57 protein-coding genes (2 of these 57 running past the window's edge) are annotated in these 56251 nt (G+C 67.2%); 22 read left to right on the forward strand and 35 right to left on the reverse strand.

Annotated elements, in window-relative coordinates; genetic code table 11:
- A protein-coding gene (locus EV652_RS14155; protein WP_132209547.1) for a fused MFS/spermidine synthase crosses the window boundary here: on the reverse strand, window positions 1-23 show its 5' portion. Its footprint begins 1444 nt before the window's first position; the window shows 23 of its 1467 coding nt (coding positions 1-23); its start codon is at window positions 21-23; its stop codon lies beyond the left edge, outside the window.
- Between the two features lie 77 nt (window positions 24-100).
- Here EV652_RS14155 and EV652_RS14160 point away from each other — a divergent pair, with 77 nt between their 5' ends.
- From EV652_RS14160 to EV652_RS14170, 3 genes are read left to right on the forward strand one after another with little or no spacing between them, the layout of a single operon-like run.
- Complete coding sequence (locus EV652_RS14160; protein WP_132209548.1) at window positions 101-793, forward strand: maleylpyruvate isomerase N-terminal domain-containing protein; 693 nt, start codon at window positions 101-103, stop codon at window positions 791-793.
- A gap of 34 nt (window positions 794-827) precedes the next feature.
- Window positions 828-1325 (forward strand): VOC family protein, encoded by a 498-nt coding sequence (locus tag EV652_RS14165; RefSeq protein WP_132209549.1) that lies wholly within the window; start codon window positions 828-830, stop codon window positions 1323-1325.
- A gap of 4 nt (window positions 1326-1329) precedes the next feature.
- Window positions 1330-2127: a MerR family transcriptional regulator gene (locus tag EV652_RS14170; RefSeq protein WP_199238176.1), complete on the forward strand. Its 798-nt coding sequence runs from the start codon at window positions 1330-1332 to the stop codon at window positions 2125-2127.
- Here EV652_RS14170 and EV652_RS14175 read toward each other — a convergent pair.
- The 4 genes from EV652_RS14175 to EV652_RS14190 are packed head-to-tail and all read right to left on the reverse strand — an operon-like array spanning window position 2124 to window position 4691.
- A complete protein-coding gene (locus tag EV652_RS14175) occupies window positions 2124-2489 on the reverse strand; it encodes an MmcQ/YjbR family DNA-binding protein (protein ID WP_132209550.1) in 366 nt (121 codons plus the stop codon). The two genes, EV652_RS14170 and EV652_RS14175, sit on opposite strands and share 4 nt — an antisense overlap.
- A 10-nt stretch (window positions 2490-2499) precedes the next feature.
- The gene (locus tag EV652_RS14180; RefSeq protein WP_242001778.1) at window positions 2500-3126 is read right to left on the reverse strand and encodes a response regulator; all 627 of its coding nucleotides are present in this window, start codon (window positions 3124-3126) and stop codon (window positions 2500-2502) included.
- Between the two features lie 10 nt (window positions 3127-3136).
- Window positions 3137-4354: a histidine kinase gene (locus EV652_RS14185; protein ID WP_132209552.1), complete on the reverse strand. Its 1218-nt coding sequence runs from the start codon at window positions 4352-4354 to the stop codon at window positions 3137-3139.
- A 25-nt stretch (window positions 4355-4379) separates the two neighbouring features.
- Window positions 4380-4691, reverse strand: a complete 312-nt coding sequence (locus tag EV652_RS14190) for a hypothetical protein (protein WP_132209553.1) — start codon at window positions 4689-4691, stop codon at window positions 4380-4382.
- A gap of 725 nt (window positions 4692-5416) precedes the next feature.
- Here EV652_RS14190 and EV652_RS14195 point away from each other — a divergent pair.
- Window positions 5417-5965, forward strand: coding sequence for a hypothetical protein (locus EV652_RS14195; protein ID WP_132209554.1), 549 nt, complete (start codon window positions 5417-5419; stop codon window positions 5963-5965).
- A 369-nt stretch (window positions 5966-6334) separates the two neighbouring features.
- On the opposite strand, the gene EV652_RS14200 is transcribed toward EV652_RS14195, so the two are convergent.
- The gene (locus EV652_RS14200) at window positions 6335-6838 is read right to left on the reverse strand and encodes a hypothetical protein (RefSeq protein ID WP_132209555.1); all 504 of its coding nucleotides are present in this window, start codon (window positions 6836-6838) and stop codon (window positions 6335-6337) included.
- 332 nt (window positions 6839-7170) lie between these two features.
- The gene (locus EV652_RS14205) at window positions 7171-7722 is read right to left on the reverse strand and encodes a YceI family protein (protein ID WP_132209556.1); all 552 of its coding nucleotides are present in this window, start codon (window positions 7720-7722) and stop codon (window positions 7171-7173) included.
- Window positions 7723-7870: 148 nt separating this feature from the next.
- Here EV652_RS14205 and EV652_RS14210 point away from each other — a divergent pair, with 148 nt between their 5' ends.
- The 3 genes from EV652_RS14210 to EV652_RS14220 all read left to right on the forward strand — a co-directional run bounded on the left by EV652_RS14210 (window position 7871) and on the right by EV652_RS14220 (window position 9186).
- Complete coding sequence (locus EV652_RS14210; RefSeq protein WP_132209557.1) at window positions 7871-8272, forward strand: hypothetical protein; 402 nt, start codon at window positions 7871-7873, stop codon at window positions 8270-8272.
- Between the two features lie 87 nt (window positions 8273-8359).
- Window positions 8360-8848: an FBP domain-containing protein gene (locus EV652_RS14215; protein WP_132209558.1), complete on the forward strand. Its 489-nt coding sequence runs from the start codon at window positions 8360-8362 to the stop codon at window positions 8846-8848.
- A gap of 77 nt (window positions 8849-8925) precedes the next feature.
- Window positions 8926-9186: a hypothetical protein gene (locus EV652_RS14220; RefSeq protein WP_132209559.1), complete on the forward strand. Its 261-nt coding sequence runs from the start codon at window positions 8926-8928 to the stop codon at window positions 9184-9186.
- A gap of 132 nt (window positions 9187-9318) precedes the next feature.
- Here EV652_RS14220 and EV652_RS14225 read toward each other — a convergent pair whose 3' ends face one another.
- From EV652_RS14225 to EV652_RS14250, 4 genes are all read right to left on the reverse strand, one after another.
- Entirely contained in the window at window positions 9319-9516 is a 198-nt protein-coding gene (locus EV652_RS14225; protein ID WP_132209560.1) for a hypothetical protein, read from the reverse strand.
- 145 nt (window positions 9517-9661) lie between these two features.
- Entirely contained in the window at window positions 9662-10204 is a 543-nt protein-coding gene (locus EV652_RS14230; RefSeq protein ID WP_132209561.1) for an orotate phosphoribosyltransferase, read from the reverse strand.
- 623 nt (window positions 10205-10827) lie between these two features.
- On the reverse strand, window positions 10828-12090 hold the full coding sequence (locus EV652_RS14245; protein WP_132209563.1) for an exonuclease domain-containing protein: 1263 nt from the start codon (window positions 12088-12090) through the stop codon (window positions 10828-10830).
- 72 nt (window positions 12091-12162) lie between these two features.
- Window positions 12163-12795 (reverse strand): hypothetical protein, encoded by a 633-nt coding sequence (locus tag EV652_RS14250; protein WP_132209564.1) that lies wholly within the window; start codon window positions 12793-12795, stop codon window positions 12163-12165.
- 18 nt (window positions 12796-12813) lie between these two features.
- Here EV652_RS14250 and EV652_RS44610 point away from each other — a divergent pair, with 18 nt between their 5' ends.
- Window positions 12814-12969: a hypothetical protein gene (locus tag EV652_RS44610; RefSeq protein WP_166677970.1), complete on the forward strand. Its 156-nt coding sequence runs from the start codon at window positions 12814-12816 to the stop codon at window positions 12967-12969.
- 100 nt (window positions 12970-13069) lie between these two features.
- Here EV652_RS44610 and EV652_RS14255 read toward each other — a convergent pair whose 3' ends face one another.
- A complete protein-coding gene (locus EV652_RS14255; protein ID WP_132209565.1) occupies window positions 13070-13561 on the reverse strand; it encodes a metallophosphoesterase family protein in 492 nt (163 codons plus the stop codon).
- 12 nt (window positions 13562-13573) lie between these two features.
- Window positions 13574-14563: an NAD-dependent epimerase/dehydratase family protein gene (locus EV652_RS14260; protein ID WP_132209566.1), complete on the reverse strand. Its 990-nt coding sequence runs from the start codon at window positions 14561-14563 to the stop codon at window positions 13574-13576.
- A 183-nt stretch (window positions 14564-14746) separates the two neighbouring features.
- Between EV652_RS14260 and EV652_RS14265 the strand changes: the two genes are divergently transcribed.
- The gene (locus EV652_RS14265; RefSeq protein WP_132209567.1) at window positions 14747-15055 is read left to right on the forward strand and encodes a hypothetical protein; all 309 of its coding nucleotides are present in this window, start codon (window positions 14747-14749) and stop codon (window positions 15053-15055) included.
- Window positions 15056-15225: 170 nt separating this feature from the next.
- On the opposite strand, the gene EV652_RS14270 is transcribed toward EV652_RS14265, so the two are convergent.
- Together EV652_RS14270 and EV652_RS14275 are read right to left on the reverse strand one after the other, a co-directional pair.
- Window positions 15226-15621: a hypothetical protein gene (locus EV652_RS14270; RefSeq protein ID WP_242001753.1), complete on the reverse strand. Its 396-nt coding sequence runs from the start codon at window positions 15619-15621 to the stop codon at window positions 15226-15228.
- Entirely contained in the window at window positions 15618-15839 is a 222-nt protein-coding gene (locus tag EV652_RS14275; RefSeq protein ID WP_132209568.1) for a hypothetical protein, read from the reverse strand. Before EV652_RS14275 ends, EV652_RS14270 begins: the two co-directional genes overlap by 4 nt.
- A gap of 195 nt (window positions 15840-16034) precedes the next feature.
- Between EV652_RS14275 and EV652_RS14280 the strand changes: the two genes are divergently transcribed.
- A complete protein-coding gene (locus EV652_RS14280) occupies window positions 16035-16226 on the forward strand; it encodes a hypothetical protein (protein WP_132209569.1) in 192 nt (63 codons plus the stop codon).
- On the opposite strand, the gene EV652_RS14285 is transcribed toward EV652_RS14280, so the two are convergent.
- The 7 genes from EV652_RS14285 to EV652_RS14315 all read right to left on the reverse strand — a co-directional run bounded on the left by EV652_RS14285 (window position 16219) and on the right by EV652_RS14315 (window position 22410).
- A complete protein-coding gene (locus tag EV652_RS14285; protein ID WP_132209570.1) occupies window positions 16219-16695 on the reverse strand; it encodes a hypothetical protein in 477 nt (158 codons plus the stop codon). The two genes, EV652_RS14280 and EV652_RS14285, sit on opposite strands and share 8 nt — an antisense overlap.
- A complete protein-coding gene (locus EV652_RS14290) occupies window positions 16695-17975 on the reverse strand; it encodes a hypothetical protein (RefSeq protein WP_132209571.1) in 1281 nt (426 codons plus the stop codon). Before EV652_RS14290 ends, EV652_RS14285 begins: the two co-directional genes overlap by 1 nt.
- A 3-nt stretch (window positions 17976-17978) precedes the next feature.
- Window positions 17979-18239 carry a hypothetical protein gene (locus EV652_RS14295; RefSeq protein WP_132209572.1) on the reverse strand — a complete coding sequence of 87 codons (261 nt, stop codon included), beginning with the start codon at window positions 18237-18239 and terminating at the stop codon, window positions 17979-17981.
- Window positions 18240-18254: 15 nt separating this feature from the next.
- Window positions 18255-18932 carry a hypothetical protein gene (locus EV652_RS14300; RefSeq protein ID WP_132209573.1) on the reverse strand — a complete coding sequence of 226 codons (678 nt, stop codon included), beginning with the start codon at window positions 18930-18932 and terminating at the stop codon, window positions 18255-18257.
- Window positions 18929-21706: an FtsK/SpoIIIE domain-containing protein gene (locus EV652_RS14305; protein WP_132209574.1), complete on the reverse strand. Its 2778-nt coding sequence runs from the start codon at window positions 21704-21706 to the stop codon at window positions 18929-18931. The genes EV652_RS14300 and EV652_RS14305 overlap by 4 nt, the downstream gene beginning before the upstream one ends.
- Before the next feature lie 103 nt (window positions 21707-21809).
- A complete protein-coding gene (locus tag EV652_RS14310; RefSeq protein ID WP_132209575.1) occupies window positions 21810-22205 on the reverse strand; it encodes a VOC family protein in 396 nt (131 codons plus the stop codon).
- A gap of 7 nt (window positions 22206-22212) precedes the next feature.
- The gene (locus EV652_RS14315) at window positions 22213-22410 is read right to left on the reverse strand and encodes a hypothetical protein (RefSeq protein WP_132209576.1); all 198 of its coding nucleotides are present in this window, start codon (window positions 22408-22410) and stop codon (window positions 22213-22215) included.
- Window positions 22411-22541: 131 nt separating this feature from the next.
- Between EV652_RS14315 and EV652_RS14320 the strand changes: the two genes are divergently transcribed.
- Entirely contained in the window at window positions 22542-25628 is a 3087-nt protein-coding gene (locus EV652_RS14320) for a PD-(D/E)XK nuclease family protein (RefSeq protein ID WP_242001754.1), read from the forward strand.
- Window positions 25621-29034, forward strand: coding sequence for a UvrD-helicase domain-containing protein (locus tag EV652_RS14325; RefSeq protein WP_132209577.1), 3414 nt, complete (start codon window positions 25621-25623; stop codon window positions 29032-29034). Before EV652_RS14320 ends, EV652_RS14325 begins: the two co-directional genes overlap by 8 nt.
- Here the strand turns inward: EV652_RS14325 and EV652_RS14330 are convergent.
- Complete coding sequence (locus EV652_RS14330) at window positions 29031-29651, reverse strand: LysE family transporter (protein WP_132209578.1); 621 nt, start codon at window positions 29649-29651, stop codon at window positions 29031-29033. The genes EV652_RS14325 and EV652_RS14330 overlap by 4 nt on opposite strands.
- A gap of 270 nt (window positions 29652-29921) precedes the next feature.
- Here EV652_RS14330 and EV652_RS14335 point away from each other — a divergent pair, with 270 nt between their 5' ends.
- From EV652_RS14335 to EV652_RS14355, 5 genes are all read left to right on the forward strand, one after another.
- A complete protein-coding gene (locus EV652_RS14335) occupies window positions 29922-30539 on the forward strand; it encodes a DUF4291 domain-containing protein (protein WP_132209579.1) in 618 nt (205 codons plus the stop codon).
- Window positions 30540-30624: 85 nt separating this feature from the next.
- Window positions 30625-31104, forward strand: coding sequence for a nitroreductase family deazaflavin-dependent oxidoreductase (locus tag EV652_RS14340; protein ID WP_132209580.1), 480 nt, complete (start codon window positions 30625-30627; stop codon window positions 31102-31104).
- Between the two features lie 423 nt (window positions 31105-31527).
- A complete protein-coding gene (locus EV652_RS14345; RefSeq protein ID WP_132209581.1) occupies window positions 31528-33240 on the forward strand; it encodes an ATP-dependent nuclease in 1713 nt (570 codons plus the stop codon).
- Window positions 33237-35000, forward strand: coding sequence for an ATP-dependent helicase (locus tag EV652_RS14350; protein WP_132209582.1), 1764 nt, complete (start codon window positions 33237-33239; stop codon window positions 34998-35000). Before EV652_RS14345 ends, EV652_RS14350 begins: the two co-directional genes overlap by 4 nt.
- A gap of 218 nt (window positions 35001-35218) precedes the next feature.
- On the forward strand, window positions 35219-35845 hold the full coding sequence (locus EV652_RS14355) for a DUF6308 family protein (RefSeq protein ID WP_132209583.1): 627 nt from the start codon (window positions 35219-35221) through the stop codon (window positions 35843-35845).
- Here the strand turns inward: EV652_RS14355 and EV652_RS14360 are convergent.
- Window positions 35838-37358 (reverse strand): LLM class flavin-dependent oxidoreductase, encoded by a 1521-nt coding sequence (locus EV652_RS14360; protein WP_132209584.1) that lies wholly within the window; start codon window positions 37356-37358, stop codon window positions 35838-35840. The two genes, EV652_RS14355 and EV652_RS14360, sit on opposite strands and share 8 nt — an antisense overlap.
- 87 nt (window positions 37359-37445) lie before the next feature.
- Window positions 37446-40499, reverse strand: a complete 3054-nt coding sequence (locus tag EV652_RS14365; protein WP_132209585.1) for an AfsR/SARP family transcriptional regulator — start codon at window positions 40497-40499, stop codon at window positions 37446-37448.
- A 152-nt stretch (window positions 40500-40651) separates the two neighbouring features.
- On the opposite strand from EV652_RS14365, the gene EV652_RS14370 reads away from it, so the two are divergent.
- From EV652_RS14370 to EV652_RS14385, 4 genes are all read left to right on the forward strand, one after another.
- Complete coding sequence (locus tag EV652_RS14370; RefSeq protein WP_199238177.1) at window positions 40652-41215, forward strand: NADPH-dependent FMN reductase; 564 nt, start codon at window positions 40652-40654, stop codon at window positions 41213-41215.
- A 16-nt stretch (window positions 41216-41231) separates the two neighbouring features.
- The gene (locus EV652_RS14375) at window positions 41232-41771 is read left to right on the forward strand and encodes a dihydrofolate reductase family protein (protein ID WP_132209586.1); all 540 of its coding nucleotides are present in this window, start codon (window positions 41232-41234) and stop codon (window positions 41769-41771) included.
- 188 nt (window positions 41772-41959) lie between these two features.
- Window positions 41960-42544: a hypothetical protein gene (locus tag EV652_RS14380; RefSeq protein WP_132209587.1), complete on the forward strand. Its 585-nt coding sequence runs from the start codon at window positions 41960-41962 to the stop codon at window positions 42542-42544.
- Window positions 42541-43206 carry a hypothetical protein gene (locus tag EV652_RS14385; protein ID WP_132209588.1) on the forward strand — a complete coding sequence of 222 codons (666 nt, stop codon included), beginning with the start codon at window positions 42541-42543 and terminating at the stop codon, window positions 43204-43206. Before EV652_RS14380 ends, EV652_RS14385 begins: the two co-directional genes overlap by 4 nt.
- 119 nt (window positions 43207-43325) lie before the next feature.
- On the opposite strand, the gene EV652_RS14390 is transcribed toward EV652_RS14385, so the two are convergent.
- The 9 genes from EV652_RS14390 to EV652_RS14430 form a co-directional block, all read right to left on the reverse strand.
- The gene (locus EV652_RS14390) at window positions 43326-44690 is read right to left on the reverse strand and encodes an FAD-binding oxidoreductase (RefSeq protein WP_132209589.1); all 1365 of its coding nucleotides are present in this window, start codon (window positions 44688-44690) and stop codon (window positions 43326-43328) included.
- 270 nt (window positions 44691-44960) lie between these two features.
- Window positions 44961-45626, reverse strand: a complete 666-nt coding sequence (locus EV652_RS14395; RefSeq protein WP_132209590.1) for a GntR family transcriptional regulator — start codon at window positions 45624-45626, stop codon at window positions 44961-44963.
- 49 nt (window positions 45627-45675) lie between these two features.
- On the reverse strand, window positions 45676-46596 hold the full coding sequence (locus tag EV652_RS14400; protein ID WP_242001756.1) for a D-2-hydroxyacid dehydrogenase: 921 nt from the start codon (window positions 46594-46596) through the stop codon (window positions 45676-45678).
- Entirely contained in the window at window positions 46593-47489 is an 897-nt protein-coding gene (locus EV652_RS14405; RefSeq protein ID WP_132209591.1) for a carbohydrate ABC transporter permease, read from the reverse strand. The genes EV652_RS14400 and EV652_RS14405 overlap by 4 nt, the downstream gene beginning before the upstream one ends.
- Complete coding sequence (locus tag EV652_RS14410; protein WP_242001757.1) at window positions 47489-48388, reverse strand: carbohydrate ABC transporter permease; 900 nt, start codon at window positions 48386-48388, stop codon at window positions 47489-47491. Before EV652_RS14410 ends, EV652_RS14405 begins: the two co-directional genes overlap by 1 nt.
- Window positions 48388-49692 (reverse strand): ABC transporter substrate-binding protein, encoded by a 1305-nt coding sequence (locus EV652_RS14415; protein ID WP_132209592.1) that lies wholly within the window; start codon window positions 49690-49692, stop codon window positions 48388-48390. The genes EV652_RS14410 and EV652_RS14415 overlap by 1 nt, the downstream gene beginning before the upstream one ends.
- A gap of 10 nt (window positions 49693-49702) precedes the next feature.
- Window positions 49703-51574 (reverse strand): alpha-amylase family protein, encoded by a 1872-nt coding sequence (locus tag EV652_RS14420; protein ID WP_132209593.1) that lies wholly within the window; start codon window positions 51572-51574, stop codon window positions 49703-49705.
- Entirely contained in the window at window positions 51571-52419 is an 849-nt protein-coding gene (locus EV652_RS14425; protein WP_132209594.1) for a 2-hydroxy-3-oxopropionate reductase, read from the reverse strand. Before EV652_RS14425 ends, EV652_RS14420 begins: the two co-directional genes overlap by 4 nt.
- Window positions 52416-54749: an alpha-amylase family protein gene (locus tag EV652_RS14430; protein WP_242001758.1), complete on the reverse strand. Its 2334-nt coding sequence runs from the start codon at window positions 54747-54749 to the stop codon at window positions 52416-52418. Before EV652_RS14430 ends, EV652_RS14425 begins: the two co-directional genes overlap by 4 nt.
- A gap of 82 nt (window positions 54750-54831) precedes the next feature.
- Between EV652_RS14430 and EV652_RS14435 the strand changes: the two genes are divergently transcribed.
- A complete protein-coding gene (locus tag EV652_RS14435) occupies window positions 54832-55635 on the forward strand; it encodes a hydroxypyruvate isomerase family protein (protein WP_132209595.1) in 804 nt (267 codons plus the stop codon).
- 55 nt (window positions 55636-55690) lie between these two features.
- Here the strand turns inward: EV652_RS14435 and EV652_RS14440 are convergent, their stop codons facing one another.
- Window positions 55691-56251, reverse strand: partial view of a LysR family transcriptional regulator gene (locus tag EV652_RS14440; protein WP_132209596.1) — the 3' portion only. 354 nt of this gene lie beyond the right edge of the window; only the last 561 of its 915 coding nucleotides appear in the window; the start codon falls outside the window, past its right edge; it ends in the stop codon at window positions 55691-55693.

The raw sequence follows: 56251 nt of genomic DNA on the forward strand, positions 1-56251 counted from the left end.
GACCCCACATCACCCTTACTCACCGCGTCACCCTATCTGTCGATCCAATCGTCGCTTGTTCGTCAGTACTTCGAACGTCGGTACTTCGAAGGAGGTCGTCATGGATCCTGACCCTGTGACCAGCGCCCGGCTCTACGCCGAGACCCGGGAACGAGTGAGCGTTGCGGTCCTTGAGCTGAGCCCGTCCGATCTCGACCGGCAGGTGCCCGCCTGCCCGGAGTGGACCGTGCACAACCTGGTCTCACACCTGGCCGGTGTAGCAACGGACTTCGCCGCGGACAACCTCGACGGTGCGCCTCTACCGCCGTGGACCGCTGTCCAGGTCGACGCACGCCGTCGCCTGCCGATCGATGCCGTACTGGAGGAGTGGGCGTCCAGCGGACCGGCTCTCGAGCAGGTGATCCTGGATGGCACATCGGAGCACCCGCTGGTGTGCAACCCGTGGGCTGACGCCGGGACGCACGAGGCGGATCTGCACGGCCTCCTGGGGATCGGTCGACCACCGGAGGAGCTGTGGATGGCCGCGCTGGACTGGGCGCTCCCCGATCCGCGCCCGTCGGACGACGTACCCGGCACGCTGTCGATTGTCATACCGGATCGCATGTATGAGGTGGGCACCGGTACGCCTGTTGCACAGGTGCACACGTCGACGTACGAACTCTTCCGAGCCGTGTTCGGCCGCCGGAGCTTCGAACAGATCCGGTCGTGGAGGTGGTCGACTCCCGAGTACGCCGACGCCTGGAGCCGGGAACTCCCCCGCCTGCCGCAGACGGCCCGGTCTCTAGTCGATTGACCCTGACGTAGCGTGAGGCTCGAGCATCGAGGGCATGAGTGAGTACACCAGTCCTGTTCCGATGCCCGCACTCGACGCGACCCCGCCAGAGGTCTATCGGGAGATCTACGGCATGCCGATGTTCGTCACCATCCCCACCGGCGACCTGGCGGCGTCGAAGGACTTCTGGATCCGCGGGCTTGGGTTCATCGACCTCTTCTCGGCGCCCGGCGAGCAGGTGACCCACCTGCGCCGATGGGCGTTCCAGGACATCCTCCTCGTGCCCGGGCCGCCCGCGGGCGAGGCGTCGGAGCAGAGCATCAGCTTCGCTTGTGTGCTGGGACAGCTCGACGAAATCGCCACTCGTTGCGAGGACCTGGTCCCGGGGTGCACCGATGGTCCGCACCTGATGCCGTGGAACTCGGTCGAGCTGACCGTGACCACTCCGGAGAACGCCCGCGTCACGATGACCGCCGCCCGCCCGCTGGATCCGGCCAGTCCGCAGGCCGACAACCTGCGCGCGCTGGGCTTCGATATTCCCCTGACAAACTGAGTCGGTGACTCCTGACTCCGATGGGCTGACGGTCGGCCAGGCGGCGGCGCTGGTCGGCCTCAGCGTCCGGACACTGCACCACTGGGACACGGTCGGCCTCGTCCGGCTGACCGAGCGCACCCGGGCCGGCTATCGGGTGTACACGCCTGACGACATCGCCCGGATCCACCGGGTACTTGTCTATCGGGAGCTCGGCCTGCCGCTCGCCGAGATCGGCCTCCTTTTGGACGACCCGACCGTCGACGCGCGCGAACATCTCCGCCGGCAGCGGGCTCAGCTCACCGACCGCATCTCCCACTTGCAGACGATGGTCCACGCGGTCGATCGGATGCTCGCGGTATCGAGGTCAGATATGAGGCTGACGCCCCAGGAACAGGTCGAGATCTTCGGCACCGACTGGCAGCCCGAGTGGGTCCAGGAGGCCGAGGACCGCTGGGGCGACACCAAGCAGTGGACGCAGTACGTCGAACGGACCGGAGCGCTGACTCCCGACGACTGGCGCCAGGTCGCGGCAGACACCGAAGCCCTCAACGCAGATCTGGCCGCTGCTCACCGCGCGGGCGTCGTACCCGGCTCAGACGAAGCCAGCGCCCTCGCCGAACGCCACCGCGAGTCCTTCTCCCGCTACTTCGATTGCACGCATGCCATGCACGCTTGCCTGGCAAGGACCTTCGTCAGCGAGCCTGGCTACACCAGCTACTACGACTCCCTCTCCCCCGGCTTGACGGGCTGGCTGTACGCGATGATCTTCGCGAACACCTCGGCGCACGGCGTGGACCCCGAGTCCGCGACCTGGGGCTAGAGCTCAGTGCTGTCCAGCTTTGCGATCAACGACTTCGGAGCGATCTGCCGGTAGGCGCCTTCGACCAGGTCTTCGAGGTGCTCCCAGTCCACGTTCTCGACATCCAGGTACACCCCGAGCCAGCCGCGATGACCGACGTACGGCGGCCGGAAGAAGTGCTCCGGGTCCTCTTCGACCAACGACTCCTGCACGCCTGGCGGCGCCGCACACCACAACCCGACCCGGTCGTCGTGATGCTGGTTCGCGAACATCACGAAGACCTTCTTGTCCCGCACGAACCACGTCGGCTCACCGTGGCTCGGCCGCTCCGTCGCCTCCGGCATCGCCAGACAGAGCTCCCGCAACCGCTCCAGCGCCTCCATGTGTCCTCCCTCAGTGGCGTGGGCCTGGTGTCACCACACCGGCTTCGTAGGCGTAGACCACGGCCTGGGCGCGGTCCCGCAGGTCCAGCTTGGTCAGGATGTTGCTCACATGCGACTTCACGGTCTGCTCCGCCAGCACGAGTTCCGCCGCGATCTGCCGGTTGGACAGTCCCCGTGCGACTTGCCGCAGTACGTCGGTCTCACGCGGCGTGAGGTGGACCGGAGTGATCGGCATGACCGGCTGCACTCGTGCGAAGTCCTCCACCAGCCGTCTCGTGACAGATGGCGCCAACAACGCATCACCGGCCGCTACGACCCGGACCGCTGCCGCCAACTCGTCCGGGGTCGAGTGCTTCAACAGGAACCCGCTCGCTCCTGCCCGCAGGGCGGCGTACACATAGTCGTCCAGATCGAACGTGGTGAGCATGATGATTCGCGGCTGGTTGGGTGGGCCGGCGGCCAGGATCCGGCGGGTTGCGGAGAGCCCGTCCATCACTGGCATCCGCACGTCCATCAAGATCACGTCCGGGCGCAGGTCAGCCGCCAACTCGACAGCCTCGGCGCCGTCCCCCGCCTGACCGACGACCTCGAGGTCCGGCTGCGCGTCCAGCAAGGCGCTGAACCCGGCTCGCACCATCTCCTGGTCGTCAACCACCAGCACCTTGATCGGCACTTGCCACCTCCTCTCCCACCGGTATCGACGCCTCCACCAGATAACCGCCTTCCGGGGTCGGTCCCGCACTCACCGTCCCATCCAGCAGTGCCACTCGCTCTCGTATCCCGACCAAGCCGTGCCCACTGCCTGGCATTGGCAGCTCGTCCGACCGGGCCGGGCCGTTCCAGACCTTCAGCGCTAGGTCGTCGCCTTGGCGCCGTACTGTCACCTGCACTGCGGACTTCGGGGAGTGGCGCACTGCGTTGCTGAGCGCCTCCTGCACGACCCTGTACGCCGCCAACTCGACTGCCGGGTCCAGTCCGGTCGGCACCCCGTCGTCGAGGCGTACGTCTGCCCCGGCCTGTCTGGTACTCGCGACAAGGTCCTCTAGCTGGATGAGTCCCGGCTGTGGCCCGAGCTCGCCCATCGGCGGTTGTTCCAACGGCTGGTCCAGCGGTTGGTGTCGCAGCAACCGCAGCACTCGTCGCATCTCCGTCAGCGACGCCCGCGCCGCGTCCGCGATCTCCACGAACTCCGCCCGTACGTCGTCCTGCAGCGTGGGAAGGCGATGCGGCGCACTGTCCGCACGGACCACCACGACCGACAGGTGGTGCGCGACGACATCGTGCAGCTCACGCGCGATCCTCGCCCGCTCCTGCAGGCGCTCGCGCTCAGCCCGTTCCTCCTTGCTGATGCTCTCTTGCTCGACCAGCCGGCGACGCGTCTCCGCCCGCGACCGCAGCAGATCACCGACGACCACGGCGACACCCGACAGCACCGCCATGACGAACAGTTCGACCCAGTCGCCCCGTTCTGGTGCAAGAGCAGTCGCGACAGCCCCGAGCACTTGTATGACAATCCACCATGTCAGCAACTCGCGCCGCCCCAGCCCGCGTGCACCGGCGATCGCGAGGACGAACGAGGTGCCGAACGCTGCGGTGGTTGCCCACGGCCACGGCTCGCTCGGTGAGATCGGCACCGTCACTGCAGCTGTGATCGCCGTGGTGAGCAGGGAGACGACCAGCGCAGCCCGAGGCCGAAGCCACACCAGCGCCAGTCCCAGTGCTCGCGCCAGCCCCAGCACGAGGACGGCGCCCAGCGGCACGCGATAGTGCTGGCTCAGATCCAGCACAGTGAGGACCTCCAGGGCTGCGACGCCGAGCCCGGCGCCCCAGGCCCACCGCCCGCGTGGCCATTCGTTAGCGGTCACGTTCTGGACCCTAGTCCCCGCAGCGTCACAGTTGCTGGATCCACGACCAGATCAGCAGCATGCCGCCGGCGCACACCGAGATAGTTGCCGGGAGCACCCAGCGTCCGGCCAGTCCGTAGAGCCGTCGCACCAGCGCCGCATGCAGCCACCCGATCCCACGAAACACGAACAGCAACGCCCCGATGATCGGCACCGAGATCCCAGCGTGCGCCGCCCAAGCACCCGCCTTCGTCGGCCCGCCCCACGTCCCCGGCCCGAACGGTCCGTCCTCGACCAACCCGTAGAACGGTCCCCGCACAACCGCCATCACCAGCAACACCACCAGAAACCAGCTCACCGCCCCCAACACCGAACTCACCAACCCATACCCAAACAACTCCCCACCCCCAGGCCGAACACCCCCAACCTCCGCCCCCACCCGCTCACCTTCCACCGCCCGCCTCGCCCCCACCGGCTCAGACCTGACAGGCTCTCCCAACCCCACCGGCTCACGCTCCACCGCCCGCCTCGCACCCACCCGCTCAGACCCGACCGGCTCTCCCACCCCCACCTGCACCGGCTCGGCCGACCCCACCCTCTTGTTCTGCCGGTGGGATCGCGTCAACTGTTCCCATCGCCAGGCCGCCGTGCGGTCCTGCCCTGTCACCGCGTCGGCCATCGTCTGCGACCCGAGTACTACGAGCGGGCGTCGTACGCGATCCACCTCAGCAGGCGGTCCTGGATCGGAGCAGGCGGCCCGGGAAGGTGCCGCGCGGGTGCCCGGATACCGGTCTGCCCGGGCGAGTCCGGCTGGTCGTGAGTGTGTCCGTCATGGTCTCTCCTCGGGTCTCAATTCCTGAGATCGAGGCTAGAAACCAGCGGTCCGCCGTACATCCGGCCAGGGAGCCAACTCGCACCCCGTACCACCGTAGGGGGTGCGTTGTGACCCAGCTCACAGTGACCACGGTCCGTGTCGCCGCGTTACACGGTCAGTGCCGGACGGCGTGCACTGATCCAGTGCACATCCTGGGTGCCCCACGGTGCAAGCGGCCATGCCGCGCCCGACAGGAGGTTCGGACCATCATGCGCATTCGGAACCTGGCGGTGACCGCCACGCTGATCCCGGTTTTGATGCTCGCCGGTTGCGGGAACGACGACTCGTCGTCCGACGTCGCCGCCTCGACCCCTGGCGCCAAGAAGGCGTCGAAGAACGGACTCACCGAGCAGGCCGGCAGTGCGGGTCAGGCCGACCCGGTCGTGAACGCGTACTACGAGTACCGGATAGCGCTCGACGTGATGATGCGCAGCGGCGGCCGGAAGACGAAACAGCTCGCTCCGGTGATGACGCCGAACCTGTTCCACTCGATCAGCGCGCAGGCGAAGTACTACCGCACCAAGAAGCTGCACAACACAGGCGCCACCAAGGTGCTCTGGGCCAAACGCACCCTCGCCTCGAACGGCGTGATCGTCAGCGCCTGCTACGACACCACCGCAGCCCGCACCGTCAACTCCAGAGGGCGCTCCGCCCTCCCCACCACGACTCCGACCCGCTGGCTCGACGAGATGCGAGTCCAGCTACTCCAAGGCCGCTGGGTAGTAGACGGCGGCAGCACCACCCCGAACGCCTGCTAACACCCAAGCGCCCCCGCCCACCAGCACTCGGTACCGCGCGACCACGACCTGATCGCCGCAACACCCGCACACCACACACCCGCCCCAGGCCCGGCGCGTTGGTCGGCCGACGCAGACCGGCTACACCCGATTGACCCGGCCCAGGCGCACTGCAGTTGGTCGGTCGACGCGGACCCGCTGTACATGTGGCTCGCCGCCGGCCGTCATACCTGGTTGGCCAGTGCGGGGCGCCGCACCCGGTTGGCTGCACTTCCCGGCGTTCGCGTGATTGCCGGCTTAGATCGTCTCCGGTTCGCTGCCATTCGGCACACCTCGCGACCCGGAGCCGCAGCAGCGCGGAGAGCCCAACTCTCCGCGCTGCTGCTTTCCCTACGGGTGGCGGACCATCTGTTGCAGCAGGGCTTCTACCGCGTCGCGGAGCTCGCCGTCATGCTCCGGACCCGACCAGACGACGACGCAGCCCTTGTCGCCGAGCCTGCTCGCGACCAGTTCCCGCGCCGGTGTCGGATCACCTTGATTGAGTACGACGACCAGCCGGCGGCCGTCGCGCTGCAAGCGATCCAGCAACGGCGGGAGCGTCGAACCGCGGAACACACCGGGGTCGCTCTTCACCTTCGTCTCGACCATCACGCCGCGGCCGCGCACGACCAGCAGGTAGTCGGCCCGGTCCCGGGTGAACTCGCGGTCGTGATAGATCCGCGCCTTCGGCCACAGCCGCTGCAACGCCGTGTCGACCTCGGCGTCGTACCGCGCCGCCAGCCGGCTCACCCGCGAACTCGTCCCGCGCGGCCGGAACGCCTCTGGCGTACGCCGGCCAACCCGCCGCCGTCCGAACAGCGGCGCCAACCAACGCCTGAATCTCGTGTCGATCATCGGCGGACCCCTCGACCTAGCCGGCACTTAATCCCAGTGTCCCCACCCCGCCGTACCACCCAACCTCCCCGCCCCGATCGTGATCCCACCTCCACAAACCCGCCCGACAGCAGAAACCCGCGGGCGACCAAACGTCACCCGCGGGCTCTCATGCAGCCGAAGATCAACTGCTCATGTCTATGACCGGCGCTTGCTTTTGGCGGCTCATGTCGATGAGCGGCGCTTGCCTTCTGGCTGCTCATGTCTAGGAGCAACTCCTGGCTATCGGCGGCTCTCGTCTGACAACTGTTCTTGCTGGTCAGCTGTCCTTGGCAGTCAGCCTTGCTTGGCAGTCAGCTGTTCTTGATCGCCGAGACCTCGATCTCCAGCGTGACCTTCTCGCTGACCAGGACGCCGCCTGTCTCCAGGGCCGCGTTCCAGTTGACGCCGTAGTCCTTGCGGTTGATCACCACCGAGCCCTCGAGCCCGACCCGGTGGTTGCCGAACGGGTCCGTTGCCGAGCCGGTGAACTCGAACGGGATCTCGACCGACTTCGTCACGCCGCGCACGGTCAGCTCACCGACGACGGTGAACGTCGTGTCATCGTCCTGCTTGATCGCGGTCGACACGAACGTGACCTCCGCATGGTTGTCCATGTCCAGGAAGTCGTTGCTGCGCAGGTGATCGTCCCGCTGACTGTTGCGCGTGTCGATGCTCTTGGCCTGGATGATCACCCGCCCGGACGAGTTCTCCGGGTTCGCCCCGTCGAGGTGGATCGCCCCCTCGAACTCGTTGAACGACCCCCGTACCTTCGTCACCATCGCGTGCCGGGCGACGAAACCGACCCGGCTGTGCGCGGTGTCGATGGTGTAGTCACCGGTCAGAGCGGCGTACTCACTGGCCATGGAAGTGCTCCTCCAGAGGATTAACTAGTTGAAGTTTGCATAGTCCAGTTTTCACCCAACGGGGTCAGTTGTCCACCCCAGGTGTCTTGCGTGTCCGAGTGGTGGCCCCGGCGCGGGCGGACAATCGGACTTTCACCGAGGAGGGGGTGTGGGGGTGACTCAGTGGAAGGCGCAGTTCAGCTCCGGGCCGAGTGAGGTCTACCGGGCCCTGAGTACGCCGCTCGGCCGGTCGAGGTACTGGGCCGAGGCCGACGAGCGCGACGGGGCGATCCGATTCGTCCTGCCCGACGGCCGGACCGACGACTCCCGGATCGAGCACGCAGTGAAGGACGAGCTCTACCAACTGCGCTACTTCGGGCGCACCATCACCTTCACTCTCACCCCCGACGAGTCCGGCGGCACCGACCTCGCCCTCAGCTGCGACGACCCCGACAGCCGGTACGACGCCGACCACGTCGCCCTCCTCCTGCGCCTGAAAGCCTTCGTCGACTTCGGCGTCGACCTGCGCAACCACGACAAGTCCCGCACCACCGACTACGCCGACAGCTGACCGTTGCCGCCAGCAACTAGCTTGATATTCGGTTGCGGGTACGGCGACCGCCGGGTGTGATGTGTGGTCGAAGATCGGAGGACCGTCGTGCAACCGCTCAGCGTCGAGGAGATCAGACGCTCGTTCGTCAACTCAACCAAGAGCCTGGTCAAGGCGATGACACCGCCGCGGGGGTTCACTGAACTCCCCTGGGAGTCGCTGGACTACCTCGGCTGGCGCGACCCGAAGGCGCCCAACCGTGCGTATCTCGTCGTACGGCGAGAAGGCGGCGTCACCGGGATCGCGCTCAACACCCAGGCGTCCGGCAAGCCGCGCCGCGGCACCGGACTCTGCGACCTCTGCTACACCGCGCACCATGTGACCGACGTGGCTCTGTTCGCCGCCCGGCGAGCCGGCACGGCCGGCCGCGAGGGCAACACCGTCGGCTTGTACATCTGCGCGGACCTTGCCTGCTCGCTGTACCTGCGCGGGCTGCGCGAACTCGAGGTCCCGCAGGGCGAAACCGCCGCACCCGAGGTCCGGGCCGAGCGGCTGACCGCCCGACTTGAAGGATTCGTAAATCGCGTCCTCGCTTGAGCTTCCGGAGTGGGTACCTGGAACTACGCTTGGTATCAGCGGCAGGTCCACACGGGCGATAGGGAGAGCGAGTCGCGATGACGGAGTTCAGAATCACGCACGAGATCCACGAGGTTCATCCGGACATCCGCGAGAGGCTCACCGCGACGACGATCGAGGCCATCAACGAGTCCAGCGCACGGTCCGCCGAAGACGCCGCCCTGGTGCTGCGCCACAAGCTCGGCGAGATCGGCGTCCACATGAGCGAAGAAGCCTGCCTGGCCGCGATCGAACGCATCCGCTCGGGCAAACAACTCCGCTTCGAAATAGAACGCGAAATCGACGAGGACGAGGTCTAGTCCACTCTCCCGTCAACGCCGCGTGCGACGCCGGTGGAACTGCGGTCCGGTTCCCCACGCCGCAACCGCTGGTCGCTCAGCCGAGACGCAATGCGGCAGGCCAACTCGTGAACGACTGCGCCCTGCCCGAACTCAGCCCGCTCGGTGCACCGGCAAGCTCGTCCGCGCCCGGCCTCGGGCCGGTCGGCGTACGCGGCGAGCCCGTCCATGCCCGGGTTTGGGGTGGGCGCGTACCCGGCGAGCCCGTCCACGCCCGGCCTTCGGCTGGTCGGCGTAGGCAGCGAGCGCGTCCACGTCCAGCGTCAGGCTGGTCGCTGGCGAGCTGGCCATGCCGAGCTTCCGGCTGGTCGGTGGGGGCGCGGTGAGCTCGACCATGCGCCAGCGCGGCCGAGCTTGACCAGGCGGTCGGAGCGCCGAGTTCTACCGCGGCTGGCTTGTGGCCGCACAGGCGAGGCGGGCTTTCCGAGTGCGGGTTTCAGCCGGCTTTGGGGTGGTTGGCGTAGGTGGCGAGGTTGTCTGAGGTTAGGAGGGGGTGGAGGGTTAGGCCGGCCTCGGTGAGGGGCGTGGGGGTGGTGGGGTTGCGGTTGATGACGCAGACGGCGTGGGCGATGTCGGCACCCTGGGCCCGGAGCTCCTCGGTGGAGAGGACGATCTGACCGCCGGTCGTGACGACGTCCTCCACGATGGTCACCCGCCGCCCGGCCGTCTCGGCGCCTTCCGCGAGCCGCCGCGTCCCGTACGCCTTGGCCTGCTTCCGCACGAACGCGCACGGCAAGCCGGTATGACGACCAAGCGCCGTCACGACCGGAATCCCGCCCATCTCCAACCCCGCGAGCACCTCGGTATCCGCCGGCACCAACGGCACCATCGCCGCCGCGATCGCATCCAGCAGTACCGGATCCCCCTCGAACCGGTACTTGTCGAAGTACTCCCCCGTCGTCTGCCCCGACCGCAACAGGAACTCCCCGGTCAGATGCGCGGTGGCATAGATCCGTCTGCCCAACTCCTCAAGCTCCACGACCCGCACCCTATCCAGCCACCCCCTCACCAACCTCCCCGCCCGGACGACCGCCGGGGTGAGGTCGGGGACAGCCGGGGTGAGGTCGGGGACAGCCGGGGTGAGGTTGGGGCAGACGCCCGCCGGGGTGAGGTTGGGGCAGACGCCTCCCGGGGCGAGGTCGGGGCCCCGGGACGAGATATCGGGCAGACCCCCCGCGGCGAGATTCGGGCAGACGGCTGCCGGGGTGGATTTGGGCAGACGATCGCCGGGAGAAGACTCGGCAGGCGGCCGCCGGGGTGTGTCTAGACAGCTCCGGGCCTGGACGGGAGGGCGTGAAGAGTCGCTGGACGCCCATCTGACGGATCCGGTGATCAGGTGAGGGTGCCGCGGACCCGGAGCTACAACTGCAGCAGCCGCTCCGGATCCCGCAGACAGTCGGACGCTCACCACATTCGTCGCGACGCGAGATGCTCCGGCACATCCGGGCTGAGGTGATGGCAGGAGGTGGTCCTGGCCGGCTCGGTGGTGCTGGCGCTGCGTGAGCGCCGCGCGTGGCGGCGACTTTGAGGGGCTGCTCGGCAGCCTCGATGCCGACGTGGTGCTGCGCGCGGACGGCGGCTCATCTCGGCGGGGCCGACGGGCTAGCCGACTCTGCGTTCGGTTTGGGGTGGGCTCGTGGATCGCATCGGCCGGGGTGCAGGCAGGAGGCGGCGGAAGTCTTCGGTGGAGATGATGGGGACGTTGTACTCGCGGGCCGCGCGCGCTTTGACGGACAGGCTGTCGACATCAGCGGCGATGAGGAAGGTCGTGTCCGGGCGGACGGCTTCCTGCGGTGCGAAGCCGGCGGCGACGGCGCGATCCCACCAGACCTCGCGTGGCTCGATCATGTCGCCGGTGAACACCAGCGTGCTCCCCGGCGGGAAACCCTGCGCTCCAGGACGAGCCGGTACGACGTACCGCCCGGAACTCGCCCGCAGCAGCGCGTCGTCCACATCGGACACACGATGCCCGAGCATCACCGCGACCCGGTCGAGATCGCTGCGCTGCTCCGCGGTGATCTCACCATCACCCCACGACGCCTCGGCCAACGCGGAGACGTAGTACCGATGCAACTCCTGCACCTCCGACCGCGTCAGACCCAGCTCGGTCGCGACCTGCACGAGCTGGTCCGCGTCGGCCGCGGTGATCTCGCGGTTGGCCAGGATCCCGTCGAGGAGCGCGAGGTACGAGTCGGCCTGCGGCGGCTCTGGGACACGCGGCAACTGATCAACGATCCGGCTCATCCACCCATGCCGACCACCGGCATGCACCGGCCGAACTGTCGGCGAAACGTCCGATCCAGGCAACGCGGGCCACGGCAACCGCCTGACCTCCTCATAGGCCCATTGCCACGGCGGCGGCGACGGAAACGCCTGCAAATACTGGGCAAACAGCTGCGCCGTCGCCCGCGTGTCGGCCAACGCCGAGTGCCAGCCCTCGATCGAGATCCCGGCCGCCGCACAACACGCGCCGAGCGTCCGCTTCGCCCCTGGATAGAGATATCCGGCCAGCGCCATCGTGCACATCGACCGCTCCGTAATCAGCGGTACGGCGTACCCGAGCCGGCCGAACTCCGCCCGCAGGAACCCTAGGTCGAAGTCGACGTTGTGCCCGACAACCATCCGCCCCGCGAGCAACCCACCGAGCTCGCGCGCCACGTCGCCGAACTCCGGCGCGGCCAGCACATCGGCGGTCAGGATCCCGTGGATGTGCTGCGGACCGAGATCGCGTTGTGGATTCAGCAACGTCACCCACTCGTGCTCCACCTGCCCGCGCGCATCCAGCAGCACGACGGCGATCTCGATCACCCGATGCCGATGGCCTGGCAACAGGCCGGTCGTCTCGGTGTCGATGACGGCATACATCCGCGGCGCCTCCTCCGGCTCGATTACCGACCCAGAAACAACCCAATCACAGGCCGCCGACAGTTTTCGCGATCAGTCCGACGGGACGTCGACCGCGATCTCCGCCCCGAGCTCAGCCCCGTGCGACAGCTCAAGATCGTCACCGCTCCAGAACCGCCCCGGGTCGTACCAGTTCAGCCGCCGCCCGTGCAGCAACCCCATCTCCTCGTACGTCACCGCCACGACTTCGGCGCAGTACGCCGACTCGAGCTCGAGCTCACGCGACCCGCGCCGAAACGCCGGGATCCGGCCACGCGCCCACCGCGAAGCCAGTCGGGCCGTCGACGGGAACGGCGTACCGTCCAAGCGCGCGACAGTCCGCAGTACGGCGTCTTCCATCTCCCGCGTGACCGGGTGATCCAGCTGGCGCAACCACGCCTGCTGACCGTACTTCCGCGACCACACCAGCACCGCGTCACGCAAGTCATGTAGCTGTACACCGCGATGATGCTTACCAGTCCACATGTCAGGCAAAGATCGGCCCAGCTCGGCATGCCACATCAGCGGTGGCAGGTCCTCGACCACGATCGCCATCCCGACGTGGTTGACGGGGCTGTTGGTGGTCAGCTGAATGGCCCGGTCGGCGGCACTCGCACCGCGGAACAGCCAAATGTCACCTGTTCGTGTCAGTTCCGTAGCGTCATCCAGCGAAATCCGGGTCTCCACGTCGCTAGATTAGTCGCCATGAAGGTATGGAAGGTCGTAGGACTTGCAGGGCTCGTCGGCGTGGCCGCGACGGGCGTGGTGGTCGCGCGGGGCGAGCGGAAGCGCCGCGCCTACACGCCGGAAGAGGTACGCGACCGCCTCAAGACGCGGGTCAAAGAAGCAGCCAACGCGTAAGCCCCTGGCTGGGCGTGAATGGACGCCGTAACTCGGTGGTACGGCGTTACTTCTTCACGCCCAGCCCAGCACAACTGATTGCACGGAGCAACAACCGGCATCAGAGGTTGTGCAGGGCAACGTCCGCCAGCCGGCCGGACGTGATCGTCGCCGTCTGGTACGTGCAATAGGGCTGCCGGCGCCGATCCGTCGGCGACCCCGGATTCAGCAGCCGCAGCCCACCCGCGCTCGTCGTGTCCCACGGGATGTGACTGTGGCCGAACACCAGCACATCCACCCCTGGGTACGCCTTCTCGCACCGCTCCTCGCGACCCTTGGCCGACCCGGTCTCGTGCACCACCGCGAGCGACACCCCATCGAGCGTCACGCGGGCAACCTCCGGCAGCCGCGCCCGTAGATCCGGCCCGTCATTGTTGCCCCAGCACCCGATCAACCGGGCGGCACGAGCCTCCAACTCGTCCAGCAGCGCCACGCTCACCCAGTCCCCGGCGTGGATCACCACATCGGCCCGATCGATCGCATCCCAGACGGGCTCCGGCAGCTTCTTCGCCCGTACCGGCAGATGAGTGTCCGAGATCAGCAGCAACCGCATGCCGCCCACTCTCTACGTCGGCAGTGCCTCGAGCAACTCCTTCTCCTTCGCCGGGCTCAGACCGGCCTTGCGCTCGCGATCCAGCCCGAGCTCGCGCTCCCACGCCAGCGTGTCCACCAGGAACTCCCGCCGCGACCGATGCGTCAGCCCGGCCTCACGAGCCGCCGCACCGCTGCGCGTCGACCAGCCCTCGTACCCGGGCTCGGTCAGCCACATCGCCAGCGAATCGGGCCCCATGTACTGCTCGACCTTCCGCTCCTCCAGCCACTCGCGCGGCGCGAGCACCACCGGCCCGGTGTGACCGCCGACCTCGCGCACCAGTTCGATCCACTCCCCGAACGGCACGACCGGTCCCCTGGTGTCGAACGTCCCGGTCCGGCCCTCGTTGGCGTTGTCGAGCAACCAGGACGCGAGATCCCGTACGTCGATCACCGCCGTCGCGAGGTCCGGCGTGTCCGGAACCAGCATCGGCTCCTCGGGAGCCCGGGCAGCCCGCGCTACCCATGCACCGCCGCGATCACTCTTGTCCCCCGGTCCCCCGATCAGGCCGGCCCGTGCGATTACCAGCCGATCCCCGACCGCCTCGACCGACGCCAGTTCGCTCGCGACCTTCGCCTCGCCGTACTGCTCGCGCTCGGCCACGTCGAGCTCTGTCGGCGCCCGCAGTACGGCGGACTCGTCGGCACCAGGCGTGTCGTATTTCTCGTACACGTTGACCGACGACACGTAGGTCCAGTGCTTCGCCTTCGCCCCGAACGCTGCCAGCGCCGCACGCACGAATCCGGGCTGCCACGACACCTCGAACACCGCGTCCCACTCTCGATCGGGTACGGCGTCGTACGCGTCCGGACGACTGCGATCAGCCGCGACCAGGGTCGCCCCCTCTGCCACCCCACCACTCTCGCCACGAGCCACACAGGTGACCGAATGCCCACGCTGGACCGCCTGCGTCGCGATCTCCCGACCGAGCCAGGCGGTCCCGCCAAGAATCAGAATCTCCACATCCGTCAGCCAATCAGGCCGCGGGGAGAAATACGCGCCACTCTGCCGATGGCAGAAACAAACGCTTCGTAATGCGGTGTGGGCAGGCGGTCACCGCCCGGGACAAGGACTTGCGGTGGTGCGGATCCGGGCGCACTGTCGACAGTAGAAGCATCCACGTGGGGCCGTGGCAAGGGGGAGAAAATGGCTGGTTTCGTTCAGATCATCGAGTACCGGACGTCGAAGCCGGATGAGGTCGCCGCGCTCAACGACGAGTTCCGCAAGACGCGCGAGGCAGAGGGCGACGGCACTGCCCCGGCACTCGCGCTGACCGGCGCCGACCGGGACGACCCGGGGCGCTTCTTCGCCATCGTCCAGTTCGGGTCGTACGAGGAGGCGATGGAGAACTCCAACCGCGCCGACACGAGCGAGTTCGCGGCCAAGATGATGGAGTTGTGCGACGGGCCGGCCAAGTACTACAACCTCGATGTGGTGCAGTCGATGGACAGTTGAACCATTGAGCACTCGGGCCCAGCCGCCACCGCGAGTCCGGCTGGGCCCGAGCTCTGTCGTCGTACTCGATGCCTCGTGCAACAGAACGTTCGGCTGGCCGGTGCCGGAAGGGAGGATCGGCACCGGCCCGCCGGATCAGACCGGGTCCTCGGCGCCGGACCCGGTCCGGCTCATCGGAACACCCGGTACAACGACCAGCCGCTCGGCGGCGCACCGCCGTACGAACCGCGGTCGGGCTCGTGGTGCAAGGGATCGGGGTCCTGTGGCTCGGGGGCAGAGTGCAGATCCGGCCAAGGTCTCGGTGGAAGGGTCTCTCGGGGTGGCAGTTTCAGCTCGGGATCGGGCGCTTGTTCCGGGTCGAGCCACTCGATCTCGGTAGCACCGCCATGGCCGTGGATGGCGACGACGGACTCGATGCCGTCCCAGACCGTGGTGGTCGGATAGTCGCCGTACCAGCGGAGCGCGACGGCTCCGTCGGTGAACTGCACGCCCTCGGCGACGGGCCCGGTGCCACTGACACCGGAGACGTCATGATGGCGGATCAGCCGGAAGCGACGGGACGTCATTTCGGGGCTACCTCCCAGAGCCGCTCGCCCGGCAACGCACGGTCCGGGCCTGAGTCGGTGTCGGGGATCGGATCACTGGTCACGCGCAGGCCGGCGAACCGACGCGACATGGCCGCTGCGTAGCGTTCGGCCAACTCGGCCTCCGCCCGGTAGTCCGCGACGACGTGGTCCCCGAACCACACTCGTACGCGGCGACGTTGGGGAACAGGATCGGACATTTCAATACACCCGCCGACCCGGCCGGCACGTTCCCATCAGCGACATCGAAGAACGGCGTTCCACATCGATCACTTCCACTTCCCTGTGGGGATGGGTTCACCCGTAGTGACGGACCCCACAGCACTTCATGACGCAACTTCAGCAGAATATTCCGGGTGTCCTGGGCCTGATCGGTGTCACGCTCGTCAGATGGGGTGGGACCGGTCAGGAACGCAACGGGCAATGACCGGTGTGACCGAACTACCGACGGCTCCCCGGCGGACCTGCAGACGGGCAACGGACGCCGTACCGACGCCGAACTCATCGCGGCCTATCGCGACTCACCAGACGACTTCGCACTGGTGTTCGACCGGCACGCCGTGGCGCGGGTCCGCACGATCAACTGACGACCCACGGGCGCCAGATATCGATGTCGGGGGCGTCCGGGCTGATCGACTCGTCGAACGTGTGTGTGCCCGTCCCTGGCAGGTGCGCCGCGACCAGCGTGTCAAGGTTATGCACCAGCAGCATGGCGATGTCCGGCCGCGACTCAACCAGTGCGCTGAAGACGGCCTGGGTCTCGCGCAACTGTAGATCCTCGTCTTTGCGTCCCAGCAGCCGGATCTGGACGTCGATGGGGTACGGATCAAGTGCCTGGACGTCTTCCGGCTCCGGGTCGACCTCGACGTATCCATTCCGCGCCACGAGAACGACGAGCTCGCCCTCAGCTGTGCGTGCGTTGCCACGAAACAGGTACTCGCCCTCCACCAGGTCCGAAGCCTGGATCGGCTCCAGGTCGAGCGCGTCGGCCAGCCACTGCGCGACCTGATCGACGGGCTCAATCGCGGCCAGAAATACGTTGTCGCTGGTGGACATCACTGCTCCTTTGTGAAAGTGACCATTCGCCCGTCACCGAGAATGACATGAACGATGTCGGCGACGGTCTTGCCAGGCTGACCAAGAGCCCTGCGATAGGCGCGCTGTGCCGTGTACTCCGACAACCCCACATTCCGGCCGTCGATGACGACCTCCCCGTGGGGGCGATCCTGTGTGGCCTGGTCGGTAGCCTCGTGCATGTTGCGTTTCACCGCTGCCTGCGACGCCTTTCTGAGCGTCTTGAACTCGACAATCAGCCCTTCGTCGGAGTCGTTCTTCCGAACTGCTGCGTCCGGATTCTTCTTGTGGAGCGTGTCGTGGTCGGGCACTCGTGCGTCGATCCGCCAGCCCTTTCGCTCGAGCACCTCCGCGATCGCCCGTTCCTTTGGCTCGAAGGAACGCAGCGGATCGTGGATGCCTGGGGCGAAGTCGGGGCCGAGGGGGCGGAGGTCGAAGGCTGGGTCGAAGTCGAAGGGGGCGGGCTTGGGGAGGTCGGGGAGGTTGATGTCTACGACGATGGGTTGGGGGTGGTTCTCGGGGTAGTCGAAGGTGGCTTCGACAAGCTCGGGGGTGATGGTCAAACGGGCGTGGTCCCAGGTCTGGTCCGCGGACTCGGACATGGCGGCGAGGAGTTCCTGCACGGCTTCGGTCAGGTCGACCTCGATGCCTAGGTCGCCCGTGGCTCGGTCCTCGCGTTGTTCACGTTCCTTGCGGTCTTTCTCGTCTTCTTCCTCGATGACGATCTCGCCGGTTTCGCTGACCACGATCTCTACCTCGAGCGGGTCCTCGGGGAGGTCCCGGTTCTCCTCTTCCCTTTCCTGGGTCTTGCGGAACTTCTCAAAGGCCTTGCGGGCGACTGTGATGAGGGGTGGTTCGTTGTCTTCGGGGAGGTCCAGGTCTTCGAAGGTGGCGGTGAGGCGCTTGGTGCGGCCCTTTGCGTCGCGTTCGGCGAGGTCGCCGGTGCCGCCGGTGGCTTTGTTGCGGTCGGCGGAGTCGCTCGAGGGGCGGTCCGTCGTACGGCCGTCGCCGATCAGGCGCTCGGCCCAGGCGCGGGCTTTCGGCGGCGCCATCGACAAGTAGTGGGCGGCGGCCTCGCAGGCGCGGGCGGCCGCGTCGAGTTGCTGGGCCGCGACCGTGGCCCGGCCTTGGGACGCCATCAGAGCGACCTGGGCGTTCTCGCGGCATCGGTCGGCGGTGCGCTGCAGGTGCTGGACCACCTGCGGCACCTCGTCAAGGCAGTCGACGAGACCGCGCGCGACCCGCTGCAGGTCTGACGACATAGCTCAGATCTGGTCGGCGTAGCTCTTGCATCCGGCCGAGGCGATCTCCAGGGCCTCGGCGGCCTGTTCGACCGCCTTTCCGGCCGCGTCCAGGATCTCCGAGATGTCCCGGTCGACGCCGGTTGCCGTACCGGCGATCAGGCTCTCCACCTGCTGACTGTGCTGGGTGAAGCGCAGCTTGAAACCGGCCAGGCCGCCCGCTGCCTGCTTGGCCTCCATCGAGACCTGGTGCAGCTGTTCCTTGAGCCGCTGTACATCAGACACCTTGACCCTCTTCCCTCAACGACGCTTCTTCGGCAGCACGATCGCCGTACCGGACACGATCACCGGTACCAGGATCGCCAGCCACCAAGGCAGCCCGGATGCCATCACCGCGACGACCACGACCGCACCACCCCAGCCCCACCACCGGGCGCCGGGGAGCCGCGGCAGTCCGAGCACCCGCGACGCCGCCAGCATCGTGACCGCGGCGATGGCAGCAGCCTCGACTCCGGCCAGGAACGACCGCGTGGCCGCCCACACCACCACGAACCCAACGAGCGTCAGGGCGGCGCTGATCGTACGACGCCTGCGCCGGTCCTGCTCAGCCCGGGCCTCCGCACGGACCTGTTCCAGCTCGTCGACGGCCTCGCCGAGCTGCTTGGTCAGCCGGGCCGCCGCCGCTTCCAGGTCGGTCAGCCCGCGGATCTCCGTGAAGGCGACGTTCACCCGCTTGCCCTCGGCGGGAAGGCCGGCGCGCTGCAGACTGGACGCTGCCTGCTCGGCCAGTGCGTTCAGCCGAGCCTCCACCTTCCGACCGCGCTCGGCCATCGCGTCGGCCTCAGCCAGTGCCGTGGCTTCCGCCTTGGACTTGTGCGCCGTCAACCGGTCCTGCGCCTGCTGCGCGTCCGCACGGGCTCCTGCGACCTGCCGCAATGCCCGCGCGTACTCCGCCCACTCTTGCTCTTCCGTCTTCATCGCCGTACCAGCTCCACCGCGCGGTCCACCTCGTCGGCCCGCAGTGCGGCAAACGGTACGACGACTTGGGCCTCAGGGTGCAGCCCGTCCCACAGGAGCGCGCGGTGTGGTTCGGACGCCCATCGCACCAGTGGTCCACAGACTGCCCGTACGCCGTCCTGCGGGTGCCTCAAGAAGAGGTGGGTCGCCACGTTGGCACGCCCATACCCGAGATGCTCGGTGCACACGTGCAGCCGGTTCCACCAGCCAAAGGTGACGAGACCCTGCGCGGGCCCGTCGCGGACGATGTCCTGCAACGCGTTCGCGGGGCTCTCGAAGAACCCGTCCGCGTGAAGCTGCATCCGCGGCACCCCATGGAACCCGAACCCGAGCAGATAGGTCTCCCCGCTGACATGCCCGTGCCGCACCGTGTCCCGCAGCGAGAACAGCCGCGGCGCGATGTCGTCGTGCTTGTCGACCGTCTCGACCTCGCAGCCCAGCTGCCGCAACGCCTGGACCAACGCACCCTTGCCGTCGGCAACCTCCGGCGACGAGTTGGTGCCGTCCATGAAGATGAAGCGCGGTGGGTCCACCGCTGCGGCCGCGGCCGAGAAGGCGAGACCGCTCAGTACGCCGAGTGCGTCGGTCGGGCCGTCCCCCAGCACGAGTACGCCGGCTCCTGGCTCGGGCCGTACCTCGACCGGCACCGGCGCCTCCGTCACCGCGATCGGCAATCCGGTCCACGGCCGACCCAGCTCAGGCTGCACGGCGGCCGCCGTGTCCGCGAGTCGCGCCGGCTCGGCGAGATGGAACACCCGCGGCGGATGCGTCGTACCCGACTTGACCCACAGCTCACGGCGCAAGTCGTCCAGCACCGGCTTGTCCGCGAAGCTGACCAGCACGTGTTGGTTGTCGTCCGGCGAGCCGAAGTTCGCGTTCAGCACCGCCTCGCCGCGGAACTGCAGCTCCGACGCCGCGGTGTTCCCGTTCCGCAGGATCGCTTGTGCGTCAGCGGGAGTTGTCTTCAATGCGATCCGGTAAGGCACTTGACCAAAGATCGAGTCGCGTCGCGTCGACAGCCGCTTGACTCCCTCGATCGTCTGCGTCGCGAGGACGACGTGGACGCCGTACGCGCGTCCCAGCCGAACCAGCCGCTCGAGCAACTTGGCCGCCTCGTCGGCGAGCTCGTCATCATCCTCGAGCAGCACCTGGAACTCATCCAGTACGACGAGGATGCGCGGCGGTCGATCGGGTCCGGGCGCGAGCTCGGCGATGTCTGCGACGTTGCCATGTGACTTGAAGATCTCGCTACGACGTGCCAACTCGTCAGACAAGTGTCGTAGTACAGCAAGTCCAAATGCACGATCACTATGGATGCCAAGCACACGTACATGTGGCAGCCAGTGCTCCCGTTCCGTCGCCGGACCGAGCGCGGAGAACTCGACACCATGCTTGAAGTCGAGCAGGTACATCTCCAGGTCGGCCGGGTCGTAGCGCGCGGCGAGGCCGTGGATCATCACGAGCAGCAGGTTCGACTTGCCCTGACCGACCGCGCCACCGACGAGGACGTGCGGCAGGGCGGGGTTCCCACTACGCAACCGCACCAGCGCCGGTGTGCGGTCGTCGTACCCGATCACTGTGCTGAGCTCATCCGTGACCGGTTGCCACCAGGTCGAGCGGTCCGGCAACGTCCGGTTGAATTCGATCGTCGGCAGTACGGCGATCTCGGCCAGCTCGGCCACCACATCACAGATGCCAGTGGCAACATTCGCGTCGAACGGTGGATCGAGTTTCGCCGATACGCCGGGAAGTTGGGCGATCTCCACCTTTTCGTTGGTGATGGCAACAGGTGTGAGCAGATCGAGCAACTGCTTGGTGTCGACGTCGTTCTCCGGCGTCATCGACGGGTCGTGGTGGACCAGGAAGCAGATGCCGCGCTCGCCGCCGGTCGCTGCCAGCCGGAGCAGGTCGCGCTGGGCGAGCGTGTCGATGCCGGACGGGTAGTCGAACAGCACAACCACCCGATAGGGATCAGTGACCCGGCCCGTCTCTCGGATCAGGTCCTCGAACCGTTTGTGCCCGAGTTGCGCCTGCCGGCTGGCGCGCAACGACGAGACGTCGACCAGCCCGGACAGCACCGCGTGCAACTGCTCCGCGGTATGCGTTGCCCTAGGCACCAATTGCGGATACTTCGTGGTCAGGTGACCGAGCAACCCCATCGTGCCGGTCAGTCGAGGGTCGAACGCGTCGATCCTTAGCCGAAAGGGTTCGGCGGCCGCGACCAGCCGCATCGCCACACTCTGCAGGAGTCTGCGGGCCGACTCGTTGCGATCCGCGCTGACCTTCCACCCATTGGTCCGCAGCAGCGGCGCGGCGACCGGCGTACCGGGCTCGAGCTCGCCGATCCGCACGTACGACGGAATGCCCGCGCCGACCAGTTGCCGCGAACGCCAGCGCGCGTCGTTCGGCGGGATGGACCCGAGTCCGGGTGCGAGTCGATCCGCAAGCAGGCGCGCCTTCGGCTCGGCGGTCGCCAGCGCCTCGGCGGTCTTGGCGTCGACCAGGCCGCGTGACTCGCGTCGGGCGATCGCGGTCTGTTCCTGCAGCTGACGATGCAACTGCACGGCCCGCTGATGCTCGCCGTACGTCAGCCTGCGGGCGTTCTCCAGCAACTGCCCCAGCGCGTGTTGGAGACCACGGATCCGGGCTTCCAGGAGCTCCGGTGCTGATTCCGTCGTCCGCGCGGAGCGCGAAGCCGGTCCGGGCGTACTTCCCCCGTCAGGCTTCTCCGTCACGAGCACCGTCCTTCCACTTCTGCCCCGCGACACACCTTGCCTGGAGTAACCATGTCACACCACCAGTCCCTGGCGTCACTCCAGGCATCAGTAGTCTCACGTATCAGTCGGGGGCGACGATCTCGAGCTCGTAGCCGTCGTCGTTGTGCAGGAAGGCGGCGTAATGCTGCGGGCCGCCGGCGTACGGGTGGCGGTCGGCGAACATCAGTGTCCAGCCGTGCTTGGTTGCCTCCGCAACGAGCGCGTCGACCTCGGCCCGGCCGGCTGCGTTGAGCGCGAGGTGATTCATCCCGGGACGGAGCCGGTCGTGTTCGTCGGCCGACATCGCCGGGCTCTGCTCCACCACGACATAGCTGCCGTCGGGCGCGGTCCAGGTCATCCCGCCGGGCCAGCCGTCACCGTCCTTCCAGCCCAGCCGGTTGAGGACCCAGCCCCAACTGTTCAGTGCCCGGGACAGGTCCGGGACCCAGATCTCGATGTGATGCACCGCGGCGGCCATCGGAGCATTATCTGTGCTCGTCGAAATGGTTCGTCACCGCCACCGAGACCAGCCCGGTCACCACCAGCCAGACCAGCGCCGCGAGCAGCCACGGCCACCACTGCCGGCCCTGCGCGGCCTCGGCCACCGCCTTGCCGAACAGACCGCCGGCGGGCGCGAAGACGAGCACGAGCAACACCCGCGCGATCGACGTCTCCCTGGTCATTCCTTCATTGTCCGAGCGGATCGCGCCGCCTGCAGAAACCTTGGCGTTTCGCGCCCCGTCATCTTTCTGTCCGTGGCAAGGTTTAGCGTCTGCGGTGACAGTTGAGGCTGCGCTGATCGAGGATGGGGGGAATGGTGAGCGAGACCCGGATCGAGACGACGGCCTACGGAGCGGCCGCGCTGGAGTGCCTGCGTGCCGTCATCGCGCGGCTCAAGGCCGACGATCCGATGAAGCCTGTCACCCTGCTCCTGCCGAACAACCTCTCCGGCGTCATTGCCCGCCGCCATCTCGCCCTGACCGGGATCGCCGGGCTGTATCTGGGGACCTTGGGTCGCTTGGCGGAGCAGTTGGCTGCGGGTGCGCTGTCACCGCGGCGGCCGGCGACCCGGCCGATCGTGGCGGCGACCTGGCGGACGGCCTTGTCCAAAGCGCCCGGCATCTTCCAGGACGTCGCCGAGCACCCGTCCACCATCCAAGCGCTTGCCTCAGCCCACCGGGAGCTTCGCGACCTCACCGACCCCGCCCTCGAGCAGGTCGCCAACGCCTCCGCACTCGGCCCGGACATCGTCCGCCTGCACCGGTACGTCACGTCCGAGCTCGCGCCTGAGTGGTACGACGAGACCGACCTCCTCCGAGCCGCGTCGTCGCGCGTCACCGCCGACCCTGCTCTCGTAGCCGAGCTCGGCGCTCTCGTCCTCTACCTCCCGCAAGAGCTCACCCAGACCGAGGCCGCCTTCGTCGAGGCGCTCGGCAGCGCCGCGGCCGACCTCACGGTGATCGTCGGCCTGACCGACGTACGTCGTGCCGACCGCGCCGTCCGCCGTTCCCTGGAACGGATCGGGATCGACCTACCACCGTCGATCGCGAAGAACTACCCGGTCGCGACCGAGGTCCTGAACGCATCCGACGCCGACGACGAGGTCCGCTGCGTCGTGCGCGATGTCGTCGCGTCCCTCGAGCGCACGCCGGCTCATCGCATCGCCGTCTTGTACTCGGCCACGACGCCATACGCACGACTCCTGCACGAGCACCTCGCCGCCGCCCGCATCGAGGTCAACGGTCCAGGGACCCGGCCGGTTCACGAACGCGCGATTGCCCGGACGCTGCTCGAGGTGCTCGCGCTCGTCGACCAGGATCTCCCCCGCGCCGACGTCTTCCGCGCGCTGGCGAACGCGCCGACCCGCGACTTCACCGGTGAGCGCATCCCGGTTCCACAGTGGGAGCGCATGTCTCGCGTCGCCGGTGTGGTTCGCGGTGACGACTGGGATTCGCGGCTGGCGCGGTACGCCGAGTCCGAGCGCCGTACCGCGAATCAGGAGGAAGCGGCCGAGGATCCACGGCCCGCAGCGATCCGGCGCGCGCAGTACAACGCGGCCAAGGCCGAGAGCCTGCATGCGTTCGCGTCGGAGCTTCGCCGCCGGTTGAACGCGATCGCCGTACTGGAGACGTGGTCCGAGCTGGCCGGCGGCGTGCTGCAGCTTTTCCACGATCTGCTGGGTGACTACTCGTCCCTGCCGATCGAGGAGCAGTACGCGGCGGTTGCGGTTGAGAGCTCGTTGAAGGGCCTGTCTACGTTGGACGAGCTCGGTACGCCGGCCAGCCTGACGGTGCTGCGCGACGTACTGGATCTCGAGCTGCAACAGTCGCTCCCCCGTGTCGGGACGTTCGGCACCGGCGTATTGGTGGCTCCGCTGTCGGCGAGTGTCGGGTTGTCGGCGGACATCGTGTACGTCGTGGGTCTGTCGGAGGATCTGTATCCGGGACGCGTGCACGAGGACGCGCTACTCCCCCATCGGGTTCGGGAGGCGGCTGCGCCCGAGTTGGCGTCGTTCCGGGATCGGCTGGACGAGAAGCAGCGGCATCTGCTGGCCGCGTTCTCGGCCGGGTCGCGGAAGGTGGTGGCGTCGTTCCCGCGGGGTGACCTGCGTCGATCGTCGCGGCGACTTCCGACCCGGTGGTTGCTGGGGACGCTTCGCTCGTTGACCGGCGATCACGCGCTCGCCGCGACGCAGTGGGACCAGGCCGAGTACGGCGACGGGCTGCTGACGTCGGCGTCGTACGCGGGATCGTTGACGACGGCAACCATGCCGGCGACCGAGCAGGAGTGGCAGGTCCGCGCGGTGTCGGCACGGCTGTGGCTGGACGACGCGGTCGTGGTTCGCGCGCGTGAGCTGCTGCGCGGCCGCGGGAGCAACGCGTTCACCCGCTTCGACGGGGATCTGTCCGGGGTGTCGGGGCTGCCGGAGTACGCGGTGGAGGATCGGATCGCGTCGCCGACGTCGCTGGAGGCGTATGCGACCTGCCCGCACGCGTACTTCGTCGAGCGGCTGCTTCAGGTGCAGCCGCTGGAGTCGCCCGAGGATCTGCTCGTCATCTCGCCGTTGCAGGTGGGGAATCTGATCCACAACAGCCTGGACGCGTTCGTGTCGCGATTGGCCGGCTCGCTACCGGCGTACGGCGAGGCATGGTCGGCGGACCAGCGGTCGTTGCTGCTGGCAATCGGTGCGGATCTTGCAGCCCAGTTCGAGGCGGAAGGGCTGACCGGGCATCCACGGTTGTGGCAGCGGGAGCGGCTACGGATCCTCGGCGACCTGATGGTGCTGCTGAACGACGACGACGGTTGGCGGGCTGACCGGGACGCGTCGGTGGTTGCTTCGGAGTTGCGGTTCGGGTTCGACGGTGAGCCGCCGGTCGAGATCCCGGTGCCGTCGGGTCGCGTGCTGCTCCGCGGGAGCGCGGACAAGGTGGACCTCGGGCGGGACGGGACCATCTATGTCACGGACGTGAAGACGGGCGGCTTCTCGCGGTACGAGGCGATCGAGTCCGATCCGGTGGCCGGCGGGACGAAGCTGCAGCTGCCTGTCTACGCGTACGCCGCTCGCGCGCGGCTCGGTGAACCGTCCACACCGGTCGAGGCGTCGTACTGGTTCGTCCGCAAGGGCGGGAAACGGATCCCGGTCCCGCTGACGCCCGAGGTCGAGGCCCGGTACGTCGAGACGCTCGATGTGATCGTGTCGTCGATCGCGGCCGGGCACTTCCCACCCAAGGCGCCCGAGGTGCCGGACTTCCTGTGGGTGCAGTGCCCGTACTGCAACCCGGATGGGATCGGCCACAGTGAAGTGCGGGCGCGATGGGATCGGAAACGGCATGATCCGACACTTGCTCGCTTGGTCCGATTGATCGATCCCGCGGTGTTCGAGGAGACCGGCGATGAGTGAGCAGTTGCTGGACGGGGCGGCTCGGGAGCGGATCCAGTCGGATACGTCGGCGACCCTGTTCGTCGAGGCCGGGGCCGGGTCGGGGAAGACGCATGCGCTCGTCGACCGGGTGACCACGTTGGTGCTGCGGGACGGCGTACCGCTGCGGACGATCGCGGCGGTGACCTTCACCGAGAAGGCCGGGGCGGAGCTGCGGGATCGGTTGCGGGTCGAGTTCGAGAAGGCGCGGAAGGGGCCGGCCAGTCGTCTGGCGGATGCAGCGTTGGACGACCTCGACTCGGCGTCGATCGGGACGTTGCATGCGTTCGCGCAGCAGCTCCTGCTCGCGCATCCGATCGAGGCCGGGTTGCCCCCGCTGATCGACGTACTGGATGAGGTCGGGTCGTCCGTAGCCTTCGAGGAACGCTGGTCCGAGTTGCAGCAGCAGTTGCTGGACGACGACTCGATCGCGGAGCCGTTGCTGCTTGCGATGGCGGTCGGGGTCGAGCTGAAGCATCTGCGGTCGCTGGCGCGCTTGTTCGGGAACGACTGGGACCTGATCTCCGAGCGTGTGCTGGTCGATCCGCCCGAGTTGGTGTCGATGCCGGATCTCAACGGGTTGGTCGCCGCGGCCGCGCAGATCGGCGGGGTGGCCGTTTCATGTGTGGATCCTGACGACCGACTGCTGCCGAAGGTGCAGCAGATCCGTGAGCTCGGGGTGATGCTGAACGCCGCGACCGACCAGGAGACGCAGCTGGCGATCCTGCAGACGTTGCGCGGGCTGAAGGTCGGCCGGATCGGCCGCAAGGAGAACTGGCCCGACATCAACAAAGTGCGCGGCGACTGCACCGAAGTGGTCGAGGTCGCCGGGTCGTTGGTCGAGCTGCTGCTGGATGCTTGCCTCCGGCATCTTTCGCATTGGATCGCGGAGCGGGTGCTGGAGTCGGCGGAGCTGCGGCGGGCCGAGGGGCGGTTGGAGTTCCACGATCTGCTGGTGCTGGCGCGGGATCTGCTGCGGCGGGATGCGTCTGTGCGGTCGGCGTTGCAGGAGCGGTTCGAGCGGTTGCTACTGGACGAGTTCCAGGACACCGATCCGATCCAGATCGAGCTGGCGGTGCGGATCGCGGGTGGTGCGGAGGCGGTCGCCGAGGACTGGCGTGAGGTGGTGGTGCCGGAGGGGCGGCTGTTCGTGGTCGGGGACCCGAAACAGTCGATCTACCGGTTCCGGCGGGCGAACATCGCGACGTACCTGACGGCGCAGGACCTGCTCGGCGAGACGGTGGCCCTGACCACCAATTTCCGGACGGTGTCGCCGGTCCTGGACTGGATCAACACGGTGTTCGGGTCGCTGATCCAGGCCCAGGAGGCGGCCCAGCCGTCGTACCAGGCGCTGTCTCCTCACCGCAGTGGGCCGTCGTCTCGTCCGGCCCCGGTGGCGTCGCCTCCACCTGCCGACGTCAGCGGCGATCAGCTCTCACTGCTCGGCGATCTTGACGACTCGCCCGCCTCGCCCGACGGGGTTGGTGACCTGGCGACCGTCCTGCCCTTCCGGCGGAGCTCCGACGAGGCGCCGAGCGCGGATGCCCCTGATCTCGGTGACTACGACGAGGCCATCTCGGGTCCCGCCGTCACCATCCTCGGCGCCGAGCCGCACGCCGATCTGCCTCGCGCGCAGGCGTCCGTCCTCCGCGAGCGCGAGGCCGGCGACGTCGCCGCCGTCGTCGAGCAGGCGTTGACCAACGGCTGGCTGGTGTACGACGACCGCACCCACCGCTGGCGTCCCGCGGAAGCCGGCGACATCGCCGTACTGGTTCCAGCCCGTACGTCGCTGCCGTTCCTCGAGGACGCCCTGGATCGCGCAGACATCCCCTACCGTGCCGAGGCCAGCTCACTCGTCTACCAGACCGCCGAAGTCCGCGACCTTCTCGCCTGTGCTCGCGCTCTCGGCGACCCGAGCGATCAGCTCGCGCTCGTCACCACGCTGCGCTCGCCGTTGTTCGGCTGTGGCGACGACGATCTCTATGTCTGGAAGCGATCCGGTGGCTCGTTCAACCTGACCGCGCCCATCCCCGACGGACTGTTGACCCACCCGGTCGGCGAGGCTCTCTCGTGGCTTTGGAGCACCTACAAGGCCGCGCGCTGGCTCACCCCGAGCGAAGTCCTGGCGAAGATCGTCGCCGACCGCCGCATGCTCGAGGTGGCTGCGATGGGGCCGCGGGCGCGGGATGCGTGGCGCCGGGTCCGGTTCGTGATCGATCAGGCGCGGGCATGGTCCGAGGTGGAGCACGGCGGCCTGCGTTCGTACCTCGCCTGGGCCGCGCACCAAGGTGAAGAGGCTTCACGGGTCGCGGAGGCGGTGTTGCCCGAGACTGACGCGGACGCCGTACGCGTGATGACGATCCATGCCGCTAAGGGCCTGGAGTTCCCGATCGTGATCCTGTCCGGCATGACCGCCGCGCCGAACCGCCAACGCGGCGTCCAGGTGCTTTGGCCGCCGGACGGCGGCTACGCGGTGAAGCTCAAGTCGTCGGTGCAGACCGAGGACTTCGATCTCGTCCAGCCGGTCGACGAGCAGATGGACGAGTACGAACGCCGCCGCCTGCTGTACGTCGCCGCCACCCGAGCGCGCGACCACCTGGTGGTCTCGCTGCACCGCTCCGGCAACCGGCGTCACTCCAGCAACGCCGAGCTCCTCGCCTCCGCCGGCGGTGTCGAGGCTCCGCACGCCACCCTGTTCGCCAGCCCGCCTCCGGTCGAGCGCGAGCCGCGCACGACGGCGGACATCACCCCGCCGATCGCCCGCTCCGACTGGGAATCCCGCATCGCCACAGCCCGGTCGGCGAGCCGTCGGCGCTCGGCCCAGAGCGCGTCCGGATTGGAAGGAACCGGCCCGGATGTCGCATTGACCGACGTCGATCCCGGCACCGCCAAGGCAGCCCGCGACCTCGAGCTCCCTCCCTGGTCGAAGGGCCGCTACGGCACCGCGATCGGCCGCGCAGTCCACGGCGTGATGCAGGTCGTCGATCTGTCGACCGGGGCAGGCCTCGAAGCCGCTGTGTCCGCGCAGTGCTTGGCCGAGGGCGTCCTCGAGTACACCGATGTCGTCGCAGCGCTGGCTCGTGCCGCGCTCGCCTCCGAGGTGGTGAAGCGGGCCGCCGTACGCGAACACTGGCGTGAGTCGTACGTCGGCGCCGTACAGCCCGACGGCACGATCCTCGAAGGCTTCGTCGACCTCATCTACCGCGAGGACGACGGCCGTCTCGTCATCGTCGACTACAAGACGGACGCCGTCCCCGCGGCTGCGTTGGACAGCCGGGTCACGTACTACGCGCCCCAGCTCCAGGCCTACGCCACCACACTTCCGAACTCCGGGCCACCGGTTCTCCTCTTCCTGAACCCGGCGGGCGCGGTGGAACGCTCGCTCTAGGCAACCATCCGCACGGCCAGCACAACGATCACCACACTCGAACCGAGCGCAGTCAGCAACCGCCCGCGGTGACCGGTCAACGCTCGCCCGAGCAACGCGCCACTGCCGGCGAGCAACAGTTGCCAGCTGGCCGACGCGACGAACGCGGCGATCACGAACACCGCGCGCTCAGCTGGGTTGCTGTTTGCTGAGCCACTGCCCAGAACGAGCGCCGCGAAGTAGATCATCGTCATCGGGCTCAGCAGGGTCATCCCGAGCATGCCGACGTACGCCTTCAACGCGCCGACCGGCAACTCCTGGGTGATCCCGGTCAGGCGATGCGCCCGATACCGCCGTACTGCCTTGATCCCACCGCTCGCCGCAAGCGCCAGCAGCACCGCGACCGAAACCCACCGCAGCGGTACGACGATCGGCGCGAGCAACGGCGCCAACGCAGACCCGGCAACCGCAGCCACCAACGCGTAGATCCCGTCCGCCGACGCGATCCCCAACGCGGCACAAGCCCCAACCCGCCACGAAGTCCGCGCAGTCAACGCCACCAGATAGGTCCCCACGGGCCCGACAGGTATGGCAATCCCATACCCAGCCAACAACCCGGCGACCAGCGCCCCGGTCACAACTGACCGAAGCTGGATCCTTCCCAACGACCACCCTGCTGCTGACCCCGAGCCGCCCAGTCGGCAACCCCGATCAACAGCAAAACCCCAATGGTCGTAGTCATAACTGCATCATGAGACTGCCTTCCTGGCTCCGGCAACCCATTTACATTCCTTTGCTGACAACAACAATCCAGCCGACCGCGACCAGCGGGGTGTTCACCACCCAGCCAGACCTGCCGTACCTCAATCACCCCACTGGCTCGGCTTCACCGCGCCTAGTATCTGCGCATGGAGTCGACGCCGTACCGCCAGATCCGCGCTCTCTTCGACGACGAGACGGTGGCCGTCTACCAGGCGTACGCACCCGAGATCGCCGAACCAGCCCTCGCCGCCGGCACCTTCGTCCCACCCTTCGGCCTGAACCGGATGACCTGGATCAAGCCGTCGTTCCTCTGGATGGCGTACCGCTCAGGCTGGGGCACCAAACCGGGCCAGACCCGGGTACTGCGCATTCACCTCAAACGCACCGGCTTCGAATGGGCCCTTGCCCACAGCACCCTCTCCCACTACGACCCCGCCCACCACGAGTCCGAAGAATCCTGGCGCACCGCCCTCGCGACCTCCCCGGTCCGCATCCAATGGGACCCCGAACAGACTCTCCACCTCCAACCCCAACCCAAGGTCCGCTCCATCCAGATCGGCCTCTCCCCCAAGGCCGTCCACCACTATGTCCACGACTGGATCACCTCCATCGAAGACGTCACCACCGCCATGCACCACATTCACGACCTGTCCCAAACGAACCCGTCAGAAGCCCAAGCCGCCCTCCCCACCGAACGCCCGTACCCGCTTCCCCATGACCTAGCCACACACATAGCAGCCACCACCGATCCCCCACCGAACTGATCGATCAGGAATCGAGAAGCACCCACGGACGCCCACTCGTAGCGTTACCACCACAGACACCAAGTCGAACCAAGTGGAGGTAGCCATGACTCAGAGCCAGCAGACAACCAAGCGCAAGCCCGGTACGCCCGGCACGTTCTCGCGGTGGATCCAGCGGACCATGAACGCCCGTACCAGCCGCAAGATCCACGCCGGCCGCGACAAGTTCATGGGCATGGACGTACTCGTCCTCAACACCCTCGGCCGCCGCAGCGGCGAACCCCGCGAAACCCCGCTGGCCTGGTTCCCCGACGGCGCGAACGCCTGGCTCATCGTCGCCTCCGGTGGCGGAAGCCAGCACCCCGACTGGCACGCCAACCTGATGGCCCACCCCACCAACGCCTCAATCGCCCTCCCCGGCCGTGACCCCCTCCCTGTCACGCCCCACACCCTCGAAGGCCCAACCCGCGACCAGGCCTGGCAATCCATCACCACCGCCCAACCCCGCCTAGCCAAATACCAATCCAAGTCCGACCGCCAATACCCGATCATCCGCCTAACTCCCGCTGACACCCACCAGCCGTGAGCCACCCCCAAGCCACCTCCCCCGCCGACGACCCGCCGGACAAAGTTGCCTCACACAAGTAGACGCCCAGACGAAGGCAACCAGCCAACCTCGTCGTCGACACACCGCCCCCGGGCGGAGGTGACTCTCGACCCTGCAAGCCACGGTCGCAGGCCGGCAGCGACGGCGCAGATCCGAAGCTCGACTGGCAGGTCGGTGCAGTACGGCGCGGGCCGCATGTTCGCTCACGTTCTGAACCAAGCGGAAGTCCGCATCTCGGTGGTCGAGGTAGGGGAGGAAAGGCCTGGCCAGGCCGCCGATGCGCGCGCATCTTGAGAACCCCGAGGGTGGAGAGCTTTGGCTGGCGGTGATTGTCAATCTCCCTCCTGAGCGACGTCAGCGCGAGACCGCTATCGTTTGTTCTTCAAGCACTCAGGGGGCGGCATGCACATCGACCGGCTACGCATCAGCAACTTCCGGAATCTCGCCGACGTCGATATGCAGCTCCAACCCAACAGCGTGATCGTCGGCGAGAACCGCGCCGGGAAGAGCAACCTCCTGCACGCGCTGCGGCTCGTTCTCGACCCGGCCCTGCCGAACTCCGATCGCCGACTCCGCCGCGAGGACTTCTGGGACGGACTGACCGACGGCAGCGACGGCTGGGATCCGATGGCGGACGGCGAGACCATCGAGATCGCCGTGGAGTTCAGCGACTTCGACGATCAGCCAGCTACGCTCGCCGCACTGGCCGACGCGCTGATCACCGGAACGCCCATGCGCGCGCGACTCACCTACCGCTGGGAACCGAAGGACGACGAACAGGACGGCGGCGGTTACCGCTGGATTATCTTCGGCGGCGACGACGAAGCCAACCGGATCGGCGACGACCTGCGGCAATATCTCTATGTGTCGTATCTGCACGCGTTGCGCGATGTGGAGCAGGACATCCGCGGCTGGCGCCGGTCACCACTACGCGCTCTGCTTGAGACCGCCGCTGAGGCCGCGGCCGACGAGGATCTCGACGACGTCCGCGCCGCCATGACCGCCGCGAATGACAAGCTCAACGAACTCGACTCGATCGCCCAGCTTGGCAAGGAGATCGGTGAGCGGACCGTAGACATGGTCGGCGCTGATCACGCTCTGCAGACCCGGCTTGGCGTCGCACCGCCGGACCCGCTGCGACTGATCCGGAGTATGCAGATCATGGTCGACGGCGATGCCAACCGGCAATTGCAAACGGCAAGTCTGGGGACGCTCAACGTCCTCTATCTCACGTTACTAGAACTAGGCCTCGAGGGCCGGCTCGCGGGCGGCGACATCGCCCACGTGCTGCTCGCGGTCGAAGAGCCGGAAGCCCATCTTCACCCGCATCTGCAGCGGCTGCTCTTCCGTCGCCTGTTCACGGATTCCAGCGAATCGCGGACGGTCGTGGTGACCACGCACTCGCCCCATATCGCCAGTGTCGCTCCCCCGGAGAGTCTCGTCGTACTTCGCCGCAGTGGCGACCGGACGATCGCGAGATCGGCCGCGACGCTGGAGTTGACCGACGACGAGTGGAACGACCTCGGACGGTACCTGGACGCCACGCGAGCCGAGCTGGTCTTCGCGCGCCGTGTCCTGCTCGTGGAAGGTTACGCGGAGCAGGTCCTCCTCCCGGTCCTTGCCTCGAGCATCGGGCACGATCTGGACAAGCTGGGCATCACGGTCTGCGCGATTCACGGCACGCACTTCATCACCTACGTCCAGTTCTGCGACACGCTAGGCATCCCGGTCGCCGTCATCACCGACGGTGACCCGGACTCCCGGGGCTCCGCGGGCGAGCGACGCGCGACGAAGATCGCCGACCGCCGTACGGTCGCCGGCGACCCCAACGACGGGATCTTCGTCGGTACGCACACCTTCGAGTACGACCTGCTTTCGGTCTCGGACGACAATCGTGCGGAATGCCTCGCCACCCTGATGGACCTGTGCGGGCGTCGAAGCCGCGGGATCGTTCAAGGCTGGATCGACGACGACATCGTGCCTGCTACCGACGACTATCTGGACATGATCGACAACGCCGGAGGCAAGGGACGGTACGGCCAGCGACTCGCCGAGCGTGAGCTCGATACTCCGACGTACATCTCCGACGCGATCGAATACCTGGCCGGCCGATGAGTGCTCTCTCCGAGTCCATCGACACTCTGCGGACGAACGAGCGGCAATGGCGGGCGTTCACCTCGACTAGTCGCCGCTGTGCCGTCATGGCCCCGCCAGGAAGTGGCAAGACGAAGCTGCTCGCAGCCCGGGCGGCCCACGACTTAGCCACGGCAATTACACCGCCGCAGGGCGCCGCGTGCATCACGCTGACCAACCCGGCCGCCGACGAACTGCGCCGTCGGATGGAGGCACTGGGCGCCCGGCGCGGTTCGGTCGTCTTCGTCGGAACGGTGCACGCGTTCGTGCTGAACTGCGTCGTCACCCCGTTCGCCGCAGCGGCCGGACTATCCACAGGCCACCGGACGGTAATCGCGTCCGACGCGCAGCGCGGGTCCATCATGCGCGACTGCATCGCTGCTGTTTACCCGGACACCGAGGACGTCCGCGCGGTCCCGTCGACGATCGCTCGATTCCGCAAGATGCTGGCCACCGACGCCGAGTGGGAGCTGGCCGGCCCGCGCATCCGATCGGTCGCGGAGTTATACGAGCAGCGGCTGGCCGAGGAACAGCTAACCGACTTCGACGGCCTGGTGGCACTCGCCGTCCGGCTCGTCGAGGAGCACGAGTTCGTCCGGCGGACATTGACGACACGGTATTCCCGGGTCTACGTCGACGAGTACCAGGATCTCGCCCCCGGACTCGATCGCCTGGTCCAGGCGCTCTGCTTTGACGACACGCTGGATTGTCGGCTCTTCGCTGTCGGCGACCCGGATCAGGCCGTGTACGGCTGGACCGGGAGCCGTCCAGAACTGCTCGACGAGCTGACGAGCCGTCCCGGCGTCGATGTCGTCCGGCTAACCGTGAACTACCGGTGTCGCGAGGAGATCGTACGGCGATCCGAGCGGCTACTGACCGTCGATCGCGAGCTGACCGGAAATCGGCCAGGTGGAGAGGTGCGGGCGGAACTCGCGCCGCAGGGTTTCGCCGATCAGATCGATCACACGATCGCACAGGTCCGACGTCTGGCCTCGGCGGTCCCGCTCGAACGGATCGCTGTCCTTGGCAGCACACATGCGCTCTGCTCCGAAGCGGCCACTGGCCTCCGGGCGGCGGGTATCCCGGCCAGGGTGAAGGACGCGGATTACCGGTCGACGCCGGCGACGATGCTCGTCGAGCGCCTGGCAGCCTGGGCGGTGCTGGGTCGCGAGTCCTCCGGCCAGCAGCTCGGCCGACTGCTTGCGGCGTGGCGCGCGCTCCTGGGGCCTTTGGCGGACCGCCCGAACCAGAGATCGCTGGTCGCCTGTCTCCTCGACCAGGACCCTGACCGCACCGCCGTCAGCTTCATCGACCAGGTCCGCGCGCTGCGGCTCGACACGGCGATGTCGACTGGCGGTCGCCCGGACGACGTCGCCGCCCTGGCCGCGCTCCGTGCGACCTACTCCGGGCCTGCCGCCCCGGTGGAGCTGGTGGATCTGGCGAACAGGTCCAGCGGACGCGGCCGGGTGCAGATCATGACCACCCTCGCCTGTAAGGGTCTCGAGTTCGATGCAGTCGTGATCCTCGGCGCAGACCAGGGCCGGATCCCGTCCTGGCTGGCACGGAGTTCCATGGAGCTCGCCGAAGAGCGTCGCAAGTTCTACGTCGCCGTTACCCGGGCCCGCGATTCCCTCCTCATCACATATTCCGGCTTCACCGTCAACCCCTACGGCCGCCGCTTCTACGACGGCCCAAGCCCTTTCCTCCATCAGATGAATCTCATCCCCCAGCCCTATAGCTGACCCGGCATTCCGCTCAGTGGGCGACGTGTGACTGAGAGTTTATGGAGTTTCGAGTCTCTCCGGAGCGGATGATTACAGGTTGTGGATAACGGGAAGCTACCCAGGCGTGTGGGTGAGCGGGGGGTCGCCTACGATCTGCGGAAACGGAGTGAGCAAATCGTTCGGATGATGGTCCGCCCGCTGGCGGGTCTGCCACCAAGAGTGTGAGGGTGTGGCTCATGAACATCGGTACTCGGAAGATCGTCGTTGACGAGGCGATAGCTCAGCTACGGCTGTACGCCGAGACGAACGGCGCTGTACTGCGCTACTACGACGGTCTGCCGGGAATGACGTGCGTCGGGGGGTCCGATCCGAACCAGATCACGCTCGAGGATCTGGCCCGGACGATGGTGATCGGCTCCGACCTGCGGGCGCTGGACATCCCGTGGCTGCTCGAGGTGGACGCGGAGAAGGAGCTCGCCGCCATCCCGGTCGACGCACGGCTGGAGGACGCGGCGCCGGGCAGCGGACTGTTCGAGGCGGCGATGGCGCTGGACGACAAGTTCACCGGCCACCGCGGCTTCGGTCACGCCAAGAAGTCGAAGCTGCTGCACCTGAAGCGGCCGTACCTCTACCCGGTCACCGACAGCTTCATCCGGATGACCTATGGCTCGGCGTCGGCCGGTGCGGAGTTCCTGACCGCGGTGCACAACGACCTGGTCAACCCGGCCAACGTGCGCGACTTCAAGCTGCTGCAGGTCCGGCTGATCGCCGAGCCGGCCACGTCGGCCGCACGTCTGCTGGGCGAGGTTCCCACCCTCCGCCTGCTCGACATCCTGGCCTCACTCCTGGGTGAGGCTAAATGACCCCGAGCCGCGCCAGCGGCTCCACCAACTCGCGCTCCTCGTAGGACAGGTGTGAGAGCAGCGTGTCGTCCAGCAGGTCGACCGCTGCTCGCAAACCGTCGATGGAGCCAGAGCCATCGACCAGCGCGACCAGTGCCTTGTCCACACCTTCCAGTACGTCGTGGATGACGTGGTGCTCCTCCTGCAACCGGTCCACGACGGGTACGAGCGCCGGGTCGGCCCGCCGCAGGTGCGGGAACAGTGAGGCGTCCTCCAGCGAGTGGTGAGTAGTCACCAGCCGGCAGTACGACTCGCAGTACGTTCCCAGCGTCCAGTTGTTCTGCCGCATGGTCATGGTGTTGATGTGCGACCGCGCCTGCCCGACACCGATCGACCCGGCAGCCACCTGCTCCACCAGGTCGCGGATCTGCTCGAGCTCAGCACGCAGATGGTCGTGTACATCGATCAGGTGCTGACCCGACGACAGCTGGTACGGCGTGTACGTCCGCTCCGGGTCCAACGCCGGACCAGTCGGACGGTCGGACTCATCCAGCAGTTGTACGGCGCTACGTCGTACAGCAGGAGGTGGAGTCGGTACGACGGTAAAGCTCCCCGTGGTCCCAACGGCAACCTCTGCACGAGCAACAGCCTCACCAGAGCGGGCCGCCTCCACGGCTTCGCGGACACCGGCTGCCACCTCGGCAAAGCGACGAATGTCGTCCGGGTCGTCGGAGCCGAGGATGTACGTGCTCATCCCCTCCCCCAGCGTCAACTCGGCGAGCTGGTCGATCCACAGCTCCTCCGGTCCCTGCAGGAACCCACCACCACGACCGTCGAACCGCCCCGACAGGTTGTAGAGCCGTCGTACCGACGCAGGGTCGCGCCCGGCTGCTACAGCAGCCTCGTCGATGATCTTGTTCATCTCAGCGAGCTGGTCCGGTCCGGCGTACGCACTGCTCGGCAGCCAGCCGTCAGCAAGCCGTCCGGTGACCGCAAGCATGCGTGGCTTGTAGGCACCTAGCCAGATCTCCACATCGTGTGCGGGCTGCGGACCACGCTTGGCGCCGGCCACGGTGTAGTGCTTGCCGGGCAGCCGGATGCCACCGCCCTCCGGCGTCCACACCTCGCGCATGATCGCGATGGCCTCTTCCAGCGCGGTGATGCTCTGCCCGGTGGTCAGCTGCGGACCGGCGTTGGCAGTGACGGCATCCAGGAAGCCGCCGGCGCCAAGACCCAGCTCCACTCGGCCACCGCTGATCAGGTCGAGTGTGGCGACGCTACGGGCGAGAACCACCGGCTGGCGCAGCGGGAGGTTGGCGACGTTCGTCGCGACCTTGACGCGCTGGGTCTGGGCGGCGACGACGGACAGGAGCGTCCAGGCGTCCATCAGACGGGGCTGGTACGGATGGTCCTGGAAGGTGACCAGGTCGAGACCGACCTGCTCGGTCAGCTGCGCCAACGCGATCACCCGGGCCGGGTTGTCGACCGCCGGGGTCAGGAACGTGCCGAAGACCAGCTCGTGGCCGTAGTCCATGGTTCACCTTTCACCGTCTGCTTGACGACGAAACTACTTCGCTGGACTAATAATCTCAAGTCAAGAACATCTGCTACGCAGACATCATCACAGCAAGCGGAAGGCTTGCTCCGGCGATAGCCCGGTGCCGGCACTCCAGGCGGCCTCGTAGTCAGCGTCTCCGAGCACTGAACGAGCGGCCGACGCAGCCCGGTTGTTGTCACCGGACTCGGCCGGCGAGACCAGGTAGCCCTCAGCGGAGCGGGTCGCGTCGGCAGCACCCAGGAGCTGTGCAGCGACGGTCTTGTCCGGCAGACAGGCGGCGATGCCCTCCAGAGACCAGCACATGCCGCGCAGCGACTCGTACTCCTCCGAGATGCGGAATGCCTCGAGGTGCAGCTCGAGAGCCGCCTCCGGCTCGCCACGGAGCTCCACGACGTACGCGAGCTCCGTCAGGACCATCGAGAGGTAAAGGACCGGATCCTTATGGCGGCCTGCCTCATCCACCAGCGCTCGTAGCCGCGTCTCCGCCTCGTCCAGAGCCCCGGTACGACGTGCTGCAAAGGACAGCACGATCTCTGCCAGGGCCTGGGTCGAGCGCTGGTCCTGCTCGCTCGCCAGGCGCAGCGCACGCTCTCCATGTGCACGAGCGGCGTCATAGTTGCCCTGCCTGATCTCGGTCCAGCCAAGCATCGCCAGCGACCCTGACAGCTCTGGCCACAGCCCCAGCTCCTCGGCGAGCTGTACGCCCTCCCGCTGCAACCGCGCAGCCTTGTCGAAGTCGCCAGTGAACTCCGCATGGGCACTGAGCCAGCTGGTCGCCTGCAACACTCCCCACCGGTCACCCAGCGAGCGGAAGATGCGAGCACTCTCCGAAGCATCGGCGTGCAGTGCCGAAACGTCAGACCGCACGTGAGCGTGCTTGGCACGCGCTGCAAGCACCGCCGCGACACCCCACTGGTCGCCGTCCGCCTCGAAGCTCTTCAGAGCCGTCTCCAGCAATGCCAGACACGTCACGAGGTCCCCGGCATCGCTGCCGGCAAAGGCGATCCACCACTGCGCTCGAGCATCTGCAGACTCCAACCACCGGTCCCGCTCGCGCGCTGCATCGCTGTCGCCCTGCACGTACATGAACCCGACTCGCCAAGCACCAGCTCGCGCAGAGTCCGGCACTGCCTCCAACGACCGCAGCGCCTCAGCGTTCCGTCCACGCAGGTACCAGTACCAGGCGAGTGCGTCCACCAACCGCTCAGCAACCTGCAACTGCTCAGTCGCCACAGCCCGGTCCAGTGCCGTGCGTAGGTTGGCCGCATCCTCATCCAGTAGCTGCAACCACCTGCTCTGCTCACCGCCGTACAGGTGCGGCCGAGCCTCCTCAGCAAACGACGTGTAGTACTCGAGGTGCAGCTGCTCCACGGACTCCAACTCATCCTCTACACGCAGCTTCGCCAAGCAGTACGCCGCCACAGACTCCAGCAGCCGGTATCGCGGCCCCTCCGCCCCCTGCACTGGTACGACGAGGGACCGGTCAACGAGCCGTACCAGCACATCGAGAACGTCGACCCCTGGCTCCGCACACACCACTGACGCGGCATCCGGAGTACACCCATCCGCATGTACGGCGAGACGCCGCAGAACGGCCTGCTCGTCCGGGCTGAGCAGCTCCCAGCTCCAGTCGATCATGGCAAGCAGAGTCTGCTGACGCGGTGCAGCGCCACGGTGTCCGGTCGCCAGCAAGCGGAAGCGGTCATCCAGTCGTGCAACGAGTCCACGGACTCCGAGAGCACGTACTCGGGTCGCAGCGAGCTCCAGGGCGAGTGGGATCCCGTCAAGCCGCCGGCACAGCACTGACACGTCAGCGGCCGTTTCCTCCGACAGAGTGAAGCCTCGCGAAGCGGCCGACGCCCGGGCAACGAACAGCTGCACCGCACTACTCTCACCCACAGCCTCGGCGCGGGTATCCCGTGAAGGCACGTCAAGCGTCGGCACAGTCCACACGACCTCACCGGCCAGGCCCAGCGGCTCGCGACTCGTTGCCAGCACACGCAGGCCCGGAGCGGCAGCCAGCAGCCGGTCTGTCAGATCGGCGACCTCCGAAACGACCTGCTCGCAGTTGTCGAGCACCAGCAACCGGGAGCCCATCACCGCCGCAAGCCGCTCCACCACGGTGTCAGCAGGCCCAGCGATCTCCCGTACGTCCAGTGCTACCTGCACGGCATCCATCAGGGAGCTACTCACCGACAGCGCAGCAGGAGTCACTGCAGCCAGCTCAACCAGGACAACTCCGTCGGCGAAGCGCTCAGCCACTTCAGCGGCAGCAGCCAGGGCCAACCGGGTCTTGCCCACACCCCCAGGCCCAGTCAGCGTCACGAGCCGTGAGGACGCCAGACAGGAGCTGACCTCGGCCAAGGCCTCATCACGACCGATCAGCTCGGTCAGTTGGGCTGGAAGGTTGGAACGTCGACTAGGCAGCTCCTGCGTGAGGATCGACTGCTGGAGTGCCACCAGGTCCGGACTGGGGTCGAGCCCCAGCTCGTCGGCCAGCAGGCGGCGCAGCTCCTCGTAGCTGTCCAGCGCCTCGCTCTGGCGACCACTCCGGTAGAGAGCCCTCATGTGACTCGCACGTAGACGCTCACGTAGCGGGTACTCGGCGACCAGCGTGGCCAGCTCGCTCACCGGGTGGTCGACACGCTCCTCGTAGTGCGTCTCCAGTGCAGTGAGCCGCTGCTCGTTGAGGCGGGCCACAGCCGTCTCGACGAACGCCTCGTCGGCGAAGTCGGCGTACGCGGGTCCACGCCACAGTGCGAGTGCTTCACCGAGCTGTCCGGCCGCTACCCGGTCGGCAAAGGTCAGAGCGTCGTACGACGAACCGTCGACCGTGACTGAGTAGCCGGCCGGGCCGGACTTCACCAGTGCACGGCTGCCGGGCTCCGCGTCCTCGAAAGCGCGTCGGAGCTGCGAGACCTTGGCAGAGAGCGTGCCGGACGGGTTGCCGGGCAGGTCGTCGCCCCAGAGGTCGTAGATGAGGCGATCGGCCGGGACTGGACGGCCCTCGTGCACCAGGAGGTCAGCCAGCAGGGCGCGGACCTTCAGCCCCTGGATCGTGACGGGCTCCCCCGCGTCTGTCCAGGCAGTGACAGGTCCCAGCACCCCGAAACGCATGGCCGCACCATAACCGCCACACCGTCCTCCCGCCGCTATTCGACCTCGCGCACCGGTTCAAGCCCTCCGGTTTACGGCGCCACTCCGGGCGACCGGAAAGAAACCGTAAACGGGTTCCGGCAGAGTCTGGGACATCAGGAAGGAGGCAGCAGATGCGACTGGCAGTGATCCTCGGCAGCACCCGCAACGGGCGGTTCGGACCGACCGTGGCCCACTGGCTCGCCCAGCAGGCTGCCAAGCAGTTCGAGGTGGACCTGATCGACCTGGCCACCGCGAACCTGCCGACCACACTGCTCGACACCGACGACAAGACACCCGCCGAGGTCGCCGTACTGGCTCCGAGGCTCGCCACCGCGGACGCGTTCGCAGTGGTGACACCGGAGTACAACAGCAGCTTCCCGGCACCGCTGAAGACCGCACTGGACTGGTACTACGAGGAGTGGCACGCCAAGCCGGTCGCGATCGTCAGCTACGGCCGGGAGACCGGTGGACTGTACGCCACAGCACAGCTGAGGCAGGTCTTCACCGAGCTCCAAGCCGTCACCATCCGTAACACGGTCGCACTGCCCTGCTACTGGGAGCAGTTCACCGCAGACGGCGACTGGCCACGGCCGACCGCCGGCTACGAGGCCCAGGCCAAGCTCATGCTCGACCAGCTCGTCTGGTGGGCCCAAGCGCTCCTGGACGCGCGTACCAAACGTCCTTACCAACAATAGGAAAGAAGGAAGAACCATGAGGAAGCTGATCGAGTCCACCTTCGTGACCACCAACGGCGTCATCGACAACCCGCAGGACTGGTCCGGCCCCTACTGGGACGACGAGCACGCCGCCTACTCCCAGGCCCTGATGGAGAACGTCGAGGCCCAAGTGCTCGGCCGGGTCACCTACGAAGGCTTCGCCGAGGCCTGGTCGCAGCGTAGCGGCGACCCGTTCACGGACAACTTCAACGCGATGCCGAAGTACGTCGCCTCCCGCACACTCACCGAGACGACCTGGAACGCCCAGCTGCTCGAGGGCGACGCCGCCGAGGCGGTCAAGCGGCTCAAGGAGGAGGAGGGCGGTGACCTGATCAAGTACGGGACGGGCGAGTTCTCGAAGACGCTGCTGGAGCACAAGCTGGTCGACGAGTACCACTTCTGGATCGTTCCGGTACTTGCCAGTGGTGCGAAGTTGTTCGACAACATCGACATCGACATCACCCACCTCGAACTGCTCGGCACGACCACCTTCAAGTCCGGCATCGTCGTACACAAGCTGGGCCCGAAGGCCTGACACAGCATCAACCGACAGCGTCCGGCCGGTCACCTCATCGGTGACCGGCCGGATGCTTGTTCGCGCATGCCGTGGGTACCGGTTCGGCCTCGGGGATGTGAGGCGGCGCTGGGGGCCGCCTGCCGAAGGTCCTCGCGATCAGTTCTCCAGATCGCAGGTCTGCACAGCCCAATCGGACTGGAGGTCTGATGGATACCGTCCTGACAGTCATCATCATCGCCGTTGTGGTGCTCGCGGCGGGCGCGCTGCTGTTCATGTACCAGCGCAGACGCTCGGGTGAGCTGCAACAGCGGTTCGGCCCGGAGTACGAGCACACCATCGAGGCGTCGGGCGACCGCCGCAGCGCCGAACGCGAACTGCGGGAGCGCGAGCGCCGCGTGTCGAAGCTCGACATCACTCCGTTGAGCAGAGAGTCCGCCGAGCAGTACCGGGCCGAGTGGGCCCAGGTGCAGCAGAGCTTCGTCGACCAGCCCGCGGCCGCCGTCGCCGATGCCGACCAGCTCGTCCTGCGGATGATGCGTGAGGCCGGCTACCCGGTTGACGAGTTCGACCAGCGGGTCAACGACATCTCGGTCGACCACCCGGAGGTCGCCGCGCACTACCGCGACGCGCACCGGGTCGCGGTTGCCCAGGTCAGAGGCGAGACCGACACGGAGGAACTCCGCCAGGCCGTCACCGCCTACCGCCACTTGGTCGACGCGCTGCTGGCTGACAGCGGCAACGCGAGCGGGGAGCACCGACCGCACTCAACCGATGCGAAGGAGCAAGCATGACCACGCCAGACGACCGCCCGTTCAGCGATGACGACCGTCGCATGACCGCGACCGACCGCGACGCCCTGGACGCCGACCGCGATGCCCTGGACCCCGACCGCCGCGCAGCCGACTACCGCGACACCGACCGTACGACGGACCTTCCCGAGGCTGACCGTACGACGGATCTCCCGGACGCTGACCGTACGACGGACGCCGACGAGGGCTACCGCACGGCGGACTACCGCGACACCGACCGTACGACGGACCTCGCCGACGCTGACGGTACGACGGACGCCGGCGAAGGCGACCCGACGCGGCGTGAAGGCGACCTGCGTGAGCCCGGGACCGACTGGTCGGCCGGACCCTCGACAGGAGCTACGGCCGGAGCCACGACCGACGACCGCAGCACGGCGACCGAACCGTTGGTGGCAGAGGACGACGCGGTCGACTTCAGGACCCGGTGGGAGGTCATCCAGCAAGGGTTCGTCGACGATCCGCGCAACTCGGTGAGCGAAGCCGACAAGCTGGTCGACGATCTGCTCAAGCGCCTGTCGATGAGCTTCGAGCAACAGCACCAGGGCCTCGAGAAGCAGTGGTCCGACGGCGAACCGTCGACCGAGGACCTGCGCGCTGCCCTGCAGAAGTACCGCGCCTTCTTCCAGCGTCTCCTCGCTCTGTAAGACAAGTTCGCCTGCTAGGCGTGTTGGACAGCACGACTAGCAGCTATGTCGAACATGTAAGACAACATGACAGTCACGCCCGTACGGCAAGAACGCCGTACGGGCGTGATGTTCGTTGCCTAGGGCGCGATGTTCTGGTTGAGGTGGAACAGGTTGCCCGGGTCGTACTTGCGCTTGACCTCGACCAGTCGGTCGTAGTTCTCCTTGTAGTTGTCCCGGATCCGGCCCTGGTCGTCATCGGCCATGAAGTTGATGTAGCCGCCGGACTCCGAATGCGGTGCGACGTCGTCGTAGTACGACTTGACCCACTCGATGTTCGCGTCGTTGTCGGCCGCGTCCGGCCACATGCCCGCGATCACGGTCGCGAAGTTCGCGTCCCGGTAGGCGAACGCGGTCGCTCCCGGCGTCACCCGGTGGCAGGCGCCGTTGATCGGGTAGATGTGCACGGTCGAGTTCACCGCCGGCAGCCCGGGCGCGTGCCGCAGATGCGCCTGAATCGCCTCGTCGGTCAACTCGGTGACGAAGTTCGCCTTCCAGTAGTGCTGCAGTCCCGGCGGGACGAGTGCGTCGAAAGCACTGTTCAGGGCCGGATACGGCATCGGCCCGACGCTCTCGGCGACCACCGGCGCGAACTCGCGGAACTTCGAGATCTCCGTCTCGCCCCGATCGAGTTCGCCGGCCCAGCACCCGACGATGAGCGCGAACACGTCACCGTGCCGGTCCTCCGGGATGAAGGGCAGCGGCGGCGCGATCTGGAACGCCGGGAACCCACCGAGCTGTTCGGGCGCGTCCCCGATCATGTCCCGGAACCCGGCCACCACCGCGGCCGCGTCGGCCATCTCGAACAGCATCGGACCGCCGTAGATCATCGACACCGGCGCGAGCTTGAACTCCAGCGCGGTCACCACGCCGAAGTTGCCGCCCCCACCGCGCAACGCCCAGAACAGGTCGTCATTCTCCTTCTCGCTCGCGATCAGGAACTGCCCGTCCGCGGTCACCACGTCCGCCGAGATCAGGTTGTCGCAGGCCAACCCGAGCCCGCGGTCCAGGTAGCCGATCCCGCCGCCAAGCGTCAGACCGCCGACGCCGGTGGTCGAGATGATGCCGCCCGTCGTCGCGAGCCCGAACGCGTGCGTCGCCGCGTTGAAATCGCCCCAGGTCGCGCCGCCGCCGGCGCGTGCGGTCCGGCTGACAGGGTTCACCCGGACATTGCGCATCCCGCTCAGGTCGACGACCACGCCGTCGTCCACGGTGCCGAAAGCAGGCACGCTGTGCCCGCCGCCGCGCACCGCCAGATCCAGTTCATTGGACCGCGCGAAGTCCACCGCGGCCATCACGTCGCCCGCGTTCTCGCACCGCACCACGACCCGTGGACGCCTGTCGTGCATCGCGTTGTGGACCCGGCGCGCCTCGTCGTACCCCTCGTCGCCGTCGGTAAAGACCTGTCCTCTGGTGCGTTCCCTCAAGTCCTCGATCGTGCCCATTGACCCCTCCATGGCCGAGTCAAGATCAGCGCCGCAGCCCGGCACCTACGTTGAAGCGCCTCAACCGGCGCAACACAGACCAGCCATGGCCGTCGAGCGCAGCGCGAAACCCACCCCAAAGAGCGTCAGAACCCCCGACAGCCGACCGGACCTCCCCCAGACCCACCCGTACCCTTCCCGACCCTCTCCCGCGGGACGAGATTCGTCAATCCCTAGATTCGACACCCCAGTGAGACCGCCGGCGGTGTCGACGCCCTGACGTCGTTGCGTTCAGTCCTCGCTCAAGGTGCTGAGGAGGCGGTTCTGGGCTTGCTCGAGGTGGTAGGCCATGTGCAGGGCGGCGAGGTCGGGGTCGGCATTTTCGATCGCCTGGAGGATGGAGGCGTGCTCCTGGGCGACGGTGGACGGGTCGGCTTTGCGGTGGGCTTTGTACTGGCCCATGGTGAGGTGGACCTCGCCGATGATGAGTTCGTGCATGCGGGACAGTCGCCAGCTGTGTGCGCCGGCGACGAGGGCGGTATGGAAGGCGATGTCGGCCTCGACCTGGTTCTCGAACAGCCGGTCGCGGGCGGCGTACTCGATCGCCACCTGGGCCCGTGCCGCCGCGTCCGGCACCTTGCCGGTCGTCCCCAGCACGGACACCGCGGCCTTCTCGATCGTCATCCGGCTGAAGAACAGGTCGCGGATCTCGGCCCGGTCGAGCACCGGGACGACGGCCGTCTTGTGCGCCGTACGACGCAGCAGGCCGAGTGCGGTGAGTCGCTCCAGCGCCGCCTTCGCAGTCGGCCGGGCGACGTTGTACTCGGAGGCGAGGCGGACCTCGGTGACCTTCTCGCCCTGCGCGATCTCGCCGTTCACGATCCGCTTGCGGACCGACTCGTACAGCGCGTCGGTCAGCGAGGACGGTCCGAGCTCGAGGCTCGCTTCGGTACCCACAGCACCCCCTCCGGGTTTCAAAATGGTCACGCAAGTGTACTGGCCACAATCAGTAGCCGGCGGTCTTGTCAACCAGGTTGTGGAGAACTTCTCCGTTGACGAATCGGCGCAGATTCTCCCGCACGATCTCGGCACCGCGGCGGGCTGTTCCGTCGCTGGTGGCACCGTTGTGCGGCGTCACGATGACGTTCGGCAACGACCAGAACGGACTGTCCGGGGGCAACGGTTCCACACCGTGCGCGTCCAGCCCCGCCCCTGCGATCTGCCCGTCTCGCAGCGCGTCAAGCAGGGCGTCGTCGTCGGCGATCCCGCCGCGCGAGATGCAGACGAAGTACGCCGTCGACTTCATCCGCGCGAACGCATCCCGATCGAAGCGCCCGGCCGTGGACGGCGTCCGCGGTGCCGTGACGACGACGAAGTCCGACTCCGCCAGCATCTGGTCGAAGTCGCAGACCAGATCGACGTACGGCGATGGCTCCTCGACGCGACGCCGTACGCCGAGCACGCGCATGTGGAACGCCTGAGCCTTACGGGCCAGATCGAGCCCGGAGTTGCCGAGTCCGTAGATGCCAACTGTCAGACCAGCCAACTCGCCATGCGTGAACCGTTCCCAGCGGTGGTCTGCTTGGGCGCGCATCCAGCGCGGCACCTCCCGATTCAGCATGAGCATCAGCAGCATCGAGTGCTCGGCCAGCGGGATGCCGCCGTTGCCCGCGCTCGACGTCAGTACGACGGGCGACGCCAGCATCTCCGGGGAGAGGTCGGCATCGACTCCCGCCGACGGGCTGTGCACCCAGCGCAGCCGCGGCGCCTTCAGCAGCACCGAGGGCGGTACCCGGCCGATGACCGCCTCCATCTCACCGAAGACGTCGTCTGCCTCGTCCAACTGTCTGACAAAGCGCACTTCCACACCGTCACCGGCGGCGTCGACGAGGTCCTGCCTCTCCTTGCCGACGACAACGATGATCATTTAAGCCCCGTGGTGGCGATACCGCGGATCAGGTACTTCTGGGCGACCGCGAAGAAGATCAGGATCGGAATCAGCGACAGCAACGACATGGCGAACAGCATGCCCACCCCACTCTGGGTCTCGGAGTCGACCATGGAGTTCAGCGCCACCGGCACGGTGAACACCTGCGTCCTGGTCAGGTAGATCAACGGTACGAAGAAGTCGTTCCAGGTCCAGATGAAGGTGAAGATCGTCGTCGTCACCAACGCGGGTCGCATCAGCGGCAGGACGACGTACCAGAACGTCAGGAACGGGCCGGCCCCGTCGATCCAGGCGGCCCGGTCGAGCTCACGCGGCAGGGTCCGGATGAACTGCACCATCAAGAAGACGAAGAACGCGTCGGTGGCCAGGAACTTCGGGATCAGCAGCGGCCAGTAGGTGTTCACCAGGCCGAGCTGGGAGAAGAAGATGTACTGCGGGATCACCAGCACGTGGAACGGCAGCATCACCGAGGCCAGGGTGATCGCGAAGTACACCTTCCGCATCTTGAACTGCAGCCGGGCCAGCGCGTACGCCGTCAACGAGCAGGAGAACAGGTTGCCGACGATCGACCCGATGGTGACCAGCAGCGAATTGACGAAGAACACCGAGAACGGCCTGTTCAGCGCGTGCCAGCCGTCCTTGAAGTTGTCGAACGTGAGGTCCGTCGGGATGACGCCCGGCTCGGTCAGGATCTGGTCGGCCGGTTTGAACGCGCTCACCACCATCCAGACCAGCGGATAGATCATGAACGCCACGAACACCAGCAGCCCGGCATGCTTGAACGCGGACCGGATCCGGCGCTGCCGGATCGGCGCCGGGCTGCTGATCACCTCACCCGCGGACAGTGTCTGTGCTGCAGTTGGGGTCGCCATCAGCTGTCTCCGTAGAAAACCCAGTACTTCGAGACCAGGAAGTGCAGCGCGGTGATCGCCGCGATCGCGACCATCAGCACCCAGGCCAGTGCGGACGCATAACCCATGTCGAAGGCAACGAATCCCTGCTGGTACACGTACAGCGTGTAGAACAATGTCGAGTTCGCCGGGCCACCGGTGCCCCCGCTGATGATGTGTGCCTGGGTGAACGTCTGGAACGCGCCGATTGTCTGCAATATCAGATTGAAGAAGATGATCGGCGTCAGCAGTGGCACCGTCACATGGGTGAACTGCCGCCAGATCCCGGCCCCGTCGACGCGAGCCGCCTCGTACAGCTCGTCCGGGATCTGCCGCAGACCGGCCAGGAAAATCACCATCGGCGAGCCGAAGGTCCACACGTTGAGGACGATCAACGTCGCCAGCGCCGTCCGAGGATTCTGCAGCCAGCTCTCGCCCTGGATCCCGATCAGCGCCAATCCCTTGTTGATCAGACCGGCATCACCGAAGATCTCCCGCCACAGGATCGCGATCGCGACACTCGACCCCAGCAGCGACGGCAGGTAGAAAGCGCTGCGATAGAAGGCCAGACCACTCAACCCGCGATCCAGGATCAGCGCCAGCAGCAACGCGAACCCGAGCTGCAACGGCACCGAGACCAGCACGTACGTCACCGTCACCCGGACCGACGCCCAGAACTGGTCGTCGTGGATCATCCGCTGGAAGTTCTCCAGCCCGGTCCACTCCGGCGCGTTCAGGATGTCGTAGTCGGTGAAGGCCAGGTACAGCGACGCGAACAGCGGTACGGCGGTGATGAGCAGGAAGCCGAGCTGCCACGGGATCAGGAAGACGTGAGCAGCTCGCCCCTGCCGATTGAGATGGAAGACCGGCTTCCGCGACATCACTGGGCTCGCTTGATACCGGCGGCGATCTCGTCGACCAGCTTCTTCGCGCCGTCCGGCACAGTGGTCTTGCCCAGCGCGATCTCCTCGCAGATGCGACTGGTCGCCGTACGCCAGGTGCTGGATCCGGGCGGCGCCTCGTACCGAGGCTTGCGCTGCGCGGCCCGTTCCTTCTGGACCACCGCGAGCATCTCCTTCTCGTCCTGGCTCGCGAACGCCTGGGCCTGCTCGGCCACCTTCGGGTTCGTCGGCGCACCCATCGTCAGCCGGACCGTCTTCAGCATCTCGGGATTGTTGACGTTGTAGTCGAGCACCTTGCCGGCCGCCTCGAGGTTGGCGTCGTCGATCCGCTGGTAGATCGCCATCCGGGGGAAGTACAGGTACTTGTGCCCGTCCACCGCCGTCGGCGCGATCGGAGCCGCGCGCAACCGGAACCGCTCCTTCGGGAACATCTTCGCGTCATCGATGATGTGGTTGGAGTTGCCGAAGTTGACCAGCACCTTCTTCCCCACCTGCGCCCAGTCCGGGCCCATTCCCTCCTGCTCGCTGAGCGACAGCGCGGCACCGGCCTTGCGCAGCTTCTCCCACCAGTCGAGCCAGCTGCCCAGTCCGTCGACCGTGAACCCGACCTGGCCGTCCTCGGTCCACAACTGCTCGCCCCGCTGCCGCAACCACGCCTCGAAGGTCAGGTCGTGATCGGGCGCGTACGGCACACCCTTCCGCTTGTCCGGATTGTTCTTGCTGTAGGCAACGAGGAGCTCAGACAGACTGTCCCAGGTCCAGCCGGGACCCTCCGCCGGAATTGTCACTCCGTCGGCCGTCGCGACGGTCTCGTTGTAGCGGATCACCGGGGTGAAGATGCCGAACGGCAAAGTGTTCAGCTCACCGGACAGCTTGAACGTCTCAAGGTCTTCCTTGCTGTAGTCGTCCCACTTCAGTGTCGGGATGTCGTCCAGCTTCCGGTACAGCTTGCTCTTGTGGTACGTCATCACCTGCGGCGACGCGATCCAGAAGATGTCCGGTACGTCGCGAGCCGCGATCTGCGTCGTCATCCGCTCCTGGAACGCGGTGTAGTCGGCGAACTCCGGCTCGATCGCGATCGACGGGTTCGCCGTACTGAACTGCTTCAGTGCCTTGGTGTAGTTCTGCTGTCGGATGGTATTGCCCCACCACGCGTACCGCAGTGTGACATCGCCACCTTCACCCGAAGGTCCGCCGCTGCTGCCGCTGCACCCCGAGACCGCCGCTACTCCGGTCGCGGTGCCTGTCGCCAGCGCGAGCTTGAGAAATCCTCGCCGATCCATCTCGCTCTCCTCACACACAGACCAGTACTTCGAACAACCCGATCTCCGGCACCCGCACTCGCCCGTCGGTCACCGGCAGCCGCTCACCCGACCGCAGCGCTTGCACTTCGCGTACGCCGTCCGGCAGCCTCAACTCAGCCGGACCGATCCGCACGGGCGGTGCGAATCGCTGGTCGGTATCCCCCGATCTGTTCAGCAGATGTACGACGGTCCCGGCCACCGACCGGCCGAGGACGATCTCCACCTGCTCCGGCAGTTCCGTTTCCATCTGCGGGCTGCCGGCCCCGATCACCTCGTCGACGAAGATGTCGCGATGCACGCTCAGGCCAACCTCGCGATAGGACTGCCCGATGGTCCACGGCAACAACACGACCCGGCCGGGGCCATTCAGTTGTCCGTTGCTCCGGATCACGCCGGGGTGCTCCAGTTGCACATGTCCGTGGCACTTCTCCGGCGGCCCGTACGGCGCTCTGGACAGCGAGAGCAACCCGACCTCCGCGTCGGCGGCCGGCTCGACCACGTGGAAAGCGCCGAACACCGGCACCCCGCTCTGGAGGTGCAGCGACCGCGTCGCCTCTTCCGTGTCATAACTGGCTCGTTGTCTGACAGGTAGACATGCAAGTCTGGTGCTACCGGTTGCCACGACAGCTCCGCCGGCGTCGACATAGCGATCGATCACCGAGTCGACCTGTCCGAGATCCGGCAGTACGACGACCCGGTACCGGCTCAGGTCGACGTCGCCCAGTCGTTCCTGCGGCAGGACGTCGTACGGGATGTGGCGCTGGAGCAGCGAGAGGTAGAGCCCCTGGAACTCCGCGGTGGAACCTGCCGACGGCCTGACCAGCAGCGTCTCTGCGGCCGGGACGAGGTCGGTGTAGACGTCTGCGTGTTCGCGATGGAATCTCGTCAGTTCACTGGCGACTGTCAGACATGTGTACGGGCTGACGTCGGGCGTCCCCATGATGTACGTCGACGGATTGGCACCGCGGGCGATGGCCTGGAGCAGGTACTGCGCGAAGTGGTTCGGATCCTCACTGGCCATCCTGTATGGCATGTCGACAAACCCGACCGAGTTGGTCAGCACGGGCACAGTCGGGCGATAGGTCTTCGCCGCGCTCACGCTCTCGCTCGTGCGGTGGTGCCACAGCGGCCGGCCGACGGCGTTGTTCGCCTCGTGGAAGACGATGTCCGCCTGATCGCCGAGCACCAGCGGCGCCTCAGGTCGCCGGTCAGCGAGATGCTGCCGGATCCGCGCAGTCAGGTCGGCCAGCACGCCTTTTGAGAAGCGCTGCCAGTCGTCGTACCCAGGTGAATCCTTGCCCGCCGGCAGCGGCTTGTCATACAAGCGCGCACAGCTGACACAGTGACAGACACCCCAGTAGCGGCGGCTGTAGTCGACCTCGTTGAACGACATCCAGTTACAGAAGAAGCCGTCGATCGGATACCGGTCGAGCACTTCGTCGAGTACGTCGAACAGCCTTGCCTGGTAGTAGTCACCGCTGGGACAGACACTTGTCAGACCGTTGTACACCTGATGCTCGCCACTCGGTGCGACAAAGCACCAGTCGGGATGCGCCTCGGCCCGACGGTGGTCGATCTTGGAGAAGTCCATCCGGCCCATCACCCGGATCCCCCGCCGTCCGGCCGCCTTCACGGCATCGCCGACGAGGTCACCGGACGGCCGCTCGGCCAGGTATGGATTGCGGGTCTGGAAGTCGAGATCGGTCGGGTAGTTCGACAGGATCCCGCCTACGCTCAGGAGCCAGGTGTCGGCGCCGAACTCCACCAGGTAGTCCAGCACCTTCTCCACATCCAGACCGGCGTCGATCTCGCGCAGGTTGGTCTGGAACATCCGGAAGGGTTCGTGCCACCACAACCTCATGTGTGCCCCCTTCGCAACGTCTTGTAGAGCGCCGAGTGGTCCAGGTCGCCGTCCCCGTCCGCAATGGCCGCGTTCATCAGTTGCTGGGTCGCCGCGGTGTTCGGCAGGGCCAGGTCGAGTTCGGCCGCAGCCTGGACGGCGAGACCGAGATCCTTGCGGTGCAAGCGAATCCGGAACCCGGGGTCGAACGTCTCCCGCACCATCCGCTCGCCATGCAGCTCGAGGATGCGCGAACTCGCGAACCCGCCCATCAGTGCCTCGCGGACGACGGCCGGATCCGCGCCGGCCGCCTTCGCGAACATCAACGCCTCGGCGACGGCCTCGATGGTGAGGCCGACGACGATCTGGTTCGCGACCTTGGCCGTCTGACCGGATCCGATGCCGCCGATCAGCGTGATGTTCTTGCCGAGCGTCTCGAAGATCGGCCGGGCGCGGTCGAACACCTCCGGCCGCCCGCCGACCATGATCGTCAGCGTCGCCTCCCGTGCTCCGATCTCGCCGCCGGACACCGGCGCATCCAGGTAGTGGCAGCCGAGCTTCTCGATCCGCTGCCCGAAGCCGACGGTTGCCGTGGGCGAGATCGAACTCATGTCGATCACCAGCGACCCCGGCCGGAGTCCCTCGGCCACGCCGTCCGGACTGAACAGGGCATCCTCGACGTCCGGTGTGTCCGGAACCATGAGGATGACGACCTCGGACCGCTCGGCCGCCTCGGCGGCGGACTGGCAGCGGTACGCGTCGACGTCGGTGTGGCCGCGATAGACCGAGAGTTCGTGGCCGGCGGCAATCAGGTTGGCCGCCATCGGCCGGCCCATCACGCCCAGCCCGACGAAGCCGATCTTCATTCGTTGCTCCAATCAACGTGCACGATCTCGAGCAGCCCCGCGGTCGGGATGACGATCTCGGCCCGGCCGTCGGCGATCGTCGGCTCGACATCCACCCCGGCGACGAGCAGGCGCGCTTTCAGCCGACGGTCGGGTACGGCGATCGACACGGTCTGCGGCGGCAGCGGGAGGGTCTCGCGGATCGGGCCGCGCATCGCCATCGGGTTCGTGAGGTTGACCAGGGCAACGGCCACACTCGTCTCACCCCGGTGTACGGCGACATCCAGCAGGCCGGCACCTTCGACGGTCACCTCGGGCGTCTTGCCGAGCGCCCAGCCGACAGCGTTCGCGATCAGCCGGCCGTGGTCAGCCTGGAGCGCTTCCCAGAAGATCGCGCCGAGATTGAACGGGAAGTAGACGGTCCGGCCGCCGTTCGCATTCTCGGTGCAGACCACCGCGGGCCGATCAGGCGCCTCCCGCTGATAGACCTCCTCCATCGGCAGATCCGGGAAGTCCGGGATGAAGCGGAACGGAACCACCGCGTTCATCTCCACCGCGTCCATCTCCACCGCGCCCGTCTCCACCCCGAGGATGCGGGTACCGCCGATGATCCGGCTGGTGCCCTCGAACCCGCGGTTCAACGGATGCGAGTCCATCAACGCGATGTAGTTGTTCTTCACCGCGCGACTCGCCTCGGTCAACCGAATGCCCAGCGCCGCTCCCAGGCCGAAATCGGCACGCGCTTGCCCGCGTTCGTCGTACAAAGAGGTCTCGTACGCCGCCACGACTGAGCCACCGCTAGCGATGTACTCCTGTAAGACAAAGCACTGTGCATCACTGAGTTGCTCGGCATTCGCGAGTACGACGACCTTGAACGGGCTGAGGCGATCGGCCGACAGGCACTGGTCGGAGATGAACTCGAACGGGACGCGTGCTTCGACCAAGGCCTGATAGAAGCCGTCCTCGTGATCGCCTCGGTGGTCGTTGCGGAGGTGCCCAGCGCGAGTCGGGTCGAGCAGGGCGACCTCGGCGGTGATGCGGAGATCCTTGAGCACGGGCTCGACGGTTGCGTGCAGGTTGAACGCCTCGACGATCGGTTCGACCCAGCGCTGGTCCGGGACGCTCGCGTTGAACTTGGTGAACCACGGCAACGCGCCCTGGGTGAACCCGTCGACGATCCACGTCTTCACCTCCTCGGCGGGTGCGACCGAGTCCTTCCAGCGGTGCTGATGATGCTCGGGACCGACCGAGGTGATCAGGCGTACCGGGCGGTCGGGGAAGACGCCGCGGTTGCGCTTGCCGTTGCGGCCGGCACCCCACGGCGCCTCGATCCCGGAGCGGCCCTGCTTGTCGATGATGAAGATCGGGTAGAGCCGCTCGGCCAGATCCCGGTCGAGATCGCGCGCGGCGAGGGCACCGAGGTTGGGGATGAACCGTGCGTGCGGGCGGATGTCGCGGACCGCCTGGTCCCAGATCCCGACCAGCTGACTCAGCCGTCTCCGCCGCCACTCGACGTACTCATGCCAGCCCTCGGCCTGCTCGGCAACCGGGAGCTTGAGGCCGGTGTCGTCGCGGAACAACCGACGAGCCGCCTCGCTGTAGGAGATGCCGTAGTACCCCTCCCACCGGTTGGCGAAGATCGCGTCCACGTCGTACTCGCGGACGATCTCGCGCGCCACCTCGGTGATGAACTCGCGGTGGTACGACGTGAACGCACACGTCAGCCAGATGTCGGGATGCGCCCAGTGCTCGAGCGGATTGCCGTCGATATCGCGAGCCAGCCACTCGGGGTGCGCGGTCGCGGCGTCGGCGTGGATCGCGTGCGGGTCGACGCGCGCCATCACGCTCATGCCGAGGCTGCGGGCGCCGTCGACGAGGGTGCCGAACGGGTCGGTGTCGCCGAGGTACTTGCTGCGGTAGTGGTACTCGAGCTGAGTCGGGTAGTAGGCGATGTAGCCGCCGGCGCTGATGCAGGTCGCGTTCGACTTGCTGTCCCGCATCAGGTCGAACCAGAAGTCCGCGTCGAAGTGCTGCGGATCGTCCTCGGCCAAGGTGATCTGAGCCCACCGCGTGGCCGCCAACGGCCAATCCGCATCCCGAGCCCCGACGAAGCCGCCGTCATCCACGTCAACCTCTGTCGCCCGCCCGGCCGACTGAGCCTCGTCCGCGGCTGTCATCCCGGCGCGGCCCGTCGGCCCGGCAGTTGTCGTCGTCCCGGCGGCGACCGTCGCCTGCCCGCTGGCGCCCGCCGGTGCGGTAACGGCGCCTCCCGTCCCCCTGGCGGCGTCCGCCGGACCCACTTCCGGCTCCGCTGGTGTGGCTGTCGCCTGCTGCTCGGGCTCGGTGTGCATCGCGCCTCCGGAGTCGGTCGGTTCCTGAAGATTGTTAGACAAGTTTGCACGTCTGGCAAGAGCTAGTGTTAGCCTTTTGTACATGGAGTACAGAGGGCATCGACTGAGTGCGAACGTCTCGATGCTGTTCACCGAACTGCCCTATTCCGAGCGCTACGCCGCTGCCGCGCAGGCCGGATTCACCGACGTCGAGTCGTGGTGGCCGTTCGCCGTACCCGATCCCTCGCCGGCCGAAGTCGATGACTTCGTGCGGACCGTCGAGTCGGCCGAGGTCTCGCTCGGCGCGCTGAACTTCTACGGCGGCGACATTTCGGCGGGCGAACGCGGCGTCGCCTCTCATCCGGACCGCCAGGACCAACTGGCCGCCAACGTCCGAGCGATTGTCGCGATCGCCGAGCGCACTGGTTGCCGGCTCTTCAACCTGCTCTACGGCCAACTCGACGACCGCTGGTCACCCGCGGAACAGGCAGATACGGCGGCCGCCGCGATCCGGTCCGCCGCAGGGGCCGTAGCCGGCTTCGGCGGGACCGTGCTGATCGAGCCACTCACCGAAGGATTGAACGGGCGCTATCCGTTGCACACGGCGGACGACGTACTGGCGATCCTCGATGGGCCACTGAAGGACGTCGACAATCTCTCGCTGCTCTTCGACACGTTCCACCTCGGCAGCAACGGCGTCGACCTGATCGCCACCGCAACAGCGCTGGGTGCGGACATCGCGCACGTACAGCTGGCCGACAGCCCTGGCCGAGGCGAACCAGGCTCAGGCTCGCTACCGATCGACGCGACCCTCGACGCTTTGAAGGCCGCCGGCTACCAAGGTGTCGCCGCCTGCGAATACAAGCCGACCACGGATACGCCCTCTAGCTTGGCCTGGCTGAGCTAGTCGCCGCGAGGACCCGCGCGCAGCTACTCGGCGCGGGCACTACTCGATGCGGGGCCTAGTCGTTGCGGGGGCTTTCGTCTGCGGCGACGCGTAGGGCTGCTGCGACTGCGGCCACTGCCGGCGTGCGACTTCGCCGCGTGAGCAGAAAGACTTCCCGACCGACATCGCCCTCGGCAGGCAGGCGGACCGCGACTCCGGGAGCGCCGTACCCGAGCACCAGATCCGGCAGCAGCGCACCAGCTCCCGTGGTGCGGACCAACTCCAGCAAGATCAGGAAGTCGTCCGAGCTGTAGCGGAGATCGGGTTCGAACCCGCCGAGCTCCCGGCACACCCGCACATGCATCTCGCGGTGCCCGGTCCCGGGCTGGCAGGCGGCCCACGGTACGTCGGCCAATCGCCCGAGCGACACCCGGTCGACCCCGGCCTCGGGATGATCGGCAGGCAACACGACCCGGATGCGTTCGCGCAGCAACCGCTCGCGATCCAGGTCGGCGTGCACGGCCCGCGGTTGCCCGTCGTACTCGTCGCCGACGACTACGTCCAACTGATGCAACCGCAACGCCGGCGCCGCCTGCTCAACCTCGACTTCGGCGGCCTTGATCCGGATATCGGGATG

The organism is Kribbella steppae (assembly GCF_004342025.1).
GTDB lineage: Bacteria > Actinomycetota > Actinomycetes > Propionibacteriales > Kribbellaceae > Kribbella > Kribbella steppae.

Bases quoted from the DNA above. Each gene is read 5' to 3' on its own strand.
- EV652_RS14160 (WP_132209548.1), top strand. From the start codon at position 101: ATGGATCCTGACCCTGTGACCAGCGCCCGGCTCTACGCCGAGACCCGG.
- EV652_RS14165 (WP_132209549.1), top strand. From the start codon at position 828: ATGAGTGAGTACACCAGTCCTGTTCCGATGCCCGCACTCGACGCGACC.
- EV652_RS14175 (WP_132209550.1), bottom strand. From the start codon at position 2,489: ATGGAGGCGCTGGAGCGGTTGCGGGAGCTCTGTCTGGCGATGCCGGAG.
- EV652_RS14180 (WP_242001778.1), bottom strand. From the start codon at position 3,126: ATGGTGCGAGCCGGGTTCAGCGCCTTGCTGGACGCGCAGCCGGACCTC.
- EV652_RS14195 (WP_132209554.1), top strand. From the start codon at position 5,417: ATGCGCATTCGGAACCTGGCGGTGACCGCCACGCTGATCCCGGTTTTG.
- EV652_RS14200 (WP_132209555.1), bottom strand. From the start codon at position 6,838: ATGATCGACACGAGATTCAGGCGTTGGTTGGCGCCGCTGTTCGGACGG.
- EV652_RS14205 (WP_132209556.1), bottom strand. From the start codon at position 7,722: ATGGCCAGTGAGTACGCCGCTCTGACCGGTGACTACACCATCGACACC.
- EV652_RS14220 (WP_132209559.1), top strand. From the start codon at position 8,926: ATGACGGAGTTCAGAATCACGCACGAGATCCACGAGGTTCATCCGGAC.
- EV652_RS14225 (WP_132209560.1), bottom strand. From the start codon at position 9,516: ATGGCCAGCTCGCCAGCGACCAGCCTGACGCTGGACGTGGACGCGCTC.
- EV652_RS14245 (WP_132209563.1), bottom strand. From the start codon at position 12,090: ATGTATGCCGTCATCGACACCGAGACGACCGGCCTGTTGCCAGGCCAT.
- EV652_RS44610 (WP_166677970.1), top strand. From the start codon at position 12,814: ATGAAGGTATGGAAGGTCGTAGGACTTGCAGGGCTCGTCGGCGTGGCC.
- EV652_RS14255 (WP_132209565.1), bottom strand. From the start codon at position 13,561: ATGCGGTTGCTGCTGATCTCGGACACTCATCTGCCGGTACGGGCGAAG.
- EV652_RS14265 (WP_132209567.1), top strand. From the start codon at position 14,747: ATGGCTGGTTTCGTTCAGATCATCGAGTACCGGACGTCGAAGCCGGAT.
- EV652_RS14270 (WP_242001753.1), bottom strand. From the start codon at position 15,621: ATGACGTCCCGTCGCTTCCGGCTGATCCGCCATCATGACGTCTCCGGT.
- EV652_RS14275 (WP_132209568.1), bottom strand. From the start codon at position 15,839: ATGTCCGATCCTGTTCCCCAACGTCGCCGCGTACGAGTGTGGTTCGGG.
- EV652_RS14285 (WP_132209570.1), bottom strand. From the start codon at position 16,695: ATGTCCACCAGCGACAACGTATTTCTGGCCGCGATTGAGCCCGTCGAT.
- EV652_RS14290 (WP_132209571.1), bottom strand. From the start codon at position 17,975: ATGTCGTCAGACCTGCAGCGGGTCGCGCGCGGTCTCGTCGACTGCCTT.
- EV652_RS14300 (WP_132209573.1), bottom strand. From the start codon at position 18,932: ATGAAGACGGAAGAGCAAGAGTGGGCGGAGTACGCGCGGGCATTGCGG.
- EV652_RS14310 (WP_132209575.1), bottom strand. From the start codon at position 22,205: ATGGCCGCCGCGGTGCATCACATCGAGATCTGGGTCCCGGACCTGTCC.
- EV652_RS14315 (WP_132209576.1), bottom strand. From the start codon at position 22,410: ATGACCAGGGAGACGTCGATCGCGCGGGTGTTGCTCGTGCTCGTCTTC.
- EV652_RS14320 (WP_242001754.1), top strand. From the start codon at position 22,542: ATGGTGAGCGAGACCCGGATCGAGACGACGGCCTACGGAGCGGCCGCG.
- EV652_RS14325 (WP_132209577.1), top strand. From the start codon at position 25,621: ATGAGTGAGCAGTTGCTGGACGGGGCGGCTCGGGAGCGGATCCAGTCG.
- EV652_RS14335 (WP_132209579.1), top strand. From the start codon at position 29,922: ATGGAGTCGACGCCGTACCGCCAGATCCGCGCTCTCTTCGACGACGAG.
- EV652_RS14340 (WP_132209580.1), top strand. From the start codon at position 30,625: ATGACTCAGAGCCAGCAGACAACCAAGCGCAAGCCCGGTACGCCCGGC.
- EV652_RS14345 (WP_132209581.1), top strand. From the start codon at position 31,528: ATGCACATCGACCGGCTACGCATCAGCAACTTCCGGAATCTCGCCGAC.
- EV652_RS14350 (WP_132209582.1), top strand. From the start codon at position 33,237: ATGAGTGCTCTCTCCGAGTCCATCGACACTCTGCGGACGAACGAGCGG.
- EV652_RS14355 (WP_132209583.1), top strand. From the start codon at position 35,219: ATGAACATCGGTACTCGGAAGATCGTCGTTGACGAGGCGATAGCTCAG.
- EV652_RS14360 (WP_132209584.1), bottom strand. From the start codon at position 37,358: ATGGACTACGGCCACGAGCTGGTCTTCGGCACGTTCCTGACCCCGGCG.
- EV652_RS14365 (WP_132209585.1), bottom strand. From the start codon at position 40,499: ATGCGTTTCGGGGTGCTGGGACCTGTCACTGCCTGGACAGACGCGGGG.
- EV652_RS14370 (WP_199238177.1), top strand. From the start codon at position 40,652: ATGCGACTGGCAGTGATCCTCGGCAGCACCCGCAACGGGCGGTTCGGA.
- EV652_RS14375 (WP_132209586.1), top strand. From the start codon at position 41,232: ATGAGGAAGCTGATCGAGTCCACCTTCGTGACCACCAACGGCGTCATC.
- EV652_RS14380 (WP_132209587.1), top strand. From the start codon at position 41,960: ATGGATACCGTCCTGACAGTCATCATCATCGCCGTTGTGGTGCTCGCG.
- EV652_RS14385 (WP_132209588.1), top strand. From the start codon at position 42,541: ATGACCACGCCAGACGACCGCCCGTTCAGCGATGACGACCGTCGCATG.
- EV652_RS14390 (WP_132209589.1), bottom strand. From the start codon at position 44,690: ATGGGCACGATCGAGGACTTGAGGGAACGCACCAGAGGACAGGTCTTT.
- EV652_RS14400 (WP_242001756.1), bottom strand. From the start codon at position 46,596: ATGATCATCGTTGTCGTCGGCAAGGAGAGGCAGGACCTCGTCGACGCC.
- EV652_RS14405 (WP_132209591.1), bottom strand. From the start codon at position 47,489: ATGGCGACCCCAACTGCAGCACAGACACTGTCCGCGGGTGAGGTGATC.
- EV652_RS14410 (WP_242001757.1), bottom strand. From the start codon at position 48,388: ATGTCGCGGAAGCCGGTCTTCCATCTCAATCGGCAGGGGCGAGCTGCT.
- EV652_RS14415 (WP_132209592.1), bottom strand. From the start codon at position 49,692: ATGGATCGGCGAGGATTTCTCAAGCTCGCGCTGGCGACAGGCACCGCG.
- EV652_RS14420 (WP_132209593.1), bottom strand. From the start codon at position 51,574: ATGAGGTTGTGGTGGCACGAACCCTTCCGGATGTTCCAGACCAACCTG.
- EV652_RS14425 (WP_132209594.1), bottom strand. From the start codon at position 52,419: ATGAAGATCGGCTTCGTCGGGCTGGGCGTGATGGGCCGGCCGATGGCG.
- EV652_RS14430 (WP_242001758.1), bottom strand. From the start codon at position 54,749: ATGCACACCGAGCCCGAGCAGCAGGCGACAGCCACACCAGCGGAGCCG.
- EV652_RS14435 (WP_132209595.1), top strand. From the start codon at position 54,832: ATGGAGTACAGAGGGCATCGACTGAGTGCGAACGTCTCGATGCTGTTC.